Source organism: Sulfurimonas sp. (assembly GCF_041563495.1).
Classification (GTDB): domain Bacteria; phylum Campylobacterota; class Campylobacteria; order Campylobacterales; family Sulfurimonadaceae; genus Sulfurimonas.
Genome location: NZ_JBFFMZ010000006.1, coordinates 57,672 through 114,817, shown reverse-complemented (window position 1 = coordinate 114,817; position 57,146 = coordinate 57,672). Strand labels below are relative to the sequence as shown.

Below are 57,146 nucleotides of genomic sequence, written 5' to 3'. Positions count from 1 at the left end.
AATGATTAAAAAGACTAAAGCGGATGTAGTGAGTGCCGAGTGTAGCGCCTGCAGGATGCAGATAAACGCTTCAATGAACTATGCCGAGGTTGAGACAGTATTTAAAAACCCTATTGAACTTATAGCAGAGGCATTGAGAGCATAAATGACGGCATGGAATCATATATACGATAACTTTGACCCTATAGCTTTTCATATATTCTCTTTGCCTGTTCATTGGTATGGGATGATGTATGTTCTGGCTCTTGTTAGTGCCTTATATATAGGTAAATATTTCATTAAAAGAGACAATCTTGACTTTAGAGGTAAAGAGATTGACAACTACTTCATATATGTAGAAATAGGCGTAATTCTCGGTGCAAGACTCGGATATATCTTGTTTTACGATACACAGACACTATACTATCTATCTCATCCTTGGCAAATATTTAACCCTTTTCAAAACGGTGAGTTTGTAGGCATCAGAGGCATGAGCTATCACGGAGCTATTTTTGGCTTTTTGATAAGTACATATCTATATTCAAGAAAGCATAAAGTCGCTTTTGGAAAGATAATGGATCTTGTTGCCATCAGCGTACCTCTTGCCTTTGTATTTGGGCGTATTGGAAACTTTCTAAATAAAGAGCTTGTCGGACGTGAGACGGACGTCAGTTGGGGAATTTTAGTAGATGGAGTTCTTCGTCATCCTTCACAACTTTATGAAGCTGCTTTGGAAGGATTTGGTGTTTTTCTCGTTGTCTACGCATATAGAAAATACCAAAGATTCAGCGGCGAACTGATTTTAGTTTATGCCGTTAGTTACGGCATATTTAGAGCAATCGCAGAGATTTACCGTGCTCCTGACGTCCAGATAGGTTATGTTTGCTGCGGTGTTATTACGCAAGGACAGGTTATGAGTCTGGCAATGAGTCTGGTAGGAATTATCGCTTGGGTTTATTATGAAAGAGTTGCAAACAAAGAGTTAAAGAAAAACTCTTAAGACTTTCTATCGTTACGATGAAGTTTTTTGTCTTTATGAACAGACGATTTCCAGAAGTGGTTTACTAGCCAGTATCCGCTCAAAGATCCAACTACAGAGTAAAAAAGAGTTCCGGTATAAAGGTCTATAAAAATATTATCAATATTTTTGCTAAACCACTCCAGAGTCATCTCTACATTTAGAGGTTCACTTCCTAGAAAATAGGCACCGGTCATATATTCCATATAGTACATTGGAGGCATAGTAAAAGGGTTGCTCAACCAGCACATAGCAAGCCCGATAGGGACATTGAATTTAAAAAACGGCATCATAGCAAGTACAAGCAGCATCTGCATCGGCATTGGAATAAAAGCAATAAAAAGACCTATTAAAACAGCTTTTGATACCATTCGTCTATTTGTTGATAGATATTCAGGCGGCACTTTATATTTTTTGATAAATTCTTTTAGCTTTTCACTTTTACTTATTTTTTTAAGATTTTTTCTAACCATAAATGCTACTTATTTTTTTACTACGATTATATCTTTATACAACTTATATTTTTACTTATATTGTTAATTTATTCTATATGTTCAGAAGGTTCGCCAAAGTAATATCCTTGAGCAAAATCAACATCTAATTCAACAATCTTATCAAAAATATTTTTAGAGTAGACAAACTCTGCAACTGTTTGTATATTCATTTTTTTTGCAAATTCTACAATTGTCTGAGTAATCATCTGAGAATTCTTATTTGTGTCTATATTTTTAATCATGGAACCGTCTATTTTTATATAGTCTACTTTTAGTTTCATTAAGTATTCAAAGTTTGAATATCCTGTTCCAAAATCATCGATAGATACTCTTGCGCCAAATTCTTTGACTTCATTGATAAACTTTATGACTTCATCAAAGTTCTCTATACCTTCAGATTCGATAATTTCAAAAACGATTCTATCACCCATTTTAGTAGATGCCAGCTTATTGATAATAAAATTATAGATATCTTTATTTAATATGTCTTCTACAGATATGTTGATTGATACAAGATATGAAGAATCTTTAAATTTTTCAAATGTCTTTTCAATCATTATCTTTGTAAGCTGATGATAGAGTTTATTTCTTTTTGCAAGTTCCAAAAAGTGTATAGGCGCAATATGTATATTTTCTTCGTCAACCATTCTCATCAGAGATTCATACTTAACTATTTTTTTTGTTTTGGCATCTACAATAGGTTGAAAAAGAGGGACTATTCTGTTTTCATCAATAGCCTTCTTTAAACGTTTTGTCCAGCTGAAGTTCTTCTCGTACTCCTTTGCCATTGCCATTGATTCATCATAAAGCAAAAAGTGCTTTTTGGTTTTCTTTGCAACTACAAGAGCAGTATCTGCGTTGACAAGGAGCATGCTTGTTCCGTATGCCAGACCCATTGTGGCACTTAAACTTACTTCACCGTTTGAGTCAAGCTTAAAGCTTTTATTGGAAATCTTGTCACTGACAAAAGAAGCAAAAGTTGTAAACTCTTTTAAGTCCATTCCTTTTTGGCAAAGATATGCGAACTCATCCGAGTGAAGTCTATATAGTGAGCCATCTTCAGGTACGAGCGTTTGCAAAAAGTTGGCAAACTCTTGAAGCAGTTTGTCTCCTGAGTCATCTCCGTATAAATCATTTATCTCCTGAAAAGAGTCAATATTTATAATCATTAAAAAAGAACTGTTTTTCAATTCCAGTCTTTCGGTTAGTCTTCTTCTGTTTTGCAGACCTGTTAGATTGTCAAAATAAAATTGATGCTCTATTGAATCTAGCATCGTATTAAAGACATCTTTAATAGAGTCTATCTCTTCTATGTTGTCATTAACCTCTACACGCTTTGTCATATCATTTGAGTTTGTAATATTTTTAATCGCATTAGAGAAGTTTTTAATAGGTTTTATTAAATATTGATCCAGTTCTATAAAAATAGCTAAAAATATTACTAACGAAAAAGCAGCAATAAAAATAATAAAAAAGTTAATCATCTGAGTTAGTGAGATTTTTAACTCATCTACAGGATAAGAGATGCTTATTACTCCTAGTGTATCACCAATCTTACTGTTTGTATGACACTTTAAACAAGCGTCTTTGGCTATAACAGGGTAGTGGTAATTTATATAATCCATATTAGAGATATTTAATGATTCTTTTCCTATCATTGCTTCTTTTACGGCAGGGGCTGATTCACGTGCTTTTTTATCCTTTGCGATATCACCGTAAAGATTCGCGACTATGCTGCTTCTGTAGACATTTACTTCCATGTTTTCATCTACAGTATTTAGTCTGTTTATAATCTCGTTAAGGTCATCTTTGCTCCAACCTCTTTGCATAGCAGAGTAGAGAGATTCAAAAATAAGCATACTGGTTTTTTTAGCATCTATATGTGCAAGAGTAGCAATTGCATTTTTTTTCATGTATTCACTGTATGTATATGCTGAAATAAGGGTAATGAAAAGTGTGGTAAGCATTATTTTTGCTGTTATTCTTGTGTAAGTTGTTTTGTGCGCCATACTTTATAAAGACCTTTTATATAATTCTTTCGTTTTGTCTTAGAATAATATATCAATTTAAGATTTTACATATTGTACCTAAGTAGAGTGTACTTTTTTCTTTACTCCACCTATTTATTTAATAATATGCTAAAATTCGACTTATATTATAAGAAGGTTGTTTATTTATGTCATTTGAAAAACTGGGGCTTATCAAGCCATTGCTTGGAGCCATCAAAGAGTTAGGTTATGAGCATCCAACACTTATACAAAAAAGAGCCATTCCTTTGGTCTTGGCAAAAAGTGATATATTTGCCACTGCTCAGACAGGAACAGGTAAAACGGCAGCTTTTGCTCTGCCTATTTTACAAAAACTCAGAAATACTACTGCCGATGAAAACAGAGCCATTAGAGCCGTTATACTTTCACCTACCCGTGAACTTTCTATTCAGATACATGAAGACGTAAAAAACTATTCCAAACATATGAGTCTGACCAGTGCCATTTTAGTCGGTGGCAAGGACCTTGATACACAGATCCGTTCTCTTAAAAAAGGTGTTGACATCGTCATAGGAACTCCGGGCCGTTTTATGGAGCTTATGGAAAAAGGTCTTGATTTTTCAAATATTGAAGTTTTTGTAGTAGATGAAGCAGACAGAATGCTTGATATGGGTTTTTCAAAAGAGATAAGAAAAATCCACCTGCAACTTCCAAAAAGACATCAGACACTTCTTTTCTCGGCAACATACAGTGACAAAGTCAGAAAACTCTCAAAACAAATATTGACAAAACCGGCTTTTATCGAGACTGCGAAGAAGAACACTACGGTAGATACTATAAATCAAGTAGCTTATATGGTAGATACTGACAGAAAAGCTGAACTTTTAGCTTATCTTATAGGTTCAAGAAACTTTCCTCAAGTATTAGTATTTACAAAAACAAAAGTCAGTGCGGATGAACTTTTTTTAGAGCTTCAAAAAGACGGTCTTAAGTGTGGAATCATCCATGGGGACAAGACACAGGCAAATAGACTAAAAACACTGACACAGTTTAAAGAGGGCAAGATAAGAGTTCTTGTCGCAACTGACATTGCGTCCAGAGGATTAGATATAGAAGAACTGCCGTATGTAATCAACTATGAGCTTCCGTCAGTGCCTGAAGATTATGTTCACAGAGTTGGAAGAACCGGTCGTGCGGGTAGAGACGGTGAAGCTATTTCACTTTTAGATATTTACGAAAAGTATGACATAAAAGATATTGAGAGACTTATAGGTCAAAAAATTCCACAAGAGACAGTAGAGGGTTTTGAACCTGATCCTACAATTAGAAGAAAAGATCAGGATGAACTAAAACTAAAGAGTGAACACAAAAAAGTTGAAAAGAAAAGACCTGCGAAAAAAACGTTTGTAAAACCTATCTCAAAGAAAAAAAGAAAAACTACGAAGAGAGATTAGTACTCTTCAATTTCTTCGTCATCAAACAAACGGTGATAAAGTAACCCGTAGCTGATATATGTCATAGGGATTGTCCAAATCAGGCCTATACCAAACGGTATGGCGCTAAGGACTATTATGACTCCACTTAGAAGTGAGAGTCCAAAAAACTTAAACCACTGCTTAGTGACTGTTTTACGGGAAAGTTCCATCGCTTCCCAGACATTCATACCTTTATCCACTATAAGGGTATATACAAAAGCATAAGATACTGCAAGGTATACTCCAGGAATTATAAAAAGTATCAAACCAAGAGTAATTATAATCGTCATAGCCACATAAGCGAGCATAATCGGTATTATCATGCCGAAGTAGTTGAAGATCGATGGGACTTCCAGAATCTCATCTCTTGCACGTTTTACACCAAGAAGCATGATTCCGATTAAGATAGGAAGAGTAAAAAGCATCTCGACTGTGGATGAGGCATAAATACTAAGCAGTGAAGCAGTGTCTGGAAATATGAAGTTTAAAAGTGATTTAACAAAAACCGCAATAAGAATATATATGATTAGAGAGCCTATAAAGGTTAGTTTTACACCCTCCGCACGACGCAGTCCCTCTTTTAAAACACCGGTTATAGAGAAATCATAAGACATGACAATCCTTTTTAAGCTATTATATTTGAAAAATGATATTATTTCAACATGTTTGAAAATTATGAATTAGAAATATTATATCAAGATGAGCATCTGGTGTGCATCAATAAACCAAGCGGGCTTTTAGTTCATAAGTCTATGATAGACAGACACGAGATATATTATGCCATGAAGATTCTTCGTGACCAGATAGGGCAGTGGGTATATCCCGTTCATAGACTTGATAAACCAACTTCTGGTGTTTTACTCTTTGCTCTTGATAAAGAGAGTGCTAAACTCATGTCAGAGCAGTTTAAAGAGCATACAACCAAAAAAACATATATCTGTGTAGTGCGCGGATATACGGATGCATCCGGGCTGATAGATCACGCTCTAAAAGAGAAACTAGATAAGATAGCCGACAAAGATGCAAGTAAAGAAAAAGAGGCTCAAGAAGCCGTGAGCGAGTATGAAACATTAGATTCGGTTGAGCTTGATTTTGCAGTAGGAAAATACGACAAGACCCGCTACTCACTTGTAAAAGTCAAGCCGGAAACAGGAAGAAAGCATCAGATACGAAGGCATATGAAGCATATTTCGCATCATATCTTAGGCGATACGAAATACGGAAGAGGGGAACATAATATATTTGTGCGTGAGCAGTTTGATTGTCACAGACTGCTTCTTCACGCATTATCTTTAGAGTTTAAGCATCCATATACTCATGAAACTCTGCTCATAGATGCAGAGTTAGACGAGACATTCAGCTCTATTATTGGTTCATTTTTCCCACGGCACACGACACAAAACTCTTTGCTTTAAGTCCTGTTGCACTGAAGGCTCCAAGATTTTCGTCATGCATAGGGTAGCCTAAACTTCTCATCTTTTTACGAAAAAGCTTCTCATGCTCATCGTCTTTTATTTTAAGTGTGACCACCCTTGGTTCCTGTTCCAAATCTACTTTGACTTCACCGAAATCTTCTTTGAGTGATTCTTGTACAGTATTCGCACATCCGCCGCATTTTATGTTTAGTGCTCTAAAACTCTTTTGCATTTATTCCCCTCCAAAGCTTCCTCTTTATTTAAATATTTTACTACATTGAACTTTATCAATGTTTAATTTATACTCTTAATGTATAATCGCTTGAAATATTCACAGGAGAAACCATTGGAAGCAATCTATCCGTACGCACATATTATTCACCTTATCTTGGCAATCATCTTTTTGGGTTATGTATTTAGCGATTTGGCCGTCATCTCAACGCTTAAAAATAAGTTTGACAAAGAGACACAGCAAAAAATAAACCAGACTTTAGGAAAAAGAAGTTTTAAGATATTTCCTCTTACTCTCCTGTTTTTAGTCCTTACAGGCGGTATGATGATGTCAAAATACATCAACTCAAATGCAGGTTTTTTTGAGACTGGCTTGCAAAAAATATTAGTCTTTAAAATTGCTCTTGTTCTCATAATTGTCATCGGAGTTGCATCTAATCTTTATGTTAAATTTACAAACGGCAAAAAAAGCAACTTTATGGAAAACCACTTTCATAAACTTGTCATCGTTCTTGGACTTTTCATAGTCATAGCTGCAAAGTGGATGTTTTTAGTTTAAACCTAGATGCCAGAGTACTCATACCCGCTTTACCGCCCGCCCGCAGAAGCTGACAATATTATTATACAAGCTACTTACGGGTGCAGTTACAACAACTGCACCTTTTGTTCTATGTACAAGACAAAGGGCTTTGAAGTAAGAACTATAGAAGATCTATTTAGAGATGTAGACACTCTCTCTGAATTATATCCGGATGCAAGAAAAGTATTTTTAGCAGACGGGGATGCTCTTGCATTAGATACGGACTACCTTTTAAAACTCTTTACATATTTAAAAAAATCTTTTGTAAAACTCGGACGTATTTCTCTTTATGCATCTGCACAAAACATACTAAACAAATCAAGCCAAGAGTTGGAAAAACTTAGAGAAAACGGTTTGAGCCTAATCTACTACGGAGTAGAGACGGGCAGTGACACCGTTTTAAAGAAGATAACAAAAGGTGTAAACCAAAGCGAAATCATCGAGTCACTAAACAAAGCCTCAGATGCAGGACTTAAAATATCTGCTACAGCCATACTTGGCATGGGCGGAACAAAATACTCAGATGAGCACATAAGAGAGAGTGCAAAGGTCATAAACGCTACAAGAGTAAACTATCTCTCAACTTTGCAACTCGGACTAGAAGAGGACTCAAAAGAGAAGTTTTACAAACACTTTAGTGACTTTGAGATGCTTGATGACACAGAGTTGTTGCAAGAACAAAAGAAGTTTATACAACTTTTAAATCCGACTAATAAAATAATCTTCCGTTCAAACCACGCATCTAATGCACTGCATCTGGCAGGAAACCTGCCCAGAGAGAAAGAGAGACTTATAGAGGAATTGGACAATGCTTTAAGTCTCGGCGAGAAAGCTTTTGTGCCTAGGATGTTCCGCGGGTTTTAAATCCTTTTAAGCCTTCACGGCAACAACGGCAAACTCAGTATGTTCTTGTTCATATTTTGAACCTGCAACGTCTTTATATACTTCTTTAATGATAAAACCTGCACTCTCAAACTCATTTCTTAGCATCTCTATACTAAAGTGTCCAAACCAGTTATATATAACCTTAGAGCTTTGCTCTTCAATGATTGTATATTTATCTAATGTTACTTTTTCATCCTCATATTTAAAAGTATTGACAAATCCATAGTAGTCATTTGGCGACCAGAACTTGTTGAGTTGGTTGTACTCGTAAGTTGCACTCTCTTGTTTTTCTTCAAAGCCCTTTAGTGAAGATACATCAAGTAAAACACTTCCGTTTGCATCCAATAGTTTGTAAAATTTATCCAGCAGCAGTTTTCTTTGTTCAGGGCTGAGTACACAAAAGTCACACATTATCATAGTGATAAGGTCATATCTCTCATTTGATTCATATTCTAAGTAGTTTTGCCAAATATAATTTATATTTAAACCCTCTTGTATAGCAAAGTTCTCTGCATAATCTATTGAGCTTTTTGAAAAATCAATGCCTGTTACGCTAGCCCCTGTTTTAGCCAAAGCCGAGGTGTAAAGACCGACAGCACATCCAAAATCACATATTCTACTCTCTTGATTTATTGAGAACTCAGAAACAATCCAATCAACGGATTTATTTATAAACTCTTTGTTCCTGGATGCTAAGTCAATGTCTGGATTTAGATGATAATATAGCATCTGTTTAGATGTATAAGAATCAGCCCAAAGTAGTTCGGCCGTGTAAAACTCAAAAAGTTTCGGTTTTGTATTTATCTCTTGTAATTGTTTGTACATTTTTGTCTCCAAATAATTTATATATTTAGTGACAACTATTGATATCTAATTAGTTGTCACCAACTTTTCTTTTGATAGATTTATATTTGATTTATTTGAATTCATAATGCACCTCCTGTGTTTGTCTACTGAGAATAATAACATAAAGATAAATAATGGGTTTTTACAAGTGAAAAGAAGGAATGATTTTAAGTTTTTTGATTGTTTGTTTTTGAAGGGTTCTACAAAATATAAATGGTGTCAAGAGGGGGACTTGAACCCCCGACCCCCGGCTTATGAGACCAGTGCTCTAACCAGCTGAGCTACCGTGACATTTATTTTGTAGGTCGGAATTATAACCATGGAAAGCTTTTATTTTCCTTTTGCCCGGTTATAATCCCAAAATTTAGAATATAGCAGTTTGAAACCTAGTAGCTCTCTCCAACTTCTGTGTTGGTTAGCATGTCTTCTTTAAATGCTACAACTTTGTTTCTCCCACCTTCTTTCGCCTGATAAAGTGCCATGTCTGCAAATTTTATACACTTCCAAATACTATCACTGTCTTTTGGAAAGTTTGAACAACCGACACTCAGAGTTTTTGAGAAAGAGTCACCATTTGCATATATCTTTTGTTTACTAAATTCAGTTCTTATGTTGTCTGCTATTTTAATAATATTTTCTTCTTCACAGTTATAAAGAAGAACTAAGAACTCTTCTCCTCCATATCTGATAGCCATATCAGCTTTACGTATACTCTTTTTTATTACTCCTGAGACTATACGGATTGCTTCATCTCCGACATCATGACCGTAGTTGTCGTTAATCATCTTGAAGTAATCAATGTCTATCATAAGCACACCAAAAGAAGTACCTGCACGTATAGCCTGAGGAACAGAAACATCAACAAACTCATCTAGAAATTTACGGTTGTACATATCTGTAAGCTGATCGACCCTAGCCATCTGGTTAAGTGTCTGCATCAGTTTTTTACTCACTATCGCAGGTCTTGCAGTCGTTATATAGTCTTCAATATCGCTTGTAATTGCTCTTACATACTCGGTGTCTTTGGTTCCTTTGGTAACAATGGTTAGAACTAATGTTAATTCATTTGATATTGTATATGGAGTACAAATATACTCTGTACCTTCAAGCTTATATAGTTCACATGAATTCTTAAAGATGCTTGAATCTACACTCGCATGGATTCGGTCTGCCCTACACTCACCATCTAAGATTCCACAATGACACCCTTTTTCAGAATATACAATTTTTTTGACCTTGTTCATCGTATCTATCTCTGTCATAGTGAAATCATCAAGTCTAAAATGATCTTTTAAAACAGAGGCAATTCTATTGTATATATCTTCTAAATCTTTATCATTTTCTATAGTCTGTTTAAATTTGTAGATGTCCGAGAGTCTTTCGATTGTTGTGTTAATGTTTATGAGCGGGTCGGGCTCTTTTACATAGTTTTTATTTTTGATAAATACATATACTTTTTTGTCTAATTCAGCAAATGTGTGCTGGAGTTTTTCCAGCATGGTATTGAGCATTTTTGCTACGATTTGACTTTCTTTGTTCTGATGACCTTTTATTCTTACTGAATAGTCACCGTGATATGCACTTTGCATAACGTCTCTTATTGAGTAAAATATATTTACAAACGGTTTTATAAATCTAGTAATGACAATAAACACAAGTATAATAGTGATAATGGTTATAGCCATATTATAAAGAACAGTTTTCATACTGCTTGTTCTAACATCTGTTATATCCATAACCATACTAACAACACCGAGGACTTCTCCTTCTTCCGCCTTATGGCAAGCCATACAGTTTGGAGTCCCATATTCAGTTGCTACAAAAGGTATGCTCACACGCATCATACTTTTACTGGGCATTTCAGTAGTTACAGATTTAGTTTTTCCAGACTTTAATACTTCTGTGTCTATTTTGTCCCTTGGTGTTTCATTGTTGTGACCTTCACCATATTGTTCTATAACGGTAGGTGAACGTGCAACCCAAAGCTGATTGATTTTTTCTACACTTCCAATTTGGTTTAGAAAGAAATCCCTCTGACTCATAATCCCGTTAACCATATGGGATGTTAATCCGATTTTAACAATCTCAGCAGTTAAACTTGCTTTGTGTTCAGCCGTTTTAATTCCATATTCTCTGAAATTAAATGCGGTGCTTACTATCATCGAAATAAAGAAAATAGTAAAGATGATTACTAGGGCTGTGATTACTTTTTGTCTGGATTCCATAATATTACCTTATACTTTTTTTAGATTCTATCACAAATATTATTATTTAAGGACATTGTACATTTAAATTTACGGTAGATTTTTACGAAAGATTACTTTTTAGTTTTTACAAGGAATAAATATTTAAGTAATTTACCAATAATTTACCTATAATTGGATACCATCCTTTTTATAAAATATATACAAAATTTATAAGGATATATATGAACTTTCAACCATTAGGCAAAAGAGTTTTAGTAAAAAGAGTAGAGGAAGCAAATACGACTGCTTCTGGAATCATCATCCCCGATAATGCAACTGAAAAACCTTCACAGGGTGAAGTTGTAGCTGTAAGTAAAGAAGTTACAGAGCTGTCAAACGGCGATGTAGTTTTATTTGGAAAGTATTCTGGAAATGAAGTTGCACTTGGTGCTGATAAATTTTTAGTTTTAGAAGTTGATGACATATTCGGAATTGTAGGATAACAAAAAGCTTTAGTGACCACAGCGGTCCAAGCGAAGTAAAAGGGACTTCGTTCCTTTTGAAGACTAATCAATGAGGGGTTCCCTTCATTTTATGAAATAAAATTAAGGAATTTAATAGATGGCAAAAGAAATAATTTTTTCAGATAATGCGCGTAATGCGCTGGCTCGTGGTGTTGAAAAACTAACAGATGCAGTAAAGGTAACTATGGGGCCTCGCGGTCGTAATGTTCTTATTCAAAAAAGTTACGGTTCTCCTGTAATCACTAAAGACGGTGTCTCTGTTGCCCGTGAAATAGAACTTAAAGACAAGCTTGAAGATATGGGTGCTCAACTTGTAAAACAGGTGGCATCTAACACTGCTGATGAAGCCGGTGACGGTACAACAACGGCTACGGTTCTCGCAAATGCAATCTTTAGTGAAGGTCTTCGAAACATTACAGCGGGTGCGAATCCTATTGAAGTAAAACGCGGTATGGACAAAGCTTGCGAAGCAATTTTAGAAAACTTAAAAGCATCGTCTAAAGCTGTAAACGGTAAGCAAGATATTGCTCAGGTTGCTACAATCTCTGCAAACTCAGATAGTGTTATCGGTGATATGATTGCTGAAGCAATGGATAGAGTGGGTCAAGACGGTGTTATAACTGTTGAAGAAGCAAAAGGTATTTATGATGAACTTGATGTAGTTGAAGGAATGCAGTTTGACCGTGGTTACTTAAGTCCTTACTTCATTACAAATACTGAGAAGATGATAGCTGAAATCGAAAATCCTTGGATTCTTTTGGCAGATAGTAAAATTTCATCTTTAAAAGATTTACTTCCGGTACTGGAGCAAGTTCAAAAAACTAACCGTCCTCTTCTTATTATCGCTGAAGATGTGGAAGGTGAAGCACTTTCGACTTTAGTTGTAAATAAACTTCGCGGTGTTTTAAATATTTCTGCTGTTAAAGCTCCGGGCTTTGGGGACAGAAGAAAAGCTATGCTTCAAGATATTGCAACACTGACTGCGGGTACTGTTATAGCTGAAGAGACAGGTCACACTCTTGAAGGTGCAACTATCCAGATGTTGGGTCAAGCTTCTCGTGTTGTAATAGACAAAGATAACACTGTAATCGTTAACGGTTCAGGTGATGAAGCAGCAGTTAAAGCCAGAATATCAGAAATTAAAGTACAGATAGATGCTACAACTTCCGAGTATGACAAAGAAAAACTTCAAGAACGTTTAGCAAAACTTTCAGGCGGTGTAGCGGTAATCAAAGTAGGTGCTGCAACTGAGACTGAGATGAAAGAGAAAAAAGACCGTGTTGATGATGCGCTTTCGGCTACAAAAGCTGCTGTGGAAGAGGGTATCGTTATCGGTGGTGGAGCTGCCTTAGTTCGTGCTGCTGCAAAAGTTTCTTTAGAGCTTGAAGGTGACCAGCAAATAGGTTGTGAGATTATTCTTCGTGCGGTAAAAGCTCCAATCAAACAGATTGCTCAAAACGCAGGTTATGATACAGGTGTTGTTGTAAATGCTGTAGAGAGTGCAGAGAATCCTAATATTGGTTTCAATGCTGCAACTGGTGAATATGTAGATATGTTTGAAGCCGGAATCATAGACCCTCTTAAAGTCGGTCGTGTAGCTCTTACGAATGCAACCTCAGTTTCAAGTCTGCTTCTTACAACTGAAGCTGCAATCTATGAGATACCAGAAGAAAATCCGGCAGCAGATATGGCTGGCGGAATGCCTCCACAAATGGGAATGCCGGGTATGATGTAAGCAAGCGTCAAAAAAACGTGAATTTATTCACGTTTTTAGCTTGCGCACCAGAGTCTGATATGCGAAGCATCAGACGGCGGAGTTTAGCGTCGGAACCACAGTCGATATCCGAAGGACCGACGAGGACTATTCTATAACTTTCGATTACAAAAAACAACTCTTACACTAAGCCTTTTTACCTCATTATCAATTAAAACAGCAAAAGCTCTGATTACGTATTTATTTATATACTCAGATGCAACAATCAGGATTCAATATGTTTGCAGCACAAAACTACAAAAGTGACTAAATTCAAATACTAAGTTTTGTTTTATATAATTAATTGTAATATTTTAGCGATACAAAAATCAAAATAAATTTTTGTAAGAGTGCTATATAAAACATAAGGAAAAGTTATGAATATAAATCGTCGCGACGTACTAAAAGTAGGAGCAGCAAGTGTGGCTGCAATTGCTGCAACTGCTATAACAGGATGTGCAGGGGCAGATGCTAAGCCAGATGCTAAAGCAGAAGCAGGCACAAAAAAAATTCTCGGCAAACACCAAGTTGTAGTAATTGGTGGAGGATTTGGCGGTCTTACGGTTGCTAAGGATTTAATGAAAAAAGATAAAAATTTTGATGTACTTGTCATTGAAAAAAATGACACTTTTATGTCTTGTCCTTTTTCTAATACTAATCTTGGCAAGCTAGAGGGTGTTAACTTAGGGACATTTGTATTTGATTATGCTCAGCCTGTTGATAAACATGGTTATAGTATGTTACATTCAGAAGTTGTTGCTATAGATCGTAAAGCTAAAACAGTAACTACTGCTGCAGGTGTTGTCGAGTATGGTATTCTTGTACTTTCTCCTGGTATTGCATATGATTATGAAGGTCAATTCCCAACTTGGTCAAAAGAGAAAATAGGACAAGTAGCTAGAAAAGCTCCATCAGCACTGATTCCAGGTTCTGAGCATGTTGCATTAGAACGTCAGCTTACTAATATGGAAGACGGTGATGTTGTTATAACAGTTCCAAATGGTAAATTCCGTTGTCCTCCAGCTCCATTTGAAAGAGCTTCTATGATCGCTGCATATATGAATAAAGAAGGGATTCAAGGTAAAGTAATCGTACTTAATCCTAAAGCTAAATTTGCTAAGTTTGGTGCGTTTATGGAATCTTGGAAAGAATTATATGCTGATAGAATCGTTTATGTTCCAAACTCTAAAGTTGATGATGTGGATGTTAATGCTAAAACTATCTCATACTCTACAGCAGCAACTGATATGGATGAAGCTAGTAAGAAAACTATCAAGTATGAGGTTCTAAACCTAATGCCAAATAACAGATCAAACCCTGTAGTTGACATGGCTGGACTTGAAACTTCTACAGATTCATTCAAAAAAGTACTAATGAACGGTTGTTCTTTCCAAACTAAAACAGATAAAGATGTTTACGCTGTTGGTGATGTAGTAGCTCACGCTATCCCACCAAGTGGTCAAACTGCTAACTGGTCTGGAAAACAGTGTGCAGAGGAAATCGCTCACCGCTTACATAAAAAAGAATATACTTTACCGGTAAAAACTGCTTCTGTAAAAGCAGGTAATGTATGTTACTCGATGGTTGGTGACAAACCGGAAGAAGCTATTATGGTTACTCATGACTTTAGTTGGACAGGCACGGTTATAAAAGGTGCAGGGCATGTACCTAAAGCTCCTAATGGCAAGTTCCGTTCAAAAGGTACAGCCAAGGCTACTAGAGATTGGTACCGTGGTATTATGGCTGACTTATTTAGTTAGACAGAAGTCTAGAAAGGGGATCCCCCACCTCTTTCTAGGTTTTAATTAAAAATTAGCTGTAGTTTTTAGTTGAAACTTAATAAAATTCAAGGAAACTTTATGGATAGAAGAAATTTTTTAAAAATTGCAGGTGTTGGTGTTGCTGTAGCAGTAGCACCTTCAACAATAACAGGGAGGCTTTATGCAAGTGAAAATGCACTCTTTGAATCATATGAAAAGGTGCAGCTTGTAGATGCAGATGGAAACCCTATAAAAGCATCAACACTTAAAAAAGAGACTAACTATGTTTTTAACTATCCGTTTGTAGGCACTCCTTCCATTCTTTTGGACCTTGGAGAAGAGACGGCTCAAAATATTACTTTAAAATCAGAAGACGGTGAGGAATATCTTTGGAAAAGTGGTGTTGGAGCAAACAGAAGTATAGTTGCTTATAGCGCTATATGCTCTCATCAACTAGCCCACCCGACTCCTGATGACAGTTTTTTACAGTATTTGCCTCGCGGTAAAAAGACTATGGCTTGTGAACAAAGCGGGATAATGGTTTGCTCTTCTCACCTCTCTGCTTTTGATGCTAAAAAGGGTTGTAAACAGATCGCAGGTCCTGCCGAACAGCCTTTAGCTTCAATTGTTATAGAGGTAGACAAAGATGACAATCTATGGGCTTCTGCTGTTCTTGGTCCAGATAAATTTCATGACTACTTTAAAGCATTTAAACCAGAGTTTAAAAAATACTATGGTGGAAAAAGAAAAGCGAAAAAACGTGTTAAAGAGAATGCTCTAACAGTTACTCTGAGTGAGTACACTAAAGAAATAATTCAATATTAAAGAGAGGAATATATGAAAAAAATAACTACAGTTATATTAACAATTCTACTTGCTTCTTCACTATATGCAGAAGATAAAACAAAAAAGGCTAAACTGGCATCTGATATGAGAACAATGCTTAAAGCTGTGGGAGCCATCCAAAGAGCAGGTTTTTACAACAATAAAGAGGGAGTTAAAATAGCTGCAAAAACTCTTATCTCAAATCTAAACTCATTAATAGAAACAGATGCAACAACATATTTGCCAGATTCCAAGGCTAATGCGGGTAAGTTTGCTAAAAAAAGAGCTAAGATGATTAAGATGTATGCTGAAGATTTAATAGTTTCTATTGAAACTGATGATTTTTCCGAAAGTCTTGAAGATTATAATCAAATATTAAAGCAGTGTACATCTTGTCACTCTAGAATCAGACAAAGACAATGGAAATAGTACAGAAAAAGGCACGATAAGATATATAAAGATTATATTTATCTTATTTTGCCCACTAAATTTACCTTGCTTCTTTAATAGCCTCAAGTGCAGCTTCATAGTTTGGTTCTGCAGTTACTTCGGGAACAATTTCTTTATAAACTATTGTACCGCTTCTGTCGATTACAAAAACAGCTCTTGCGCTAAGACCTTTTAGTTTGTTGTCATCCATTAAAACACCAAATGCTTTACTTACATCCTTGTTTATATAATCAGATGCAACAGTCAGGTTCTCAATACCTTCCGTAGAACAAAAACGATCAGCCGCAAACGGCAAGTCCATAGAAACAACAGTTGTCTCACAGATATCCAGATTGTTAACGTCTACGTTAAATCTTCTTGTCTCAGCAGCACAAGTATCAGTGTCTAATGACGGTACCGTTATGATAAGCTGAATTCTGTCTTTTGCCCCGCCGATTTCTACATCGCTTAAATCAGTTCCAGTCGCTATGACTACTGGTGCACTATCACCAACATTAAGTTCATTACCAGCCAATTTTACCGTGCTACCTTTGAAAGTTGTTGTTTGCATATAGTTTCCTTAAATAAATTTTAAAATATACTAGCATAAAAATAATGTAAGTTATCTTATTTAGTATATAATTGCTCTTGAAAAAATTATAAAGAGTAATAATGCAAAACCCTTTTGAATCAGGTCATATCAAAAACTATATTTTACTTTATGCCAGTGTTGTCGTGATAATGATTTTGTTTTTTATGGCAAGTACGATATTTAGAGAAAACAAAGAGATAGATAAAAAAGTGTTTAGTACAGAGGTAACTCAGAAGTCGGAAGTGGTACAAGAGACCAAGGACGAAGAACAAAGCCAAACCAAAAAGTTTAAACTTTTAGATAAGGCATATTAACTACTCTTTTGTGACTATGTAAAGCTGTTCGTGCTTTAAACGCTTAAGTATGTCCATAACTGTTACAAAGTCCTGAAATCTTGATTCTTTGTCACTTCTTAAAACTACAGTCTGTTTTTTGTCTATTTGAGCCAGCTCAGATTCAAGCTCTTTGGCATCTACTCTCTTTTTCTCAAAGAACATCTCGCCTTTGGCATTTACATAAACATTTATCTCTTTTTTAAGGTCTTCTTTTTTGCTTGCTTTTGCCTCTGGAAGTTCTACAGGTATAACACCCTGTTTTATAAATGTAGCTGTTGTTAAAACCATGACCAAAAGAACAAGCATAATGTCAATAAACGGGATAACGTTTATCTGGTCAAATCTTTTTGGTTCCTTTTTACATCTGGCCATTTTACTGCTCTTTTGTGTCTTGAATCACATCGTATGCAGTTAAGATTTTTTCAACTTTACGAAGCACTATGGTATAGGCGACAATAGCAGGCATTGCAACGATAAGCCCCATAGCGGTGGCTTTTAGCGCAAGTGCAAGACCTATCATTATTTTTTTGGCATCAACGGCTCCCACATCCCCCATAGTGTAAAATGTAATCATAATACCGACGACAGTTCCAAGGAGTCCGACATATGGAGCATTAGAGCCTATAGCACTTATAACACTGATATTGTTTGTCAAATCGATTTCTAGGACATCTCTGTGGTTATAATCATCTAGACGAATGCTCTTATAAAACATCATTCTCTCAATAAATAACCATAAAGTTACTACACTCATAAGTATTAAAACTCCCATTACACCGTAGTCAAGTGCTTTTTCTGCATAAGCTAGAAAGTTGCTTTCCATTAAACGTCCTTAAATTTTAGTAGTACTGTTGTTCCGTAGTCAGGTTTAGACTTGAAATTCAGTTGTATCTTTTGTGAGTCACAAAATCTTTTTACCATGCTAAGACCTATACCAAAGCCCTGCATGTTATCATTAGATTGATAATAGTTGTCAAATATTTGAATAAGTTCGACTTCATCCATACCACATCCGTAATCTTGGATTTGAAGTGTATAGTTATCTAGTTTTATGTCACATTTATTACTGTTTGGTGAGTATTTTACAGCATTATCAATGATGTTGTCAATGACTTTTGCCAAGCCTGTCCTGTCGCTGATAATATTTGTAGTTTGAAGTTCTGCATTAAATTCTACATGTGGATAAACATGTTTTAAAAAGGCAACTCTCTCTTGAACGAGTTCGTCAAGTAAAAAGTTTTCTTTTATCTCATTTGTACTCTGTTTCTTTATCATATAGTCAAGTTCATTATATCTCTCTTGGAGCATCCCGCATGCTGTTTCTATTCTTGAGAGTCTTTTTAAATCTTTTTCATTTTCTGTGTTTTTTTTGAGCATATTGAGATTTGTGATGATCGTGCTTATGGGAAGGTTAAGCTCATGCAGAGTCTCTTTTGAGAGATTTTGCAAGTTTGTCACATGTTCTTGCAGAGGATCAACCGAGAGTTTGGATATCATAACTCCTCCAAGAATACTAAAACAAGTCATCACAATAGCCAAAAGAAAAGTATTTTCAACCTCTACAATTTCTAAAAAATAGTGTAAAATAGCCATAAACGCACTGACTGTTAAAAAGTAATAGATAAAGATGGAGATGCGAAGGTTACGAAACAAGTTTGTATCCAACCCCGCGAATATTTTCTATGGACATACTTGGAAGTAACTGCTTTATACGGTTTATATATACTCGTATTGCTCCGTCGCTTCCAGTTTGCGAAGTACTCCAAAGTTCATCACTTATTAGTTCTTTTGGAACCGTATTATTTACATGTTTCATAAGCAGCAAAAGAAGAGCATATTCTTTTTTTGAAAGGTCAAGTTCTTCACCGTTATACAAGATTTGTTTGTGGAGTTCATCGTGGCAAAGCAAGTCGATACACTCCACACTGCTTGATTTGCCTCTTCTAAGCAGAGCATGAAGTCTTAGAAGAAGTTCATCACTGTCAAAGGGTTTGGTGATATAATCATCTGCTCCGCTCATAAAACCGCGAGTAAGCATCTCTTTGTCTTTGTGTGATGTTAAAAAGATGGTAGGAGTAGAATCTTGTGCTTCGCGAAGCTCTTTTAAAACAGTTACACCGTCAATAAGAGGAACATTTATATCAAGTATGTAAATATGAAATTTTTGCTCAAATGTAGCATCTATAGCACTTTGTCCATTTGGGACATGGGTGACTTCAAAATCATTTTCTTCTAGCAAATCAACGAGAGTCTCTCCAAAGAGGAGATCATCTTCTAAAAGCAGAACTCTAGTCAACGCTCTCAATTGCCCAGTTAATTGCTTGACCCGCGTACATAGGTACAACATTGCCGTATTTTTGAGGTATCACGAAAGTTCTCTTTTCCAGTGTTACTTCTTTAAACTCAGGACAGATACCGTAGATGTTTTGTGCATTGTCACTGATAAATGCTTGAAGGTTGTCAAGTTTGTTATACTGCTCAAATATTTCACACAAGAGTTGAAGAGCGATAGGTGCAGTAAACACACCTGCAGCACAGCCACAACTCTCTTTTTTGTCCTGTGGATGGGGTGCCGAGTCTGAGCCGAACATCACTTTAGGATGGGCTTCTAGCGCAACACTGAGCAGTGCGTCCAAGTCTTCAGGTCTTTTTGCAATAGGTTTGCAGAAGTTGTGAGGCATCATCATTCCGCCGACTACGTCATCAAGAGTAAGAAGAAGATGATGGACAGTAATGGTTGCATAAAGATTGTCAAACTTATCAAGCATCTCAACAGCTTCTTTTGTAGTGATGTGCTCCATAATAATCTTTAGCTCAGGAAAGTTAGATGCAAGCAGTTCATATATGCTCATAAACTCAGCTTCTCTGTCCATAACAAAACCATCTGTTTCACCGTGAACACAAAGAGGAATGTTTAAATCACTCATAGCTTCTAAAGTAGGGCGCATCTCTTCAATGTCAAAAGATGAAACTCCTCCTTCGGAGTTTGTGGTAATACCGGCAGGGTAAAGTTTTATAGCTGTTATTTCATCCATGACACTTTCTAAAAAAGCTCTATCATAATTTTTGTAAAACAGAGTCATGTAAGGCTCAAAGTAGTCATTTGGAACCGCTGCTATGATTCGCTCTTTATATGCTATAACATCTTCCAAGCTAGATACTGGAGGAATTAGGTTCGGCATAACGATTGCACCGCTGAAACTGTATGCAGTAAGTGGAGCAACATTTTCAAGCATAACACCGTCACGAAGGTGAAGATGCATGTCCAATGGCATTAAAAGAGTGTGGGTCATCATTTTTCCTTGATTTATATGAATAAATTATTAGTTTTATTATAGCTAAATATGCATTAAATTTTTTTTGATTAAGTTGAGTTATATCTTTAAAAGTATACAGCCAATTATTATATAACATTTAATAATACTTAAGAGAAAGAGACAAAACATTCCTATTTTTATATTATCGTCATTCGTAGTCTCATATAACTGCGGGCTATATTAAAAAAAATTAAATTAGACTCTCGAGTATAGGGTAAAATTTCGTACACAAGAGCTTGAAGAATTTTTAATCATCATGCCCGAAACTTATTTAGCTAACGCCAAAAAAATAGCATCTAGGATTCGTAAAGAATTTCAAAAACATGCATTTAATCATGGCATTAAGTTAACAGTTAGTCTAGGTTTAGTAGAATTAAGCGAAAATGAAGATGCAAATTCTATTTTTAAGAGACTTGACAGGCTTTTATATGACTTTAAAAATAGTGGTAGGAACAAACTCAGTTTTTAGAGGTAGTTGATGAAGAAGTATATATCGGCATTACTTGCAGCAGTGCTATTATTCTTTATAGGTTGGCAGAGTGGCATCTTATTTATAAATATCTCAGAAAACGCTAAAAGAGCAACACTTCTAGATAAAATCAAAGCAAAAAAACAACTTGATGTAGTTATATTAAATTCTCCTACCGTTTATTACATGGGTCCGCAAAAAGAGCGTGGTTTTGAGTATGAACTTATATCCGAGTATGCCAAAGAGATAGGAGTAGACTTAAATTTAACTATAGTATATAGCACAAATGAGGCACTTCAAAAGAGTAGAGAGGGTATAGGAGATATAACTGTAGCGTCTATAAGTAAAACACAAGAGAGAGAAAAAGAGTTTGAATTCGGGCCGCAGTATTACACTACACAAGAGTTACTCGTTTGTAACAACAGCCTTTATAAAAAGGGGACTTTTCCAAGAGATGTTAATGGTTTGGCAGGGTTGAATATTGTAGTCGCAAAAGATAGCAATTATGAGACTACTTTGAGCAGACTCTCCTCAGATGTAACCGACTTAGGGTTTGAAGCTACTACAAAATATTCGACAGAACAGCTCTTGGAATTGACTAATCAAAAAAAGATTGACTGTACTGTTGCCGATTCAAATATTTTTATAATAAATCAACGTTATTATCCAGAATTACTAAGAAGCTTAGTGCTTAGTGATAAAAAAAAGCTGGCATGGATTATTCGTAAAGGTGATAACTCTTTAAAAGAGAGTCTTTATGAATGGTTAAACTCTTACGAACACTCAGGGAAAATGTCGGAGCTTAGAGAGTTTTACTACTCTTATTTGGAGATATTTGATTATTACGATACAAAAGTCTTTTATAAACGACTTAGAAATCGTCTGCCTAAGTATAAGAAGTATTTCCTAGATGCAGAGGAAAAATACAATATTCCCTGGGTTCTTTTAGCTGCACTCTCATATCAGGAATCACATTGGAATCCAAGAGCTAAGAGCTATACAGGTGTTCGCGGTATGATGATGCTTACACAGACAACGGCAAAACAAGTAGGTGTAAAAAACAGGTTGAGTGCTAGAGAGAGTATTTATGGCGGGGCAAAGTATTTATATATGCTAGAGCAGAACTTTCCCAAAGAGGTAAAAGGAAAAAATCGTTGGGCTTTTACATTGGCTGCATATAATGTAGGAATGGGTCATATTCATGATGCTCAAAAATTGGCAAGGAAGCTAAACAAGGATCCATACTCTTGGAGTGAGATAAAAAAAGTTTTACCGCTTTTATCTCAAAAGAAATACTATAAGAGTTTGAAACACGGCTATGCCAGGGGGGAAGAGCCTGTTAGATATGTCAACTCAATACAGCACTATTTGGACATGATCCATAAAGATGAAATAGATTGATGTTATAAGGAATTTTTTGCCTCTAAAATCAAGTCATTAATAGCTTTTTCATAAAGCTTAGCCGTCTCTTGAGAAGTTGATTCAAAACGAGTTACAAGTACAGGTGTCGTGTTACTTGCACGAACAAGCCCCCAGCCGTTTTCAAAGTTAATGCGAACACCGTCTACATCTATAATATCTTTTATAGCCGGAAAGTCAGCAGGCGGATTTTTCAACATCTCTTTTACGGCATCTATGATTTTAAATTTCTCAGCTTCTGTAGTCTTTACTTTTATCTCTTCGGTTGAGAATACTTGAGGAAGTTTTGCAAGTTCTTCGTCAAGGTCTATCTTGTCGTGGATAAGTTCTAGCATTCTAAGAGTTGCATAGATAGCATCGTCATAGCCGAAGTAACGGTTTTTGAAAAATACATGTCCGCTGACTTCACAAGCTAGGTCTGCATCTGTCTCTTTCATTTTTACTTTCAGGTTAGAGTGACCTGTTTTGTACATAATAGCTTTTGCTCCGCGGCGTTCAAGCTCATCGTACATAACCTGTGAACACTTCACTTCACCCACAACAGTAGGCTTATCCATTGTCATAGAATAAAGAAGTGCCATCATGTCGCCTTTGATGTTGTTCTTATGAGTAAGAACTGCTATGCGGTCGGCATCTCCGTCATATGCAAATGCGATGTCTCCATCAGTAGCCAGAAGTTTTTTAACATCTTCTAAGTTGTGTTCTTCTGAAGGGTCAGGATGGTGGTTTGGAAATGTTCCGTCCGGGTCTACATAGAGACCTTTTGTTTTTAACTCAAGCTGTGCGAAGATATCTTCAGTGACTATACCAGCAACACCGTTTCCGCAGTCATATACAATTCTGGTATCCATATCTTTTAAGTGTTGGAATTCATGCACTAAAAAGTCCACATATCTTGTAACCGCATCTATCTTGGTTACATCTCTTTGTACTTTAGCAGGGAAGTCCATAGCATCACATTCTCGACCAAGTGCATAGATGTCTTCGCTGAAAAACGGTGCTTTATCTATAGTGATCTTAAAGCCGTTGTATTCGCTGGGATTATGTGAACCCGTAATCATAATAGATGCAGACGGAGTGATGCCATCCCACTCTTGATAGTTTGTGAAGTAGTTTACGGGGGTAGGAACAAGTCCCATATCCAGAACTTTTTTACCGCCTGCATTTAGTCCGTGAACAAGGTATTCAAAAAGTATAGGGGAGTGACTTCTTGCATCATAACCGACTGACACATAATCACCGTCTATCTTGGATGCAAGTGCATAACCGATACGAACAACGCTTTGTTCATTTAACTCTTTTTCGTAAATTCCTCTAATATCATACTCTCTGTAGATGCTCACAATAATTGCCTTATAATAATTAATATTGGAATTTTACTGTTTTTTTGTTAAGGTAAGTGTAAAATAGGTGTAATTCACTATATTGCCTTAATTTAAAAGGATGATGTTTTGATAAAAGTTAAGGAACTGGTAAAAACTTTTTTCTTTTGCACTCTTGTATGTAGGATTGCGTGTTCTTTTATTTAAAAAGAGAATATAAAATTTATGTTATTATTAGTAAAAATTAAATGAGAAACTTATGAATGAGATGAAAACTATATATTTAAAAGATTATAAAAAACCTGAATTTGAAGTTGAGAGTTGCGAGCTTGTGTTTGATTTGTTTGAAGAGTATTCTTTAGTCACAAACACTATGAAAATAAACAGACTTGATAACGCACAAAAAGATATAAGACTAGATGCTATAGACTTAGAGCTGATAGAAATATACATAAATGATTTGAAGCTGGATGAGACTCGTTATATAATAGATGCACAAAGTCTTATTGTCCTAAATATTGCGGATTCATTCAGTCTAAAAATCAAAAATAAAATCTATCCTCAAAATAACACGGAACTCGAAGGGCTTTACAAATCAGGCTCAATTTTTTGTACCCAGAACGAGCCGGAAGGTTTTAGAAAAATAACACCATATCTGGACAGACCGGATGTTATGAGTGTCTTTACCACTACAGTAATAGCCGACAGAGAAAAATACCCGGTACTTTTAAGTAACGGAAACAAGAAAAACTGCCATGACTCTTTTGATGAGAGACACGGAGTTACCTGGCACGATCCGCATCCAAAACCATCTTACCTTTTTGCTTTGGTCGCTGGAGATTTAGGATGCGTAAACGATGAATTTACCACTGCATCTGGTGAGTATGTGGAACTGAACATTTACTGTGACAAAGGAAATGAATCTCAATGTTCTCACGCTATGAAATCACTCAAAGAGGCAATGCTTTGGGATGAAGAAAAATATGGACGCGAATATGACTTGGAAATTTATAACATAGTAGCGGTAGATAGTTTTAACATGGGTGCTATGGAGAACAAAGGACTCAATATCTTTAACTCTCACTATGTCTTGGCAGATGAAGACAGAGCTACAGATGCTAACTTTATGGGAATTCAGAGTGTTATAGCTCATGAGTACTTTCACAACTGGACAGGTAATCGTATCACATGTAGAGACTGGTTTCAGCTAACACTAAAAGAAGGGCTTACTGTTTTTCGCGACCAGTCTTTCTCGGCAGATTTAAATTCCCGTGAAGTCCAACGTATCGAAGATGTTAAAGCTCTAAGAGACAGGCAGTTTATAGAAGATGCATCTCCTACTGCTCACCCGATTCAGCCGGATTCATATATGGCGATAAATAATTTCTATACTTCTACGGTTTATGAAAAAGGTGCGGAAGTCATTAGAATGATTCATACTCTTTTAGGTGAAGAAAATTATAGAAAAGCTACTGACCTTTACTTTGATACATTTGACGGTCAGGCAGTTAGAACAGATGATTTTTTATGGGCCATGAGTGAAGCTTCTGGAGTTGACCTCTCAGAGTTTAAGACTTGGTACCATCAGTCGGGAACACCGACACTAGATGTTGAAGAATTTTATCACAACGGGATCTATAAACTTATACTTACTCAAAAAGTTCCAAATGCAGTTGATGGCAGTGCGCAAAAGCCGTATTATTTTCCACTAAAAATAGGTCTTATCGGACTTAATACAAATGAGATACTTGAAAAAGTATTAATAATATCAAAAGAAAAAGAAGAGTTTATCTTTGAAGGTTTGGCATCTAAGCCTTATTTATCAATAAACCGTGATTTCTCAGCTCCTATCATAATAGAGCAGAGTTCAAAAGAGTATGCGTTTTTAATGAAGCATGATAAGAACAGTTTTGTAAGATATGAATCTGCACAGCACTTTGCCATTGAGACTCTTGAGGAGATGATGGATACGGGAAATATTAATAAAGAGTTCTTGAAAGCTTACGGGTATATCTTAGACTTGGATATTGAACTCTCATATAAGGCATTACTTTTAGAACTGCCCTCAGTGTCAACACTTATGCAAAGACAAAAAATAGTTGATTTTGTGCCTATATACTTAGCAAAAGAGAGACTGGAACGTGAGTTGGCTACTCTGTATAAGGATAAATTTTTAGAGATTTACGAACAAAACCATAATCCTAAAAATAAAGACCTGGATGCTATAAGTATGGGAGAACGTGCTATTAAAAACAGAGTGTTGAGAATTTTGTCTGCACTTGAGAATAGAGAAGTTATAGATATGGCCAGAGAACAATATGAAGAGTCTTTGACAATGACAGATAGAATAGTTGCTCTAGATATTTTAGAGAATATCACAAGTCAAGAGGGAGAAGTTGCACTTAATGATTTTTATAACAGATATAAGGACGATACTTTAGTTATGAACAAATATTTCTCAATAATTGCAGCATCACATAGAAACGGAACACTTGACAGAGTCATTGCACTTCAAAATGATGAAGTATATGATGAAAAAGTTCCGAATTTGGTACGATCTTTGATTGGTGTTTTTGCAAGAAACTATAAGCATTTTCATGCTGAAGATGGCAGCGGCTATTCGTTTGTAGCAGATAAAATAATTGAGATAGATAAAATCAATGCTCAGATGGCTTCAGGACTCGCAGGAGCATTTAAAATATATGAACGTATGAATGAAACAAATAAAGAGTTGATGAAAGAAGAGTTAGAGCGTGTAGTTTCTACACAATCACTTTCAAAAAATTCTTATGAAATTATTAGCAAAATCTTAAAAATCTAGTATAAATTAATTTTTTATATGCTTGAAAGTGCCTAAAATAGGGCCTTAAGGTTTTATATAATTTGTACATATGATAATTATTTATATTCTAATAATTCTTTGTGATATAAATGTGATACAGTTGTGATAACCTTACTATAACTTTTAACAAAGAGGAAAAATATATGGCAAGATTAGTCGTTTTAGGTGGTGGTGTTTCTGGACATACTGCCGCAACATTTGCAGCGAAATGGTTGGGTTCATCTCACGAAGTTGTTGTAGTTACTCCAAACTCAAAGTGGAATTGGATTCCATCAAATATATGGGTTGGTGTTGGTCAAATGTCAAAAGAAGATGTTACTTTTGATTTAGCTCCTGTGTACGCAAAAGCAGGTATCACGTACAAGCAGGCAAAGGCACTTGGAATTCACCCGGAAGGAAATGAAACAAGTGATAAGCCTTATGTTGTAATTGAGTCAACAAAAGATGGTGAAGAGGGACAAACTGAAAATATTGAGTATGATTACTTAATCAATGCAACAGGTCCTAAGCTTAACTTTGCAGCTACTCCTGGTCTTGGAGATGCTAATGGTCTTGGTGAGCACACTGTATCAGTTTGTACAGCAGATCACGCAGTACATGCAGCAGAAGAGTTAGACAAATGTATTGAGAAGATGAAAGGCGGTACTCGTCAGAAATTCTTAATCGGTACTGGACATGGTATGTGTACTTGTCAGGGTGCTGCATTTGAGTATATCTTCAATATTGAGCATGAGTTAAAGAAAGCTGGTGTTCGTGATATGGCAGATATCAAGTGGATATCAAATGAGTCTTTCCTAGGTGACTTCGGTGTTGGTGGACTTCACATGAAAGCTATGGGTTTTGCAGTAAGTTCAAGAATTTTTGCAGAGTCTCTATTTGCTGAGCGTAACGTTGATTGGATTATCGGTGCTCACGTAAATAAAGTTGAATCTGGAAATGTTCATTATGAATTACTTGATGGTTCAATGGGCGAAGAAAGTTTTGACTTCTCAATGTTAATCCCTCCATTTGCCGGTGTTGGACTTAAAGCTATCAACAAAGCCGGTGAAGATATCACAGGCGATATATTTGCTCCAAACGGTTTCTTAAAAGTTGATGCAAATTATGCTGCAGGTGCATATGAAAATTGGAAAGCTAGTGACTGGCCAAAAACATATCAAAACCCTACATATAAAAATATTTTTGCTTGTGGTATTGCATTTGCACCACCACATCCAATCTCAAAACCAATGAGTTCACCAAACGGAACTCCGATCAATCCAACTCCACCTCGTACAGGTATGCCTTCAGGTATTATGGGTAAAGTGGTTGCTCACTCTGTTTGTGATTTAATTACTAAAGGTCCGGATGCTCCGTTGCATGAAGCTTCTATGGCTGAAATGGGTGCTGCTTGTGTTGCATCTGCAGGTAAAGGACTATTCGACGGTACTGCTGCTGCAATGACAATTTACCCTGTTGTTCCGGATTTTGAGAAGTACCCTGGTACTGGTCGTGATACGGATTACACATTCGGTGAAATCGGTCTTGCAGGTCACTGGATTAAACATATCCTACATCACCTGTTTATCTATAAAGCTAAGCTAAATCCAGGCTGGACTCTGATTCCAGAATAAAAAAACATTAAGGAGAAAAAATGTCAAAATATGGCGAAAAAAATATTAAAGCTTACGGTAATAACTTTACAACAATGACACCTGGTCCAGTTGCAAAATGGATGAGAACTTGTGTAATATTCCAATTTTTTAGATTTTTAGCAATCAATCTAAAAATGCTAGTAGTGGTTAGAAAAAGTCACTAATTCTTCAACCCTCCATCTTGGAGGGTAAGACAATCACCCTCAACCAAAGAGGAAAAATCCTATTTTTTAATAAATTATATTAAGGCAGTTTAATGGTAAGAGATATTATTACTTATCCAGCACCACCAAGTGTAGAGTACGGAACAGATGTAAGAGTTTTTAATGAAGATATAATCTCTATTATCCAAGATTTAAAAGATACAATAGAGGCAAATTCTCTTGAGGCACTTGCAGCATTTCAAATAGGTGAGATGTACAATATAATTGTTATAAAAAAAGGGGATATGTCCTTTGTGGCTGGTGATGATGGTTATTTAGAATTAATTAACCCCAGAATAATAAGCAGCAGCGACAAAGTTACTACTGTTGAGAAAACAGCGTATTTTCCGGGTCTAAGTGCAAATGTTGAGAGACACAACAATATCTCTATCATTTATGAAGATAGAAATTTTAAACAACACAGTTTAAAAGCAACAGGAAAAGAGGCAATCTTACTCCAAAGAAAAATAGACTATACATTTGGATCTTCTTTTATAAATAAACTATCAAAAGATGAAAAAAAACTATTTGAGAAAAAACTTGATTTTGGAAGTGATATAGCTATATCTGAGAGCTGTCCGACAACTTTTAAAAGAGACTATATATTAAAAGCAATAAATATTTTTATGATAGCAATGGTCGCTTTAGTCGCAGTATCTTTTTTTGTTTCTGATGAATCAACATTAAAGAGTATGTGGTCTTATCAACTCTATGCTTCTTACGGTGTTCTTGGCTTTATTATTGTCTATTTCTTTTATGCACAGTATGAGGGGAAACAGTTTACATCTTGTACAAGTTGTCAGATAGGAAATATTATAGGTACAAGCGTTATAAATCTTGTAAAGTTAACACTTATAATGGTTGTTTCTTACTTTATAGTATAGTTTTAAAGTATAGAAGGTAAAGACATGAACACACAAGTACCAAACTTAACACAAACACAAGAAATTTTTATAAGTTCAAAAGATATTATATTATCTCAATGGCTTTCATATGATTCACCACAAAAAATATTGAAACAACACGATATAGACAGAAGTTTCTTCTTAGCAGAGTATGCCAACGGCGTTTTTGATTATTTTATGGGCATAATAGCAGGTGAAGTGGAGATAGGAAATTGCCCGATTATGCAAAATTTGATGGCCTATTTAAAAAACAGAGAAATAAGTGCAGATGAACTGTTTGAGATCTGTAGTCATTTCCGCCGTTCTATGATTGATTTTTCTTATGATAAAGGTCTTGACTCAAAAGAGATGGCAAATGAAATCTCATATATATTTGATAAAAATTTTAGAGGGATTCTAAAGTATTATACAGATACTATTTTTCAAAAACTTATAAATGCAAGGTTAGAAGCAGATAAAGCTTCTCAAGCTAAAGAATACTTTTTGTCAAATATGTCACATGAGATAAGAACTCCGTTGAATGCAATTTTAGGTTTTGTAAATCTTTTAATAGACGAAGATGTATCTAAAAAACATAGAACATATTTAGATATTATCTTAAACAGCGGGGAAAACCTACTAAGTATTATTAATGATATTTTAGATTTTTCCAAACTTAGAAGTGGTGAGTTTACAATCGAGCCTAAAATATTTTCTTTGCATGATGAAATAAGTCATACAATGGAATTGTTTGTTGCAAGTGCGAATGTAAAAGATATAACAATAACTTCTTTTATAGATCCTCATATTCCAAAAGAGTTATATGCAGATGCTCTTAGAATCAAGCAGATTCTTTCAAACTTTTTAAGTAATGCTATAAAGTTTACCCCGCAGGGTGGGCATATAAGTGTTGAAGCTTCTTGTAAAAATGGAGTTTTAAATGTAAGTGTAGCCGACAACGGTATCGGCATCGCAGAACAAGACATACAAAATATATTTACAGCTTTTGCTCAAGCTCAACACAGTGAGCAAAAAAGTTGTGACGGAACAGGTCTTGGATTGTCTATTTGTCATCAGCTGGCATATCACATGAACGGAAGTGTACATGCAGAATCAACATATGGAGAGGGAAGCAGGTTCTGGATAGAGATGCCGGTGGATGCTCATAGTGAATTATGCCCAATATATGAAGATGTAAGTGAGTTCCAGTCTTTAAAGATTGTTGTTTATTCAAAAAATTCACAACATTTTTACAAAGAAGAATCTTTTATGAGATATGCAGACATATTTGGCATGAATGCAAAGATTGTCGATAATTTAGAGGATGATTTTGATATAGCTCTGTTTGTAGATGAAGATGTTGATAAATCGTTTAAAACAAAAGCGCTAAATTCAGGTAAAAAATTTATTGCGATGGTTAGCAAACCAAATGATGAGTATGATAAATATGATAATGTCACGTCTATCTCTTTTCCTATGTATTGTTCTAAAATCAGAGATACGTTTAATGAACTCTTAAATCCTGATTCATACTCTCCTCACAAACATGAAGTTGGACTTAAATTTATAGGACATATTTTAGTAGCAGAAGATAATGAAGCGAATCAAGAGTTGATCAAAATACTATTGCAAAAATATGGATTAACTTTTGATCTTGCATCTAACGGTTATGAGGCAGTAGAATTATATAAACTAAATAACTACGACATGATTTTAATGGATGAGCAGATGCCGGTAATGGATGGTAATGAGGCCGTTAAAAAGATTACGGAATATGAGATAAAAAAAGGGCTTAGACACACTCCTGTTTCAGCACTTACCGCTAATGTAATCAAAGGTGCTAAAGAGAGAGGACTTTTGAGTGGTTTCGATTCATTTTTAGGTAAACCGATCATTTTAAAAGAGTTAGAAAGAGTTTTTGCTCTGTATTTAAAAATCAATACAAATAGTGAGCTTAAAGTAGAAACTAAGAACTTCCAAAGCAGTATAACAGGTCTTGATGCCATAAAACTAAAAGAAGAACTTATGCTTAGTGAAGATGAACTTATTATGCTTCTTACTCTCTTTATTAAAAAAATGAAAAAACAGATACCGGAATTAAGCAGTGCCATAAAAAATAGAGACTATAAAAAAATAGCTTTAAAAGCGCACAGCATTAAAGGTTCGAGTGGAAATTTTAGAATAGAAGTTCTGCAAAACAGTGCAAGTGAAATGGAGCAAATGGCTAAGTCTGAAAATAGTGATTATGATTATGAGAAAGTTTTTAAAACAATAAAAAAGAGGGTTCAAGAGATAGATATCTCTTAAAAAGTTTCGATGCTGTAGTCGAGTATTATTCCTCTATATAATAACCTATTCCGGAGGCATTTTTAATAATATCTGTCTCAAGTTTGTTTCTCAGTCTCCAAACTAATGTTCTAACGCTGTTTTCTGTTGCTCCGCTTTCATCCCAGACATAGTTCATCGCCTGCTCAAAACTCACGACAAGTCCAAGTTGTGCCACAAGTAAACGTAAAAATGCGTTTTCTTTTTTAGTAAGCTTGATTTTCTTGCCATTATAGAATGTTTCACATACACTGATATCAAGATGGTATTTGTCACCAAACGGGACTATTGGTTTGTCAGAAGCTCTTTTTGAATAAAGCAGTTTTTCAAGATTCAGCTTATCTACTTTTAAAGAATCGATATTATCTTTTCTTTCATTTTCTACTTCATATTTGAAAATCGCCATTTGAATAGTAGCATGAAGTGAATTTGGGTCAAACGGTTTAACAATATAGCCGTAGGGTTCAGTTAGTTTCGCTTGTGCTATGATATCGTCATCGCTGTAAGATGTTAGAAAAATAAAAGGGATATTATATTTTTTACGGATCACTTTGGCTAATTCTATACCGTCATTACTCTCATCAAGAGATATATCAATGATTACAATATCAGGTTTATAAGCTTGAATCTTATTTTTTGCAGCAACTGCATTGTCACATACCGCAATGACGCTATAGCCATGCTTTTGAAGTGACAAATTGAGATTTAGTGCTGTAATTTCATCATCTTCTACAACAATAATACTATTTTTAACCATTAATAACCCCTTTCGTATCAAAAAATAATGACTATTTTGTGATAAATTAGTTATTATTATAATGTAACTTTTTATTATTTACAATAGCAGATAGTGTGAATCAAGGTGGTGTTACGAATTAACACATATTTTTTATTTTTTTAGTGCGGAAGAAGTAGGATATAACACTTTTCCACATGGTACAACTAGTGATGATGTCGCCAAATGTACATCCTGATCGTCAAAAAAAATGTGTGCTTTAAAGGCTTTTAAAATTTCACTTTTTTCTATACCACCGAGGAAAAATGCCTCATCTACATAGACTCCCCAGTGTCTTAAAGTCTTTATAACTCTAATGTCTGCAGGGCTGTTTCTCGCTGTTACTAAAGCTATGCGAACAGGTGAAAGCTCCATCTTCATGGGAAGTCTCTCTTGCAAGCGAGCTAGTTTTTTTAAAAATGTTGCAAAAGGTCCTTCATTCATAGGAATGTCTTGAGCATTATGTTCGTTTTCATGAAATGCTTCCAATCCGCCGTTTTTATAGACCAATTCACTGCTCTCATCAAATAGTACGGCATCTCCGTCAAAAGCTATTCTTACTTGACCGTCGGGTATATCACATTTATACTCGGGCGGGGTAGATAAAACAGCAGAAGCACATACTTTTTTATCAATGACTTTTTGTGCGTCTGATTCATTTGTAGTTAAAAAAAGATCAACATCAAAGGCTTCTAGATAATCAGCAGTTGATTCTCCTGCCGTAAAAGCTGAGCGTGTTATATTTAGGTTTAGTTTTTTTATGTTGTTTAGAACTATAACTCCTGTATCTGGCGAGTTTCTTGACATTATCACAACTTCAACAAGAGGTGAATCATTTTTTTTCTGATACTTATTTAAATCTAAAAGAGCTTTTATAAGAGGAAAAGCTATTCCTTCTTTTAATGGCAGATGCTCATTTTTAAGCATATACTCCCGATACATTTGAATAGCATTCTCAGGATTGTTTTTAAATTCTTTTTCAAAAAGCTTATCCTCTTTAGAGAGGTCAAAAAGAGCTGTAGCAGATATTCCGATTACGAGAGTGTTTTGCAAGTTATATGCCAAGATAAATCCTTTAGCATTATTATAGTAAAATTACTTTATGTCTTACTTTGTTTATATGCTCCAATGCAGCGATAATACTTTATATACCGGTATAGCGACAGATGTTCAAAGGCGTCTCGATGAGCATAACAATTCGGACAAAGGTGCAAAGTACACAAAAATACGCCGTCCTGTGATGTTGGTCTACAGTGAAGAGTGCGAAGATAGAAGCAGTGCTTCTAAAAGAGAATATGCTATAAAAAAACTAAAACGAAAAGAGAAGTTGGAATTGATTGATGCTTAGTATATATGTGGACGGGGATGCATTCCCTAATCTTTTAAAACCGATTTTATTTCGTTCCATAGAGAGACTTGGACTTAAAACTTTTGTAGTTGCAAATAAAAAGATAGATATTGGAAAATCAGAAAATATCAGTTATCTTATAGTAGATGCGGGGGCTGATGAAGCTGATCATAAAATAGTTGAAATGGTAGAAGTCGGTGATTTGGTGATTACTGCAGATATCCCATTGGCAGACAGGGTTATAAGTAAAAATGCTCATGCAATAGACCATCGCGGAGAGTTGTACAGCATTGATAACATCAAGCAATACCTAGCCATGAGAGACTTAATGGAAAAGATTCGTGATAGTGGTGAAATGACAAGAGGGCCAAAACCGTTTTCAAGTAAAGATGCCCATGAATTTGCCAATCAGTTAAACAGTTTTTTAGCCAGACATGTGAAAAGTCAGTCTAACCTCCAGTAAAAAATATCTCTGCGACCTTCAGAGCTAAAGAGTTCTTTTTCGTTGATAAACCTTATTTGGTTTACGGACTTGTTATGTCCGACTAAACGGTCTCCCTGTTCTTTTGTTTTTGGATTAAAGAGTTGCAGATAATTCTCTTCACCGCTCGTAAAAACACCTATTTCTGCACTTGGGCTTAGTCCGACACAGTAAACTAGAAAATTGCTTTTTATGTAGTAGCCTTTTTGTCCTTCTTGATATACGGCTACACGTCTGTCCTGTCCGGCAGTTATTATGACACCGTTATTATGTGCAACATGGTAAATATTGTCAAGATTCTGCGGGGTATAGTTCTTTTTTACTTTAGAGCTTTTTGCATCTAGGAGTTTGACAGCACCGCTTTCATCAGCAAAGACTATTTCTGTCTTGTCGAAACTCAGTTGCATATCACCTAAAGTGCTTTGAGATATATGGCTTTTATAAATATTGTATTGTTCATGTGTGTCATGAAGAATAATCTCAGAGCCAAGAGTACCAAAGATAATCTGCTCATCATTTAAAAAACGGGCCTCTTTGATTGAGAGTTTTTTGCGTTCATCAACTATGTTTTTAAGCTCATTGTTTTCATAAATCCAAACATTTCTAAATGAATCCCTTCCAACACTGACTATAAGAACTTTAGAGTTTAGATAATCAACACTAAGAATATTTGCGGCAATAAGTTTGTTCATTGCGGTAGTAACGGGCGGAAGAATTATTTGATTTATGATTTTTTTACTTTTAAGATCAAAAATATCAACGGTTCCCATGTCATTTGCAGCATATAGTTTGTCTGCATATACGACAAAGTCACTTACAAACCCGACAGAACGTAGTTTAAAAATAGGAGAGATATCTTTTGAATAAAGCATAGACGACAATAAAAATAAGAAAATAAATAGTTTAAACATAAGGGCATTATACAAGATTTTTTATAAAACAAGTTTTGCTATACCCATGCTATATAAGTACTATACAATGTATATGGAAGAATAAATTATTTTAAAGGCAGGAAATGGGTATAAAGATATTTAGTTACGGAACATTACAAAAAAGTAAGTTTACAAGAGGAAAAGAAGTAAAACCTGGAACGCTTACCGGTGCCTACGAAATAATGAGCGGTGATTTTCCGCTGCTTCAGGAGATGCACAAGGGGACAAATGTAATAAATGGACTTCTTTTTGAAGTATCTCAAGATGAGATTGATGAGATAGATGACTATGAGAATATGCCGCATTTTTTCAAAAGACAGGAAAAACAGATTGTACTTGAAGACGGCAAAAAAGAGACAGCTTGGGTTTACCTGCTAAATGAGCAAATAGGATAATCTGAACTTTGATGTAGTATAATAATTAGAGTTTTTTCAAGAAGTAGGGAAACTGTAATGGAACTGATGATAGATAATGTTTTAAACATAGGTGTTGATGAGTTTTATAGAGCTTCAAGATATGGACTTCCATTGTCTGTATTATTGATAAACTCAGATAATCGCAGAGCATTTGATATACTTGAAGAAAATACAAGACAGGTAGATATAGTTCAGCAACTAAATTCAGAATTGTTGATAGTCTTTTTATCACATACAGATTATAAAAGCTCCTTAACTTTTATACAAAAGATAAAAAGCAAATTAAATTTTACATACACGCTCGGTGAATTTAAAGATTCGGAGCAAGAGTTTGTAAGAACTCTTTTTTTAGACAATCGTGATAAGTTTATTTTTCCCCGTTGATATTTAGACTTTCTTTTAGTATATCAAACTCTTCTTTAGTTATTATTCCGTCTTTAAGCAGCTTTGAGAGTTCCTTAAGTTTGGCAATCTTATCTTCATTCTCTTTTGTCATAGTACTTAAGTAGAAATCTTCCAGCTCTTCCTTTTTATTGGCAGCTTTTCTATCTTTTAAAGAGTGTTCTTGTTCATATTTTTTTGCATTTCTTTTAGAAATGACATAAGAGACTATAGACATAATTGAAAAAATTGTTAGATATAAAATAGCTTCATTGTATATGGAATCCAATGCGTTAGGGTCTATGCCCTCTGCATAAGCGAATGAGACAACAAATAGTGGTATTAACGGTTTCATGATAAGATTTCCTTTTGTATGAACATATTGTAGCAAATACTAGAGCTTATTTTATTGATTATACTTTATTTTAGGAGATGGCAATTATAGATGAGCAGAATTACATTAACGGCTTTTTTAGTATTTTCATTTATAGCGTTGATGATATTTGTAAAAGAGAGCAGGGTGGATTTGTCTAAAAACATTTTAAAAAAAGATGCTGTTATTCTTGCCTTTGGAGATAGCCTGACATATGGTTTTGGGGCTTCAAGCGACTTTAGTTATCCTGTGCGTTTGGAGCTCAGAAGCGGAGTCAAAGTTATAAATGCAGGAGTAAATGGTGAGCTCTCTTCTGAAGGTTTACGCAGGTTACCAAAATATCTGAAACAAAAGCCTGACCTTGTCATTCTCTGTCATGGAGGAAATGACATACTGCAAAAACTCCCGCATGAACAATTAAAGAAAAATTTACAAGAGATGGTAAGACTGATTAAAAGGAGCGGGGCAAAAGTACTACTTGTTGCTGTGCCTGATTTTCATATTTTTGGTTTTAAAACATTGTCTTTGTATGAAGAAGTGGCAGATGAGGCAGGAATACTTTTAGAAGATGAGGTGTTGACCCATATAGAGCTACATCGAGATCTTAAAAGTGACTATGTGCATCCCAATGATAGAGGGTACGACATGATGGCTGAGGCTTTTATGAAGATTCTTAAAAAGAATCAATTTATTCCTTGATTTTTATTACTGAAGTTTTACAGTATAGCGTTATAAAGTATTACTTATTTATTTTTGTGAGTAAAAGTATTTTTTAGGCTCATTTTAAGTATCTTATGCAATAATAATGTAAGATGATAGCGTGAAATGAGGTGCTTGTTGGGGAATAAATTAAAAATAATTGAACGACAAAACGTTACATTACAAAGACTAAATGAAATTGCATCTATCTCTAATATGAGTCCTAAAGAGACATTACGAGAAGCATTGGCAATTGGGAAAGAGCATTTTGGTTTGGAGTTTGGTATTGTCAGCCATATTGTCGGTGAAGATTACACCGTAGATGTTCAATCATCACCTCCTGATACTTTGCATGACGAACAGTTGTTCGCCCTTGGTTCAACATACTGTAAGACCACTTTGGAGTTGAATGATATCCTTGCGATTAAAGATGTAACAACATCAAAATATGTAGGACATCCTTGTCATAGAGATTTTGATCTTGTCTCATATATAGGCGCGCCTGTAAGAGTGAACTCTAAAATATACGGTACCATCAACTTTTCATCGCCAAAAGCAAGACAACTTGAATATGACTCGACGGATGATGAGTTTATGAGACTGCTTGCAAGATGGGCTGGGTCTTTTATGGAGAGACAAATTGCTCTTGATGAATTGTCACTGGCAAAAAAACGATTTGAGATGATCTTTGAAAATAATGCCTCAGGTATTATGCTAGTAGATGAGAGTTGTCAAATAGTTATGGTAAATAAGCGTCTATGCGATATTGTAGGGTTTTCTAAAGAAGAGCTAATCGGACAAAACAGCAGAACTTTTCATATAGCCAGTACCACTTACGAAACTATGACGGATAACTTTGCCAAGATTAAAAATGATTCATATGAAAAAATCGAGTACCAGCTAAAAAGAAAAGATAGTAGGCAAATATGGTGTGAATTTTTTGGTTCATCTATAGAACTGACAAAAAATACTCAAGGTGTTATTTGGAGTATACTGGATATTACAACTCAAAAAGAGTTACAAAACAGACTTGAAGCACAGGCGACTACAGATTATTTGACAGAACTTTACAACAGAAGGCATTTTGCAGAGCGACTAGAAGAAGAACTCTCTAGAATAAAACGTAATAAAAATGCAACGGCCTCGCTGATGATGTTTGACTTGGATAGATTCAAGCAGATCAACGATACTTTAGGTCATTTAGCAGGAGATGAGGTACTAAAAAAATTTGCGGATATATTAAGAGATAACTCGCGTAAAACAGATATTGCAGGAAGAATCGGCGGTGAGGAATTTGCCTTGATATTACCAAATACCGAAATTCAAAATGCTTTGATCTTAGCAAATAAAATCAAAGACGAGGTCTCAAATCAGTCTATAGTAATTGATGGAATAAGTGTAAATGTAACAGTCAGTATAGGTTTAACAGATTTAACATTCGATGATATGAACTGCGATTCTGCTTTTGCCCGTGCAGACAATGCACTTTATAGGGCAAAAGAAAATGGTCGAAACAGGGTTGAACTCTAAATTTTAATCATATTTAGGTTTCTCTTTAGTATTTTAAATTCTTCTTCATTTATTATTCCGTCTTTTAACTCTTTAGATAACTCAGACAGTGTGGCTTTTTTGCCCATTATTTTTACTGCAGAAGTGTTTAAAAAATTGCTGACAAGTTCCTCTTCCCTTGCTTCTTCTATTCTTTTTTTGAGCGGGTAATTAACCTCATATTTTTTAGCACTTTTTTTAGAAAAGATGTAAGAAATGATTGACATCGTCCCAAAAAGAGCAAAAAATAAAACAGCTTGACTATATATTGTGCTCATATTGTTGGCATCCATAATATTTTTCCTTATTTAATTGAATATTGTCATATTATGCCTAAATTCGATTAAATAAATTTAGTTTAAAAATATTTGATTTATAAATTTAAACTTCATAAAAGAAAGAAGTTGACAACTGACAACATTATATTTTCGTGATATGGTATAATAGTGACCAAATAACACAAAAGAGATATTATGCAAGAACTTGTACTAAAGAATGATGATTTTCTGGTGTCACAGACGGATGACAAAGGTATTATATTATTTGCGAATGATGATTTTTGTAAAATCGCAGGCTATACAATTGACGAGTTAGTTGGAAAACCACATAATATAGTAAGACATAAAGATATGCCGAAGGCTGCTTTTAAAGATTTATGGGATACTGTAAAAAGTGGAAAAGTCTGGGATGGCTATGTTAAAAACAGAACCAAAGATGGTGGATACTATTGGGTCTATGCCACTGTTTATCCTATGAAAGACCCTGTTACAAATGAAACTCGTTATATGTCATGCAGAAGAAAACCTTCACAAGAAGAGATTCAAGCAGCTCAAGAACTGTATAAAACTTTAAGATAGGGATATAGATGAATAATTTACAAAAAACAATAATAGTATCAATAGCATTTGCTATTTTAGCGGCATCCCTGTTTTTAACTGAGTCAAATGTTATTCAGGCAGTCTTAACAGTTGTAGTCTTTGTCGTTGTAATAGCTGTAAATGCACAAAAAACATCGGCGTCTACAGACAGTTTAAATAAAAAACGCTTGGACTTAATCGAAATGATGGAGTTCAAAAGAAACAAAGTCGATATCAATGAAAATACAACTAATGAAGCAGAGAAAAATTTTAACAAGATAGTCACAAGTTATCAAAAAGCAACTTTGGATGACACGAGAGTTGCAGGTGAAATGGTTTTGATGGCAGACAAAGTATCAAAGGGACACTTTTCATGCAGAATAGATGCTGACAGTAAAACACCATACGTACATGTTCTTAGAAACAGTATGAATAACATGCTTGATTCTTCAGAGAGGAATCTTGACAACGCTATAACTACTCTACAAAGTTATGCCGATGGAAAATTCACTTCAAGAAGTAAAGTGGATGTTGAAGCAAAAATGGCTGATTTATTGAACAATATCAATTTTTTAGGACAATCTTTGCAAAATATGGAACAAGAGAACAAAGACACGCAAAATCATATTTTGGAAACATCAAATAGATTAAATGAAACAATCAGTGAAGTTACAGATACTACTATTATTGAGCTTAAAGATATGATTTATAATATTGTAAATCGTATACATAGTGTGTCTGAAAAAGAAAATGAGATGGTTGAAAATCTTCAAAATCTGGTTTCCAGTGCAAATGAGACCAAAGAGATCTTATCAACTATCGGTGAGATTGCAGAACAGACTAATCTACTTGCACTAAATGCAGCTATTGAGGCAGCACGTGCAGGTGAACACGGTCGAGGATTTGCAGTTGTTGCTGATGAAGTAAGAAAACTTGCAGAACGTACACAAAAATCTTTAGCAGAGACGGCAGCAACTACTAATGTGCTTATCCAATCAATCTCTGATAGTTCAGAAGCTCTTACTACAAACGCAAGCGAAGTAAACAACATCTCAGATGAAGTAAGTCTTATCAGTCATAAAATGGATGATATCATAAATATTTTGCATAACCTTCACAAGTAAATAAAAATGCAAAAACTGCAGTTTTACTACAATTAGTTAAACTGCAGTCTCTCTTATCCTTCAAAATCTCAACTATTTCTCCAAAAATATTCTTCTTTATTGAATCTATCTATAAGTTTTAAATATTTTTAGATATTGGCTAAATGCAGTATAATATTCAATATATGTTTTATAAGGTGTGTATTATGTTTAATTTTGTACGTAAGCTTTTTAAAGCTCTTAACTCTTCAGGTAAGTCATGGCAGCTCTCAGGTGCCATAGTTTTAGCGATGTTTGCAGGCTTTTTGCCTTCTACGTCTCTCATCCTCTTAGATATTCTTTTTATAGCACTTATTTTAAATGTAAACTTTGGGCTGTTTCTTCTCTTTAGTGCAATTTTTAGCGGAATAGGGTACATTTTTGATCCCGTCTTTGAATCCATAGGATATGCTGTTTTAACAAATGACACCCTTAACGGCTTTTTTACCTCTTTGTATAACTCAGCCTTCTTTAGATGGAGTTCGTTTAACTACACACTTGTTACCGGCTCTCTTATAGTGTCAGTAGTGTTGGCTATTCCGATGCTTATTGTTTTAAACAGAGTCATCACTCTTTACAGAGAGCAGATGGGCAATAAGCTAAACGAATGGAAAGCTACCCGCTGGATGAAACTCTTTAACGAAGAAGCAAAATCAAGCTCGTTTTTTCGTTGGTGGGGAGTAGGTGTATTTGGCGGTCTGGCTGTAGGTATTGCACTTATCTTTATGGTTCTTTTCGACCCGCTTGCACGTGTCGCCATAGAAAAGTCTCTTGCATATTCTCTGCAAACACAAGTAAATATAAAAGATTTCAGCTCTAGTTTTTCAGATTTGCGTGTAAAGATTACAGGCATCCAGATAGCAGACAAAGACAAGCTTACTCATAATCTTGTCCAAGTCGGTGATGTAGAATTTGACCTCGGTTTTTCTGCTTTGATGGAGAAAAAAGCGATGGTAGAGAAGCTAAACGTAAACGCTTTAGCCTTTAACGAAAAAAGGGCAACGGCGGCAAAAGCTTATGATGACTCTTATATTCCAAAAACTGAAGCTCTAAAAGCAAAGACTGCAGAGAAGAAGTCTGCATCTCAAGATGCTACTCCTTTTGCCATTCCAAACGTAGATGATATCTTGGCAAAAGAAGAGCTAAAGTCTGTGACAGAAGCACAAAAACTAAAAGCAGACATAGAAAAAACAAAAGAGAAATGGGCAAAGATATCCGATGAGCTAAAGAGCAAAAATGAAGTTGATGAGATAAAAGCAGATGCAGACAAACTGCAAAAGAGCCTCCAAAACGCAGACATAATAAAAATAGCATCTGCTAAAGGCGATATCGACAAACTAAAATCTAAGATAAACTCTTTAAAAGGTAAATATACATCACTGAAAAAAGATTTCGATGCAGACCAAAAGCGTATTAAAAAACAGATATATGCTCTTAAAAACCTTCCTCAGCAAGACATAGAACGTCTCAAAAAGAAATACTCTTTAAGTGCCGGAGGCGGAGCTAATCTTATAGGGACTCTTATGAGTGACGAGATAGGCGGATATATGAAAAAAGGGATTAAATACTATGAGATGCTAGCTCCGTATATAAGTGACAGTGCCAAAAAAGAAGAGGCACAAGATGTTCCTCCTCCGCGCGGTCAGGGAAGATGGATAAAGTATGCAAATCTTTCAAAGATTCCGGAGCTTGTGATAAAAGAGGCTAAGATAAATGTAAAACTCAAAGAGGATGTTCTGGATATTGCCGTAAAAGATTTGTCCAGCAATCAAAAGCTTTACGGTAAGCCTACTTTAGTCCATGCAGACGCCAAAGGACAACAGTACAAACACATAGTCGCAGATGTAGTTGATGACAGACGAAAAGATAAAGCAAACACAAGTTTTGACGTGAAAGTCACAGGATTTAAAACAGCAGCTTTAGATATGCAGTCTCTAAGCATGAACGATATAATCACAGATGCTACATTAAAAGGTGTTTTAGAAGATGCCAGCGTAAAAGCAAAAAGCAAGGTAAACGTAACCAAGGTAAAACTTCAGATGCCATCACAAACACTTGTAAATGATTTACTCTCTGGCATCTCGAAGTTTAATGTGGATATCTCCGTAAATGGGAAAATACAACAACCTGACATAACAGTAACAAGTGACCTTGATAAGCAGTTGTCAAAAGGCATGAGTTCTATGCTCTCAAAAGCAAGCAAAGGATTTGAGAAAGAGCTAAAAGCCGGCATTTTGGCTAAAGCAGGTGGTTCAAGTAAAGGATTATCTTCAAACCTTGGAGATACAGGTTCACTGCTAAATTCTAAACAAAATGCATTAAGCAGTATCAAAACAAATTTTTCTCCGGCATCAGGCGGCGGTTCAGGATTACCTATAAAATTGTTTTAAAGTAATTGTGCCGATTAAATAAACTTTTTATAATATTGTGTTATAAATTGTATGACTATGATAAGGTTTTACGCTATGACAGAAAAAAATTTCAAAAAATTATTTACTATCTATTTTATAATATTTGGATTTGTCATTTCTCTTGTAGGCGGGGCTATCGGCTATAATATTCAGCTTAGTAATCTAAAAAATGATTTGGATACTAAAGCAAATGAAACAATGATAATCAAGAAGTTTACAGTTTTAAAAAATAAGATTGAAGATATGGACCATATTGTAAGCAGTATCTCAAAAAATTCTATTATGAAATCTTATATTGAAACAAAAGATGAGCATGAACTTGAAAAGCTCAAGAATATCTTTTTTGCCATAGCGAGTGTTGATTCAAAAATCATGCAGCTAAGATACATAGATAAAGACGGGATGGAGCAGGTCAGAGTCGATAGAACAAGTGAACAAAACGAACCTGTATTAATAGCAAAAGAGCAATTGCAAAATAAAGAAAAAAGAAACTATTTTCAAACTATATCTTCGATGCAAGAGGTAAAGATTTGGCATTCAAAGTTTGACTTAAATATGGAAAAAGGAAAAATCGAGGTTCCTTATCGACCTACTTTTAGAGTGGGTATACCTTTGTTTAACAAACAACATGAGTTTGCAGGAATTGTCATAGCAAATATGCTTACAAACAACTTGTTTGATTCTATCAGAACTTCAGCTGTTTTCAGACATTATATTATTGACAAAGAAGGCAATTTTATAATTCATCCAAATCAAAGATATTCTTTTAATAAGTATACAGGTGAGTCTAGAGTGTTTACAGAAGATTTTCCAAAGTATTCTTCAGAGATATTATCCTTAAAAAAAGAGTGTGGCTATTGCTACGTGTATACTTTAAATGATGTATTAAATAATGAGGATGGTGCGCTTTTAATATTGAAACCAAAAGCAGAATATAAAGATGAACTTTTAAAAAATAAATTGAAATCGACTTTATATATTATTCTTTTAAGTATGGCAGCAAGTTTTATTATGGCTTTTTATGCTTCGGTAAAACCTTCAGAACTGCAAAAAGCACTCTTAAAAGCGAATGAAGAGTTAAAGAGGTTTGCGTCTATCTTAGATAGATATGTTGTGAGTGCTAAAACAAAAAAAGACAGTACAATTATTGATGTAAGTAGTGCGTTTGAGGTGTCAAGCGGGTATATAAAAGAAGAACTTATTGGAAAGCCTATGAACATTATTCGGCATGAAAGTAATCCAAAGTCACTTTACAAAGATATGTGGAAAACAATACTAAATAAAAAAGAGTGGAGTGGTGAGATCAAAAACAGAAGAAAGAATGGGGAAGAATTTTGGTTAGACCAGAATATAATCCCTGTTTTAAATGATGATGGTAAAATAGATTCATTTTTCTCTGTCGGAGAAGATATAACTATCAAAAAAGAGTTAGAGATATTATCATCCATAGATAAATTAACGGGAATCCTCAATCGAAGAAAATTAGATGAATTTTTAGAGTATGAAGTAGCAGTAGCAAGAAGATATTTAAGTAATCTATCTTTGATTATTGTAGATATTGACCATTTTAAAGAAGTTAATGACACTTATGGGCATCAAACCGGCGATATGGTTTTGTTTGAAGTGACTAAAATGATATCTAAGTTGGTTCGAAAACCTGATATATTCGGACGATTCGGCGGAGAAGAATTTTTAATCATTTGTCCACAGACATCCAAAGAAGAAGCTTTTGCTTTAGCAGAAAAGCTAAGAAAAGAAATCTGTGATTATACTTTTGATAAGGTCGGACAAAAAACCATCAGTCTTGGAATCGCCCAATTTGAAGAAAACTATTCAACCGAAGATCTAGTTAAAAAAGCAGATATCGCTCTGTATGAGGCAAAAAATACAGGTAGAAATAAGAGTGTTATTTACACTATTTAACATTAAAGTAACACAAAACATATAAACTATATAAAATGTTATATTTTTGATTAGCAAAAGAAATAATTTATTTTAATCAGATAACATTATATTTTAAATATCACAAAAACAGCAATCCAAGGTCTCTTTAATGATTACAACCCGTCTTAATTTTTTAATCTCTATCCTCGTTGTCTTAATAGCTATAAGTAGTTTAGCTTTTAATTATTCACTTATGTACAATAATAAAAAAGCTCATGTAGAACAGGATATGAAAGAGTATGTAACCAGCAGAGTAGAGCAGATAAACGAGAAGCTTAATGAAAAAAAAGAGATAAACAATAAAGTTTTAAACGAGATAACAAACAAACATATTTCTTCTAACGATGTACCTCTTTTCTTTGCATTCTTGGATGCTAACGGAAACTTGATTTCTCAAAACAATCTTCCTAAAAATCTTTCGTTTGAAAAACATACTTTTGATAGTCATGGATACACTCAGTTTTATGAAGAAAAAGGCAATGTCTTTATGCTTGCAGAGATAAAAGTACCCGAATCAATTTTTGTATTATCCGGATTTACGACAGCTTCCCTTTCAAGCTCTATATTTAATGAAAATTTTTATATTTCAATATGGGTTTTGTTTTGTGTGCTTAGTTATATAGGCTTTATTGTTTATTACACCAGAGTAAAAATAGACAAACCTCTAAAAAACCTTTTTGACTCAAACCTGCGCGAATTTATTAACGGTATTCTTGCATCTTACACAGACTGTAAAAATATGAAATCCATTGAAAATATTATGCTTCCAAAAGGACTAAAAAGCAGAATAGAAAACACTTTTGGAATGCTTCAAAAGTGGTCTTGTTATAAGATACATTTTGACGAATTTTTAAAAATGACGGTTGCAGAGAGCGATAAAAACCAACTCGTAAACAATCTTTTTGCCGCTGTTGAAGATGACTTCTTTGTAAAAAAGTTAACTCTGCTTGAAATAAACCATAGTTTAAATCGTTTTGAACCATTAACGGTAACTGTTGGAAATGAAGAAGAAGATTATTCTGAAGAGTTACTCTCAAACCCAATGGAGTGTCTGGCATATAGAACGGGCAACAGAGTTTTGCTAGATGAATCAAAAAAGTCTGCTTGTACAGGATGTGCACGTGCAGATGACGACACAATAATATGTAAACCGATGATGTCTAGCGGGAAACAGACAGGTGTAATCAAGTTTATAGTTGATAATAATAAATTGCATAACAACTCAGATATAGATGGCTCAAAAGAATCAAAGATTAGATTTTTAGAGAGTTATTTAAAATCATACATAGATCTTACCTCTTTAACTATTAGCAATATCAACTTGCTCAATGCCTACAAAAACCAAGCCTTAACAGACCCTCTGACAAATATATACAATAGACGTTATATTACAGAGTATCTTTACGGGGTACTTAATATATCTAAAAGTAAAGAATCTCCTTTGAGCGTATTTATGATTGACATTGACAATTTTAAGCGATTTAATGATGAGTATGGACATAAAGTGGGTGATAAAGTCTTACAAATCGTTGCAAGAACTATAGAGACATCAGTAAGAGAAGGGGATACGGTTGCAAGGTATGGCGGAGAAGAGTTCATAGTAGTTCTTCCATACAGCGACACTGATCTTGCTTTTGAAGTTGGTGAGAGAGTGCGTGAATCTGTTGAGAGCGTAGAGTGGAGCGAGCATGAACTACCAAATATTCACCCGGTGACTATAAGTCTTGGTATAGCTGCTTATCCATTGCACGGATACAGTCACTACCATTTAACTAATGCCGCAGACAAAGCTCTATATAGAGCAAAAAGAAACGGACGCAACAGAGTCATGGTTCATGAGATTAAAGAGAGAGAAGCTAAAGTAATAGGCTAATAATCGCCTAAATAGCTCTCATCACTCTCTACATAGTCGTAGGAGGTCTTTTGTGAGTCGTAGTCATAGTCATACTCTTCTTCACAACCATAATCATAACCGTAATCATCTTCTAACTCTTCGTCTTTTCTGTCATCGATATATACAAACATGATAAATCCTTTTATCTATAGAGTTGAACTATATATCGAACAATATTGGTTATTTATAAAGTGTCATAATTTATTTGCTTTAATATCGTTAAGTAGTTTGTCCCACATTTTATGAGCTTTTTCATTGCTTTTGGCATCTGTGACTTTTCGTCCGTTTTGCCCTTTTTTTATAGCGTGATATAGAGTCTCTCCGTTAAAGTTGTAAACAGGTATCAGATCTTCTCTTTTATCAGCAGGAAAAATCTTAAAGTTTATGCTGTCGAGAATGAGCGGAATGGAATAGGGTGTCTCAAAATAACTTAGAACCATATGCGGTCTGTTAAGGTGTATAGATTTCACATAAGAGAAAAAAAGCTTTTTACTCTCTACTCCAAGGTCTCGAAGAGAGAAATATTTTGCTATGACAAAATCTTCACAGTCTCCTTTGTCTTTACCCAAGAACTCCAAAGGTGTAGCCCAGTAATCTTTTTGACCCCATACTACCGTATCTTCTACATAAGGTACTTTGTTGAAAAACCTATTGATTTCTTCAAGTTTTATTTCACTTGAACTGTGTTGCAGTTCACGCAGTTTTGTGTTATATGCTTCATATCTTTTACGGGCATATACACCGTACTTTTTTTCGGCTTTTGCCATGATGGACTCAGGAATGATGCCAGGGATAGGTTTTTCGAGCGGCACAGGTTTTTTCTCTTCAACCTTCTGCTGCGAACAGCCTGCCAAAATCAAAATGAATAACAACAATAACGGCATATATCTCATCTGCTAAACCTTCCAAGCATTTTACTAAGTATATATAGTTTTTATTATAAAACATCTTATGAAGTTTTCTTTGGTAAGATTGAGTTGTAAAAAGTCTTACTTTGGAGTTAAGAGTTGAAAAGAGTTCTTAAGTACTTACTGCTGGCAATAATAGTTACCGGTATAATTTACGGATTATTTTATAAGACTAAGCATCCAAGTGATTTCAGGCATCCTCGTGATACAAGTATTAAACTGTATTGATGAAAATAGAAGATATTAAATGAAACGTATTCTTTGGTTTAGACGCGATTTACGCGTAAAAGACAACCCTTTATTGTCATTAAGTGGTAATGTTTTACCAATCTTTATCTTTGACACTAACATACTGAAGACTCTGGAGCGAGATGATAAAAGAGTGTCATATATATTTCATTATGTAAAAAAACTCAAACAAGAGTTCTTGGCACATGGACTAGATTTAAAACTTTATTATGGTAGACCAGAGAGTGTTTTTGAATATATTTTAAAAGAGAATAGCTTTGATGAGGTTATTGCATCAGCAGACTATGACAGTTATGCAAAAGAGAGAGATTTACATATCTCACATAAGCTGACTTTTCATTATCTTGAAGATACTTACATTTTTAAACCTGATGAAGTTTTAAAAGATGACGGTAGTCCATACCTTGTATTTACCCCGTTTTACAAAAAAGCAACGGTTCTTTTGAAATCTAAAAATATTCAAGAATATCAACGAGCAAAAAATACTTTAATAAAAACCGATTATGATGGGATTACAAAAGTCGATGAGGCTATGAATGTTACAAAAGTTGCTATTGAGATAGAAAATATAGGATTTGAGCATGCCGAGTTAAAGATAGTTGATCCTCATCATAAATTGGAAGTATTCAAAGATAAGATAAATGATTACAAAGAGAAAAGAGATTACTTTAGTAAAGATGCGAGTTCAAATCTAAGTGTGGATATAAGGTTTGGAACAATAGGCATAAGAGAAGTACTACGTTTTGTTTTATCATTAAAGAAAAATGATGTTGAACCTTTTATTCGTCAACTTATATTTAGAGACTTTTATGCGTATCTTTTATTTCATTTTCCAAATGTAGAATATCAAAACTACAAGTACAGCTTTAATGGAATCAAAAACAATGAAACATATGAGCTTTTTTGTAGTGCCAAAACGGGTGTTCCGATTATTGATGCAGGAGTCCGTGAACTGATTCAAACTGGAAATATTCATAACCGGGTACGTATGATAATAGCTTCATTTTTTACTAAAGACCTGCTTTTGCCATGGCAGTGGGGTGAGAGGTTTTTTGCAAAGCATCTGCTGGATTATGACAAAGCAAGCAATGTGCTTTCGTGGCAATGGAGTGCAGGAACAGGAGTAGATCCACAGCCATACTTTAGAGTATTTAATCCATATCTGCAAAGTAAAAAGTTCGACAAGGACGCGATTTATATAAAAAAATATGTTCCAGAGCTTTTACATGTAGAATCAAAAAACATACATAATGAAGAGTATCTCTTTAGCACAAATATACAAGGATATCCTAAGCCAATAGTATCACATAAAGAAGCTGCAAAAAAGGCTGTTGAGATATTTAAAACAAAACAAATACACCCTGGAATGTCTACTTTATAGGGGAGACTCCACTATCCTTTATGTCATCACAAAAAAAGTGTACGCTCTTTGTTCGTTGTTTTCTCCAAACCCAACAACAGGCATCAGTGGATGTTCATCTGAGATCTTAACCACTACTTCGTACATCATAGCTTTCATATCTAAAGAGTTTACACACTCCAGAAGCTCTTTTGTAGTTGCATTTCCATCTAAAAAGCCTAAGAGTAACTTTTGAGCTTCATCGTCTACGTGTATAGATGTTATGACCTTCTGACCTGCATTTTGAAAATTTTTTTCTTCATCTTCTTTTATGAGCATTGCTAAAAGAGTGTAGTCTTTTGAGTTTTGTACATTTTCTCGTATATCATCTATCATGTCAATGATGTATTTCATTCTGAGCCTTTTAAATAGTAGCCGTTATTTTACACCTACAAGGTTGAATATCCACTTCTATAAGGTTATAATCTCATCATAAGTATAAAAGGACAGAAATGGCGGTAGTAAGTATTGTTGATGGGTTAGACTGTTTTGCAGAGGATTTTAAAGGCATCACTCTTCATGGCTCAAAGATTAAAAGAGCAGAGTTTGAAGCATGCACATTTGTGTCTTGCGACTTTAGTGAAACTTTCTTTTTGTCATGTAGGTTTATTGAGTGCCGCTTTGAAAACTGTAACCTGAGTCTTGTGAAACTAACAGGCACTAAAATGAGCGATGTTACTTTTGTATCGTGTAAAATGGTTGGGATTGACTGGACGATGTGTGACTACAAAAGTTTGCTTAGTGCTGAGCCTTTACGCTTTGTAGAGTCCATCTTAAATGACAGTAACTTTTATGGTTTAGAACTAGAAGATCTGGTCATGAAAGAGTGCCGTGCGAAAGAAGTAGACTTTAGAGAAGCTTCACTGAAAAGAGCTGATTTTTCTGGTACGGATTTTAAGGGAGCACTATTTGAAAATACTAACTTGGAGTATGCTAACTTTAGAGATGCACAAAATACCTACATAGACATACGAAGAAACCATCTCAAGAAAGCAACCTTCGACCGATATGAGGCACTATTCTTACTTGAAATAATGGAAATCACATTAGTATAGTTGTAAATAAAACAAAATAAATCGTTAAATCAAAGAACAGTGTGCATTTTCCATCTTAAATTGAATGGAGAATGCTATAATCATATATTACATTAAGGATATACGAATGAATATAATTAATATTTCGAAACAAAAAATATTTGATATTAAACGAAATGTATATGCTACAGAGCTTTTATTTCATGATAGTACAAATCAAGAAATAGGTTTATCTAACAATGCTAAAGAAACTGCCCAGTTAATCATCAGCTCACTTTCGAATCAAGAGTTAAATAAATTGTTACACCAAAGAGGCTTAGCTTTTATTAGCGTAGATGAAACTAGTTTATTAAAAAACATTTTGGATGTTTTAGATAAAGATAGATTTATTATAAATATACTAGATACCATCGACCTCAATAAAAAAGTTATGAATAAGATAATTCAATACAAGAAAAGAGGTTTTAAAATTTCTATTGAAGGATTTGACTCAAGTGCCGAGATGATTAAAAAATTTAGTGTTTTATTCAATTTTATAGATATTATTAAAATGGATATTACCTCATCTGAACCAGAAAATTTACAAAAAGTTGTTAAGAAATTTAAAGACACTAGAATCAAACTTTTAGCTCAAAATATTGAAACAAAAGAAGATTATAAAAAAACTGTAGAGATGGGTTTTCATTTTTTCCAAGGTTACTATTTAGACAAACCTGAACTAATAGAAATAGTTGGGACAAAAGAACCTGCACAATATGTTGTATTACAATTAATAAAAATCTTAAAAGAAAATGACACTACTGAGAAATTAGAGTATTTTATAAAACAACAAGCAGACTTATCTTACAGACTTGTTCAATTTTTTAATAACTCTAAAAGTTTAAATATAAAAGTAGAATCGATAACACAAGTGATTACCTTAATGGGACGAGACAAACTATTAAGATGGTTAATGGTCTATCTATATTCTGAAGTTTCTAAAAATCCCACTTCACATACAATGCTAGAACTAGCCGTAAAAAGAGCTCAGAGAATGGAACATGAAGCAAGTAGGGACAATAAAGAAAAAGCTTATCTTGCTGGGATGTTTTCTATGTTAAGTTCTATTTTTGATACTGATACAAAAGAGCTGATACAACATATAAATATGGATCCAGACATTACATCTCTAATTGTTAATAAAAAAGGTATTTTTGCTACTAGTTTAAGGAAAGCGGAAGAAGCAGAAAAAAAATTCTTAAAAAAAGTTATGCTAGATAATTTTGAAAAGATCAAAACTACAGAATTAATTAGTGCGATTGAAGATAGTGGAGTGAATATAGAAAAAATTAACGAAATAAACCCGTTTGATGATATTGAAAATACTTAAGTTATATCTGTTTCTTTTTTGATTGCTTAAAAAGTAATGGCTCCGGATACTGGATTCGAACCAGTGACCAAGTGATTAACAGTCACCTACTCTACCGCTGAGCTAATCCGGAATATGTTGATAAGAAGTTTCGATAAATGGCTCCGGATACTGGATTCGAACCAGTGACCAAGTGATTAACAGTCACCTACTCTACCGCTGAGCTAATCCGGATTATTTATTGAGCCGAAATTATACTTAACAGATGTGCAAAAGTCAAGCTTTTTAGGCTACTTTTTGCGTTTTCTTTTGACATTGGCATCTGGTAGCAAAAACTCTAGATTTCCTACTGCTTTTTTTACCACTTTTTGCTCATTTATGAGCTTATTTAATCTATTTTTGCTTGTTTCATCAAAAAGCAGGTTTATGTCGTCCATTGTCAGTGGTCTTTTATCCAGAGTGTTGAGTATATCTTCTTCGCTGTATAAAGAGTTGTTTGGCTCTGCATGAACTCTAGAGGCTATATGGATGGGTATAGAGCTGTCAAACATTAAAGAGGCCTCATGTAGCTCTTTATAGCTGATTCCAACTACAGGGTATGCCGGAGGTCTATCTATGGTGCCTAAATCTACACGGGATGCATTTATGTCTAAAAGAGCTTCATTAAGTTTTGCTATCTCTTCTTTTGTGTCGTTTAGTCCATGAACAAAAAGTATCTCTATAAAGAGCTTGCCTTTATAGACTTTACTAAACTCCTGCACCTTTTTTACGACTTCATCTACTTTTATATTTGCATGCGGTCTGTCTATTCTTTTAAAGACATCATCGCTTATGGCATCTAGAGATAGTTTTACCTGGTCCAGTTTGAGAAGTGTGTTAAATATCTTATCATCTACAAGCGTAGCACTGTTTGTAAGTATGAGAGTCTCAGTCTTGTTTTTTATCTTGTCTATCTCATCAATGAGTTCGCTCAGATGCGGGTATAGAGTAGGCTCTCCGTTTGCAGTCAGCGTTATGACATCTATTTTATCACTTAGATGTTCCCTCAAGTCGTTTATGATTTGTTCTACTGTTACGGTGTTTGACTGTGCATCTACGGTGGCCGTCGGGGCAAGTTCGCAGTAAAGACAGTCGAAGTTACATTGTTTAAGGGCAGGGGAGAGGTCGACACCCAGAGAAGAACCGAATCTTCTTGAGTTTATAGGACCGAAAATTGTTTGCATTTATTTCTTACTAACTCTTTGACACTCTTTTACGAAGTGTATAGCATTTTCTACAGGTACATCAGGAAGGATTCCGTGACCAAGGTTAAAGATGTGGCGTTTAGTTCCCATAGTCTTCTGAAGAGACTCAACACATTCAGTTGTCATCTCTTTTGAGTAAAGACGACACGGTTCCATGTTTCCTTGAAGAACATACTTGTCTCCAAGTTTCTCTTTTGCAAGTGCCATAGGAGTTGACCAGTCAACACCAAACACCTCAAAGTTTCCGTAAACCTTGTCTAAAAATGCAGGGATACCTTTAGGGAACATGATGATTGGGATATGAGGATATTTTGCTTTTAAGTAGTCTGCAATCTCTACCATGTATTTCCATGAGAACTCGTCATACTTTGACGGTTCAATAGCAGCAGCCCATGAGTCAAAGATTTGAACAACATCGATGCCCGCTTGGATTTGTTTTTCCATATAAAATTTTACGACTTCTGTTACTTTTGCAAGTATCTTGTGTAGAAGTGCAGGGTTTGAGTACATCATCTTTTTACAAATGTTGTAAGTCTTTGTGCCTTCGCCTTCTATCATGTACGTAGCAAGTGTCCACGGAGCACCCGTAAAACCGATTAGAGCTTTGTCATCTGCAAGCTCTTTTTTGATTAGCTCAATAGTCTCATAAACATAAGTAAGTTTAGATGCAGCCTCTTCACCGCCGATAAGTCTGTCTATGTCGGCATTGGTTTTGATAGGGTCGTTGAACTTCGGTCCGAAACCTTTGATGAACTCCAAGTCCATTCCCATCTCATCAGGGATGACTAAGATGTCACTAAATAAAATAGCAGCATCTACGCCCACGATATCAACCGGTTGAAGTGTTACTTCACAAGCTTTTTTTGGATCATGACAAAGGTTTAAAAAGTTTCCTGCCTGTGCGCGAACTTCCATGTACTCAGGTAAATAACGACCCGCTTGTCTCATCATCCAAACCGGAGTGTACGGAGTCTCTTTACCTAGACATGCATCTACAAATATTTTACTCATTAATGTTTTCCTACTTTCCCTAAAAAATATAAACCAACCGCTACTGCAGTTATAGATAGCGCGAAGTATAGCATATCTAGCGCGCCATTGTATTGTGTATGACCAACTTTTTGAAAAAATCCTACAACAAGTACCATTACGATAACTTTTGAGATTTTATCTTTAAGCTGGTCAAGTGAATGAATAGTTAAAATCTTATTTTCATTTCCTTCTTCACATTTAGCAACATCTATATCCGAGATGAAAAGCTCGTAAAGACCGAATGAAAAAAGAAGCATAACGACACCGATAAGGTAAAGGTCAACTGCTCCTATGATTCCACCCACTACATCTTCATGAAAATTTGCAGGATGAGCATGGTTTATATATGTTGTAATTACAAACTTTGCAGTATCATATATATCAAATGAAGCTACAATAAAAAGAACGACAGCACCTATAAGACCAAAGATTACTGCAAGTATAATTATAAATCTTGAACTCCATAAAGAGCCTTCGAACATTCTTTCTATCATTATTCTCCTCCTTCCATTTCTACCCATTTTTGAGCGATGCGAACAGCATTTGTAGCAGCACCTACTCTTAGGTTATCTGCAACTATAAACATATGAATCATGTTTTTTGCAAAGTTGTCATTTCTGATGCGACCTACAAAAGTTTCGTTCATATCCACACAAGTTGCAGGCATTGGATAAAGATTATCAGAAGGGTCATCAACTATTACGATGTTTGGAGCTTTTTCAAGAACTTCTCTAGCTTCGTTTGCATCCACATCACAAGCAAATGTCAGTGTCAATGCTTCTGCATGACCGCGAAGTGTAGGAACACGGACACAAGTAGCACTTAAAGGAATCTCTTTGTGCATGATCTTAGTAGTCTCATTAACCATTTTCATCTCTTCTTTAGTGTAACCATTATCCATGAATACGTCTATTTGAGGAATAACATTCAGAGCTATTTGATGAGGAAAAGCTTTATGCTCAGAGTCACTTAGTTTAAACGCAAAGAAGTCCTGCATCTGAGTTACTAACTCTTCCATAGCAGTTTTTCCACCGCCCGAAGTCGCTTGATACGTACTAGCATCTACTCTAATCAAATTATATGCTTCATCGAGTGGTTTAAGTGCTTGAACCATTTGAATAGTAGAACAGTTTGGGTTAGCGATGATTCCCGTGTCTTTCCACTTTGCAATATCTTCAGGGTTTACTTCAGGAACAACCAGAGGGACGTTTGCATCCATTCTAAAGTGAGAAGTGTTGTCAATAACGACCGCACCTGCTTTTACCGCATCCGGAGCAAACTCGGCACTAACACTTCCGCCTGCTGAGAAAAGTGCTATCTCTATCTCTTCATCTTTAAAAATATCATTAGTAAGTTCTTTTATAACTACTTCTCTGCCATTAAACTCAACAGTGTTTCCGGCACTTCTTGAACTAGCCATTGGAACTAATTTGTTTATCGGAAAATCTATCTCTTGTAAAATTGTTAAAATTTCTTCACCAACTGCTCCGTTTGCTCCAACTACTGCTACATTATATTTTCTAGACATATTTTCTCCTATTTATTGTATTTTATTTTGTAAAAAAAGTTCATCTGCCGTTATCTCTTGACCTTCGCTAAGAATAACTGCTCTCTCAACAACTGAGATAAGCTCTCGAATATTGCCAGGCCAACTGTAAGATAAAAGCTGTTCTTGAGCATCATGGCTGAATGTTTTAACATCAAAGCCGTACTTTTTACAGTTGATATCAATCATAGCATCTGCAATTTGCAGTATCTCATCTTTTCTCTCTTTTAAAGGCGGGATGCTAAGAGGTATAGTGTTTAGGCGGTAATATAAATCTTCTCTAAACTCTCCGTCTTTTATCTTGTCTGTTAAGTTTGCGTTTGTCGCGGAGATAACACGTATATCTATTTTTATGCTTTTGGAAGAGCCGAGACGTCTTACTTCTTTCTCTTGCAGAGCACGAAGCAGTTTTGCCTGAACAGCGTAAGGCATCTCTCCTATCTCATCTAGAAAAAGTGTCCCGCCGTTAGCAAGTTCAAACTGTCCCGCTTTTGCTTCTTGTGCATCCGTAAAAGCACCTTTTTCAAAACCAAATAGTTCACTCTCAATCAGATTCTCGGGAATCGCCGCCATATTTATAGCCACAAAAGGTTTTTTCGCTCTAGGTGAATTCTTGTGTATGTAAGAAGCAAATACTTCTTTTCCTACACCGCTTTGACCAAGTAACAAAATACTTGCATCTGTCTTACAAGCTTTATCGGCAATGTTTATAACAGACTCAAGTGCTTTAGATGTTCCTAAAAAACCGCTCGAATCGTTTTTGGTTTTAGGAGCAGACTTTTGTACTTTTTGTATTTTGTCTTCTCTTTTTATAGCTTCAACCAGAGTGTCTACGTCAAAAGGCTTCAGTAAAAAGTCTTTCACTCCAAGCTGAATAGATTCTATAGCACGGGAGAGCGTTGCATTACCTGTCATGATAATCACTTCATACTTGCCGTTTAACTCTTTGACAAACTCTATACCGTCCATTTTTGGCATATTGATATCTGTAATAATAAGGTCAAATGTAGCATCTAGTTTTTTAAGAGCATCTACTGCATTTTTGAATGTGATGATTTCAAACTCTTTATAATCGCTCATAGCGATTTCAAGAGATTTACGCATATTTATATCGTCTTCAACTATTGCAATTTTCACGAAATCAGCCCTTATTTTAAAGGTGCAATTCTAGCGAAATTTTCATTAAAATCGACTTTGAAGCATGTAGTCTTAAGTGTGAGGATAGTCGTAGATGTGTTTTTGTAATTTGTTGTACGCTCTTTATGTTGAACATGAAGCCCGAGTTTGTGAATGTAGTCTATAAATTCCTGAGAGTTTTTTGAGATGGTCTGTTTTAAATCTTCATCGCCGTAACTCGTAAGTATAAGTGCTTCTTGAGGTTTTCCGGTGCATTTTTTCATGGAGTCTGAGATATAAAGAGTTTCATTATAGAGTGTGGCATCTTTGACCACATAA

60 protein-coding genes and 3 tRNA genes (2 of these 63 cut by a window edge) are annotated in these 57,146 nt (G+C 35.0%); 33 read left to right on the top strand and 30 right to left on the bottom strand.

Annotated elements, in window-relative coordinates; all coding sequences use genetic code 11:
- Positions 1 to 145 carry the 3' portion of a (Fe-S)-binding protein gene (locus tag ABYK18_RS08125; protein WP_373036162.1) on the top strand. 1,139 nt of this gene lie to the left of the window's left edge, so only the last 145 of its 1,284 coding nucleotides appear in the window; the start codon falls outside the window, past its left edge; it ends in the stop codon at positions 143 to 145.
- Positions 146 to 979 (top strand): prolipoprotein diacylglyceryl transferase, encoded by an 834-nt coding sequence (lgt, locus tag ABYK18_RS08120; protein WP_373036161.1) that lies wholly within the window; start codon positions 146 to 148, stop codon positions 977 to 979. It begins immediately after the preceding gene.
- On the opposite strand, the gene ABYK18_RS08115 is transcribed toward lgt, so the two are convergent.
- Positions 976 to 1,470, bottom strand: a complete 495-nt coding sequence (locus ABYK18_RS08115; protein WP_373036160.1) for a DUF2062 domain-containing protein — start codon at positions 1,468 to 1,470, stop codon at positions 976 to 978. The genes lgt and ABYK18_RS08115 overlap by 4 nt on opposite strands.
- Before the next feature lie 68 nt (positions 1,471 to 1,538).
- A complete protein-coding gene (locus tag ABYK18_RS08110; protein ID WP_373036159.1) occupies positions 1,539 to 3,500 on the bottom strand; it encodes an EAL domain-containing protein in 1,962 nt (653 codons plus the stop codon).
- A gap of 167 nt (positions 3,501 to 3,667) precedes the next feature.
- Between ABYK18_RS08110 and ABYK18_RS08105 the strand changes: the two genes are divergently transcribed.
- On the top strand, positions 3,668 to 4,933 hold the full coding sequence (locus ABYK18_RS08105; protein ID WP_373036158.1) for a DEAD/DEAH box helicase: 1,266 nt from the start codon (positions 3,668 to 3,670) through the stop codon (positions 4,931 to 4,933).
- Here ABYK18_RS08105 and ABYK18_RS08100 read toward each other — a convergent pair.
- Complete coding sequence (locus ABYK18_RS08100; RefSeq protein ID WP_373036157.1) at positions 4,930 to 5,568, bottom strand: hypothetical protein; 639 nt, start codon at positions 5,566 to 5,568, stop codon at positions 4,930 to 4,932. The two genes, ABYK18_RS08105 and ABYK18_RS08100, sit on opposite strands and share 4 nt — an antisense overlap.
- Before the next feature lie 48 nt (positions 5,569 to 5,616).
- Here ABYK18_RS08100 and truC point away from each other — a divergent pair, with 48 nt between their 5' ends.
- Positions 5,617 to 6,369 carry a tRNA pseudouridine(65) synthase TruC gene (gene truC, locus ABYK18_RS08095; RefSeq protein WP_373036156.1) on the top strand — a complete coding sequence of 251 codons (753 nt, stop codon included), beginning with the start codon at positions 5,617 to 5,619 and terminating at the stop codon, positions 6,367 to 6,369.
- Here the strand turns inward: truC and ABYK18_RS08090 are convergent.
- Positions 6,320 to 6,601: a cation transporter gene (locus ABYK18_RS08090; RefSeq protein ID WP_373036155.1), complete on the bottom strand. Its 282-nt coding sequence runs from the start codon at positions 6,599 to 6,601 to the stop codon at positions 6,320 to 6,322. The genes truC and ABYK18_RS08090 overlap by 50 nt on opposite strands.
- 114 nt (positions 6,602 to 6,715) lie before the next feature.
- Here ABYK18_RS08090 and ABYK18_RS08085 point away from each other — a divergent pair, with 114 nt between their 5' ends.
- Positions 6,716 to 7,159, top strand: a complete 444-nt coding sequence (locus tag ABYK18_RS08085) for a hypothetical protein (RefSeq protein ID WP_373036154.1) — start codon at positions 6,716 to 6,718, stop codon at positions 7,157 to 7,159.
- A 6-nt stretch (positions 7,160 to 7,165) separates the two neighbouring features.
- Positions 7,166 to 8,044 carry a radical SAM protein gene (locus tag ABYK18_RS08080; protein WP_373036153.1) on the top strand — a complete coding sequence of 293 codons (879 nt, stop codon included), beginning with the start codon at positions 7,166 to 7,168 and terminating at the stop codon, positions 8,042 to 8,044.
- A 6-nt stretch (positions 8,045 to 8,050) separates the two neighbouring features.
- Here ABYK18_RS08080 and ABYK18_RS08075 read toward each other — a convergent pair whose 3' ends face one another.
- The 3 genes from ABYK18_RS08075 to ABYK18_RS08065 all read right to left on the bottom strand — a co-directional run bounded on the left by ABYK18_RS08075 (position 8,051) and on the right by ABYK18_RS08065 (position 11,136).
- Positions 8,051 to 8,890 (bottom strand): cyclopropane-fatty-acyl-phospholipid synthase family protein, encoded by an 840-nt coding sequence (locus ABYK18_RS08075; RefSeq protein ID WP_373036152.1) that lies wholly within the window; start codon positions 8,888 to 8,890, stop codon positions 8,051 to 8,053.
- 235 nt (positions 8,891 to 9,125) lie between these two features.
- Positions 9,126 to 9,202, bottom strand: a tRNA-Met gene (locus tag ABYK18_RS08070).
- Positions 9,203 to 9,297: 95 nt separating this feature from the next.
- Positions 9,298 to 11,136 (bottom strand): diguanylate cyclase, encoded by a 1,839-nt coding sequence (locus ABYK18_RS08065; RefSeq protein WP_373036151.1) that lies wholly within the window; start codon positions 11,134 to 11,136, stop codon positions 9,298 to 9,300.
- Positions 11,137 to 11,339: 203 nt separating this feature from the next.
- Between ABYK18_RS08065 and groES the strand changes: the two genes are divergently transcribed.
- The 5 genes from groES to ABYK18_RS08040 all read left to right on the top strand — a co-directional run bounded on the left by groES (position 11,340) and on the right by ABYK18_RS08040 (position 16,388).
- The gene (groES, locus tag ABYK18_RS08060) at positions 11,340 to 11,600 is read left to right on the top strand and encodes a co-chaperone GroES (RefSeq protein ID WP_373036150.1); all 261 of its coding nucleotides are present in this window, start codon (positions 11,340 to 11,342) and stop codon (positions 11,598 to 11,600) included.
- 118 nt (positions 11,601 to 11,718) lie between these two features.
- Positions 11,719 to 13,356, top strand: coding sequence for a chaperonin GroEL (gene groL / locus ABYK18_RS08055; RefSeq protein ID WP_373036149.1), 1,638 nt, complete (start codon positions 11,719 to 11,721; stop codon positions 13,354 to 13,356).
- Between the two features lie 395 nt (positions 13,357 to 13,751).
- On the top strand, positions 13,752 to 15,134 hold the full coding sequence (locus ABYK18_RS08050) for an FAD-dependent oxidoreductase (protein WP_373036148.1): 1,383 nt from the start codon (positions 13,752 to 13,754) through the stop codon (positions 15,132 to 15,134).
- A 99-nt stretch (positions 15,135 to 15,233) separates the two neighbouring features.
- Positions 15,234 to 15,959: a sulfur oxidation protein gene (locus ABYK18_RS08045; RefSeq protein ID WP_373036147.1), complete on the top strand. Its 726-nt coding sequence runs from the start codon at positions 15,234 to 15,236 to the stop codon at positions 15,957 to 15,959.
- A gap of 12 nt (positions 15,960 to 15,971) precedes the next feature.
- A complete protein-coding gene (locus ABYK18_RS08040) occupies positions 15,972 to 16,388 on the top strand; it encodes a hypothetical protein (protein WP_373036146.1) in 417 nt (138 codons plus the stop codon).
- Positions 16,389 to 16,449: 61 nt separating this feature from the next.
- Here the strand turns inward: ABYK18_RS08040 and tpx are convergent, their stop codons facing one another.
- Positions 16,450 to 16,959: a thiol peroxidase gene (tpx, locus tag ABYK18_RS08035; RefSeq protein WP_373036145.1), complete on the bottom strand. Its 510-nt coding sequence runs from the start codon at positions 16,957 to 16,959 to the stop codon at positions 16,450 to 16,452.
- 101 nt (positions 16,960 to 17,060) lie between these two features.
- On the opposite strand from tpx, the gene ABYK18_RS08030 reads away from it, so the two are divergent.
- Positions 17,061 to 17,294, top strand: a complete 234-nt coding sequence (locus ABYK18_RS08030; protein ID WP_373036144.1) for a hypothetical protein — start codon at positions 17,061 to 17,063, stop codon at positions 17,292 to 17,294.
- Here the strand turns inward: ABYK18_RS08030 and exbD are convergent, their stop codons facing one another.
- Genes exbD through pyrC form a run of 5 tightly spaced genes read right to left on the bottom strand, consistent with a single transcriptional unit; the run spans position 17,295 to position 20,611 of the window.
- Positions 17,295 to 17,687, bottom strand: a complete 393-nt coding sequence (gene exbD, locus ABYK18_RS08025) for a TonB system transport protein ExbD (RefSeq protein WP_373036143.1) — start codon at positions 17,685 to 17,687, stop codon at positions 17,295 to 17,297.
- 1 nt (position 17,688) lies between these two features.
- Complete coding sequence (gene exbB, locus ABYK18_RS08020; RefSeq protein WP_373036142.1) at positions 17,689 to 18,138, bottom strand: TonB-system energizer ExbB; 450 nt, start codon at positions 18,136 to 18,138, stop codon at positions 17,689 to 17,691.
- The gene (locus ABYK18_RS08015; RefSeq protein ID WP_373036141.1) at positions 18,138 to 18,968 is read right to left on the bottom strand and encodes a sensor histidine kinase; all 831 of its coding nucleotides are present in this window, start codon (positions 18,966 to 18,968) and stop codon (positions 18,138 to 18,140) included. Before ABYK18_RS08015 ends, exbB begins: the two co-directional genes overlap by 1 nt.
- Positions 18,958 to 19,611, bottom strand: a complete 654-nt coding sequence (locus ABYK18_RS08010; RefSeq protein WP_373036140.1) for a response regulator transcription factor — start codon at positions 19,609 to 19,611, stop codon at positions 18,958 to 18,960. Before ABYK18_RS08010 ends, ABYK18_RS08015 begins: the two co-directional genes overlap by 11 nt.
- Positions 19,604 to 20,611 carry a dihydroorotase gene (gene pyrC / locus ABYK18_RS08005; protein ID WP_373036139.1) on the bottom strand — a complete coding sequence of 336 codons (1,008 nt, stop codon included), beginning with the start codon at positions 20,609 to 20,611 and terminating at the stop codon, positions 19,604 to 19,606. Before pyrC ends, ABYK18_RS08010 begins: the two co-directional genes overlap by 8 nt.
- Positions 20,612 to 20,882: 271 nt before the next feature.
- On the opposite strand from pyrC, the gene ABYK18_RS08000 reads away from it, so the two are divergent.
- Both ABYK18_RS08000 and mltF read left to right on the top strand, forming a co-directional pair.
- The gene (locus ABYK18_RS08000) at positions 20,883 to 21,101 is read left to right on the top strand and encodes a diguanylate cyclase domain-containing protein (RefSeq protein WP_373036189.1); all 219 of its coding nucleotides are present in this window, start codon (positions 20,883 to 20,885) and stop codon (positions 21,099 to 21,101) included.
- Positions 21,102 to 21,110: 9 nt separating this feature from the next.
- Positions 21,111 to 22,502, top strand: a complete 1,392-nt coding sequence (gene mltF / locus ABYK18_RS07995) for a membrane-bound lytic murein transglycosylase MltF (RefSeq protein WP_373036138.1) — start codon at positions 21,111 to 21,113, stop codon at positions 22,500 to 22,502.
- 2 nt (positions 22,503 to 22,504) lie between these two features.
- Here the strand turns inward: mltF and ABYK18_RS07990 are convergent, their stop codons facing one another.
- The gene (locus tag ABYK18_RS07990) at positions 22,505 to 23,863 is read right to left on the bottom strand and encodes a phosphomannomutase/phosphoglucomutase (RefSeq protein WP_373036137.1); all 1,359 of its coding nucleotides are present in this window, start codon (positions 23,861 to 23,863) and stop codon (positions 22,505 to 22,507) included.
- A gap of 238 nt (positions 23,864 to 24,101) precedes the next feature.
- On the opposite strand from ABYK18_RS07990, the gene pepN reads away from it, so the two are divergent.
- The 5 genes from pepN (at position 24,102) to ABYK18_RS07965 (ending at position 31,712) form a co-directional block, all read left to right on the top strand.
- Positions 24,102 to 26,663 carry an aminopeptidase N gene (gene pepN, locus ABYK18_RS07985; protein WP_373036136.1) on the top strand — a complete coding sequence of 854 codons (2,562 nt, stop codon included), beginning with the start codon at positions 24,102 to 24,104 and terminating at the stop codon, positions 26,661 to 26,663.
- Positions 26,664 to 26,827: 164 nt separating this feature from the next.
- Positions 26,828 to 28,297 carry an NAD(P)/FAD-dependent oxidoreductase gene (locus ABYK18_RS07980; RefSeq protein ID WP_373036135.1) on the top strand — a complete coding sequence of 490 codons (1,470 nt, stop codon included), beginning with the start codon at positions 26,828 to 26,830 and terminating at the stop codon, positions 28,295 to 28,297.
- Between the two features lie 20 nt (positions 28,298 to 28,317).
- Positions 28,318 to 28,482 (top strand): hypothetical protein, encoded by a 165-nt coding sequence (locus ABYK18_RS07975; protein WP_373036134.1) that lies wholly within the window; start codon positions 28,318 to 28,320, stop codon positions 28,480 to 28,482.
- Positions 28,483 to 28,574: 92 nt separating this feature from the next.
- Positions 28,575 to 29,405 (top strand): peptide deformylase, encoded by an 831-nt coding sequence (locus ABYK18_RS07970; protein ID WP_373036133.1) that lies wholly within the window; start codon positions 28,575 to 28,577, stop codon positions 29,403 to 29,405.
- 24 nt (positions 29,406 to 29,429) lie between these two features.
- Positions 29,430 to 31,712, top strand: coding sequence for an ATP-binding protein (locus ABYK18_RS07965; protein ID WP_373036132.1), 2,283 nt, complete (start codon positions 29,430 to 29,432; stop codon positions 31,710 to 31,712).
- A gap of 25 nt (positions 31,713 to 31,737) precedes the next feature.
- Here ABYK18_RS07965 and ABYK18_RS07960 read toward each other — a convergent pair whose 3' ends face one another.
- A complete protein-coding gene (locus ABYK18_RS07960) occupies positions 31,738 to 32,487 on the bottom strand; it encodes a response regulator (RefSeq protein WP_373036131.1) in 750 nt (249 codons plus the stop codon).
- 132 nt (positions 32,488 to 32,619) lie between these two features.
- Positions 32,620 to 33,570, bottom strand: a complete 951-nt coding sequence (locus tag ABYK18_RS07955; protein WP_373036130.1) for a 5'-nucleotidase — start codon at positions 33,568 to 33,570, stop codon at positions 32,620 to 32,622.
- 37 nt (positions 33,571 to 33,607) lie between these two features.
- Here ABYK18_RS07955 and ABYK18_RS07950 point away from each other — a divergent pair, with 37 nt between their 5' ends.
- Together ABYK18_RS07950 and ABYK18_RS07945 are read left to right on the top strand one after the other, a co-directional pair.
- The gene (locus ABYK18_RS07950) at positions 33,608 to 33,853 is read left to right on the top strand and encodes a GIY-YIG nuclease family protein (RefSeq protein ID WP_373036129.1); all 246 of its coding nucleotides are present in this window, start codon (positions 33,608 to 33,610) and stop codon (positions 33,851 to 33,853) included.
- The gene (locus ABYK18_RS07945) at positions 33,846 to 34,316 is read left to right on the top strand and encodes a YaiI/YqxD family protein (RefSeq protein WP_373036128.1); all 471 of its coding nucleotides are present in this window, start codon (positions 33,846 to 33,848) and stop codon (positions 34,314 to 34,316) included. Before ABYK18_RS07950 ends, ABYK18_RS07945 begins: the two co-directional genes overlap by 8 nt.
- Here ABYK18_RS07945 and ABYK18_RS07940 read toward each other — a convergent pair.
- Positions 34,298 to 35,245, bottom strand: coding sequence for a nitrate reductase (locus ABYK18_RS07940; RefSeq protein ID WP_373036127.1), 948 nt, complete (start codon positions 35,243 to 35,245; stop codon positions 34,298 to 34,300). The genes ABYK18_RS07945 and ABYK18_RS07940 overlap by 19 nt on opposite strands.
- Positions 35,246 to 35,349: 104 nt before the next feature.
- Here ABYK18_RS07940 and ABYK18_RS07935 point away from each other — a divergent pair, with 104 nt between their 5' ends.
- Together ABYK18_RS07935 and ABYK18_RS07930 are read left to right on the top strand one after the other, a co-directional pair.
- Positions 35,350 to 35,661: a gamma-glutamylcyclotransferase family protein gene (locus tag ABYK18_RS07935; protein WP_373036126.1), complete on the top strand. Its 312-nt coding sequence runs from the start codon at positions 35,350 to 35,352 to the stop codon at positions 35,659 to 35,661.
- A 57-nt stretch (positions 35,662 to 35,718) separates the two neighbouring features.
- Entirely contained in the window at positions 35,719 to 36,066 is a 348-nt protein-coding gene (locus tag ABYK18_RS07930; protein WP_373036125.1) for a hypothetical protein, read from the top strand.
- Here ABYK18_RS07930 and ABYK18_RS07925 read toward each other — a convergent pair.
- Positions 36,050 to 36,418 carry a hypothetical protein gene (locus tag ABYK18_RS07925; protein WP_373036124.1) on the bottom strand — a complete coding sequence of 123 codons (369 nt, stop codon included), beginning with the start codon at positions 36,416 to 36,418 and terminating at the stop codon, positions 36,050 to 36,052. The genes ABYK18_RS07930 and ABYK18_RS07925 overlap by 17 nt on opposite strands.
- Positions 36,419 to 36,508: 90 nt before the next feature.
- Here ABYK18_RS07925 and ABYK18_RS07920 point away from each other — a divergent pair, with 90 nt between their 5' ends.
- Complete coding sequence (locus tag ABYK18_RS07920; RefSeq protein ID WP_373036123.1) at positions 36,509 to 37,135, top strand: GDSL-type esterase/lipase family protein; 627 nt, start codon at positions 36,509 to 36,511, stop codon at positions 37,133 to 37,135.
- Between the two features lie 138 nt (positions 37,136 to 37,273).
- Positions 37,274 to 38,665 carry a diguanylate cyclase gene (locus ABYK18_RS07915; RefSeq protein WP_373036122.1) on the top strand — a complete coding sequence of 464 codons (1,392 nt, stop codon included), beginning with the start codon at positions 37,274 to 37,276 and terminating at the stop codon, positions 38,663 to 38,665.
- Here ABYK18_RS07915 and ABYK18_RS07910 read toward each other — a convergent pair.
- Positions 38,662 to 38,961, bottom strand: a complete 300-nt coding sequence (locus ABYK18_RS07910) for a hypothetical protein (RefSeq protein ID WP_373036121.1) — start codon at positions 38,959 to 38,961, stop codon at positions 38,662 to 38,664. The two genes, ABYK18_RS07915 and ABYK18_RS07910, sit on opposite strands and share 4 nt — an antisense overlap.
- Positions 38,962 to 39,156: 195 nt before the next feature.
- On the opposite strand from ABYK18_RS07910, the gene ABYK18_RS07905 reads away from it, so the two are divergent.
- The 5 genes from ABYK18_RS07905 (at position 39,157) to ABYK18_RS07885 (ending at position 46,910) form a co-directional block, all read left to right on the top strand.
- Complete coding sequence (locus ABYK18_RS07905; RefSeq protein WP_373036120.1) at positions 39,157 to 39,540, top strand: PAS domain-containing protein; 384 nt, start codon at positions 39,157 to 39,159, stop codon at positions 39,538 to 39,540.
- Positions 39,541 to 39,548: 8 nt separating this feature from the next.
- Complete coding sequence (locus tag ABYK18_RS07900) at positions 39,549 to 40,664, top strand: methyl-accepting chemotaxis protein (protein ID WP_373036119.1); 1,116 nt, start codon at positions 39,549 to 39,551, stop codon at positions 40,662 to 40,664.
- A 185-nt stretch (positions 40,665 to 40,849) separates the two neighbouring features.
- Entirely contained in the window at positions 40,850 to 43,072 is a 2,223-nt protein-coding gene (locus ABYK18_RS07895) for a TIGR03545 family protein (protein WP_373036118.1), read from the top strand.
- A 75-nt stretch (positions 43,073 to 43,147) separates the two neighbouring features.
- Positions 43,148 to 45,016: a GGDEF domain-containing protein gene (locus tag ABYK18_RS07890; RefSeq protein WP_373036117.1), complete on the top strand. Its 1,869-nt coding sequence runs from the start codon at positions 43,148 to 43,150 to the stop codon at positions 45,014 to 45,016.
- Between the two features lie 130 nt (positions 45,017 to 45,146).
- Positions 45,147 to 46,910: a GGDEF domain-containing protein gene (locus ABYK18_RS07885; RefSeq protein WP_373036116.1), complete on the top strand. Its 1,764-nt coding sequence runs from the start codon at positions 45,147 to 45,149 to the stop codon at positions 46,908 to 46,910.
- On the opposite strand, the gene ABYK18_RS07880 is transcribed toward ABYK18_RS07885, so the two are convergent.
- Positions 46,907 to 47,062: a hypothetical protein gene (locus ABYK18_RS07880; protein WP_373036115.1), complete on the bottom strand. Its 156-nt coding sequence runs from the start codon at positions 47,060 to 47,062 to the stop codon at positions 46,907 to 46,909. The genes ABYK18_RS07885 and ABYK18_RS07880 overlap by 4 nt on opposite strands.
- Before the next feature lie 63 nt (positions 47,063 to 47,125).
- A complete protein-coding gene (locus ABYK18_RS07875) occupies positions 47,126 to 47,824 on the bottom strand; it encodes a transglutaminase-like cysteine peptidase (protein WP_373036114.1) in 699 nt (232 codons plus the stop codon).
- A 262-nt stretch (positions 47,825 to 48,086) separates the two neighbouring features.
- Between ABYK18_RS07875 and ABYK18_RS07870 the strand changes: the two genes are divergently transcribed.
- A complete protein-coding gene (locus ABYK18_RS07870; protein WP_373036113.1) occupies positions 48,087 to 49,469 on the top strand; it encodes a deoxyribodipyrimidine photo-lyase in 1,383 nt (460 codons plus the stop codon).
- Between the two features lie 18 nt (positions 49,470 to 49,487).
- Here the strand turns inward: ABYK18_RS07870 and ABYK18_RS07865 are convergent, their stop codons facing one another.
- Entirely contained in the window at positions 49,488 to 49,841 is a 354-nt protein-coding gene (locus tag ABYK18_RS07865) for a hypothetical protein (RefSeq protein ID WP_373036112.1), read from the bottom strand.
- Between the two features lie 98 nt (positions 49,842 to 49,939).
- Here ABYK18_RS07865 and ABYK18_RS07860 point away from each other — a divergent pair, with 98 nt between their 5' ends.
- Together ABYK18_RS07860 and ABYK18_RS07855 are read left to right on the top strand one after the other, a co-directional pair.
- Entirely contained in the window at positions 49,940 to 50,542 is a 603-nt protein-coding gene (locus ABYK18_RS07860) for a pentapeptide repeat-containing protein (RefSeq protein ID WP_373036111.1), read from the top strand.
- Positions 50,543 to 50,648: 106 nt separating this feature from the next.
- Positions 50,649 to 51,890, top strand: coding sequence for an EAL and HDOD domain-containing protein (locus ABYK18_RS07855; RefSeq protein WP_373036110.1), 1,242 nt, complete (start codon positions 50,649 to 50,651; stop codon positions 51,888 to 51,890).
- Positions 51,891 to 51,927: 37 nt separating this feature from the next.
- Here ABYK18_RS07855 and ABYK18_RS07850 read toward each other — a convergent pair.
- From ABYK18_RS07850 to ABYK18_RS07815, 8 genes are all read right to left on the bottom strand, one after another.
- Positions 51,928 to 52,002, bottom strand: a tRNA-Asn gene (locus ABYK18_RS07850).
- Positions 52,003 to 52,028: 26 nt separating this feature from the next.
- Positions 52,029 to 52,103, bottom strand: a tRNA-Asn gene (locus ABYK18_RS07845).
- Between the two features lie 56 nt (positions 52,104 to 52,159).
- Positions 52,160 to 53,092 (bottom strand): radical SAM protein, encoded by a 933-nt coding sequence (locus ABYK18_RS07840; RefSeq protein ID WP_373036109.1) that lies wholly within the window; start codon positions 53,090 to 53,092, stop codon positions 52,160 to 52,162.
- The gene (gene hemE, locus ABYK18_RS07835; RefSeq protein WP_373036108.1) at positions 53,093 to 54,124 is read right to left on the bottom strand and encodes a uroporphyrinogen decarboxylase; all 1,032 of its coding nucleotides are present in this window, start codon (positions 54,122 to 54,124) and stop codon (positions 53,093 to 53,095) included. It abuts the gene before it with no gap.
- Positions 54,124 to 54,639: a YqhA family protein gene (locus tag ABYK18_RS07830; protein ID WP_373036107.1), complete on the bottom strand. Its 516-nt coding sequence runs from the start codon at positions 54,637 to 54,639 to the stop codon at positions 54,124 to 54,126. Before ABYK18_RS07830 ends, hemE begins: the two co-directional genes overlap by 1 nt.
- Complete coding sequence (locus ABYK18_RS07825; protein WP_373036106.1) at positions 54,639 to 55,673, bottom strand: aspartate-semialdehyde dehydrogenase; 1,035 nt, start codon at positions 55,671 to 55,673, stop codon at positions 54,639 to 54,641. The genes ABYK18_RS07830 and ABYK18_RS07825 overlap by 1 nt, the downstream gene beginning before the upstream one ends.
- A gap of 12 nt (positions 55,674 to 55,685) precedes the next feature.
- A complete protein-coding gene (locus ABYK18_RS07820; RefSeq protein WP_373036105.1) occupies positions 55,686 to 56,828 on the bottom strand; it encodes a sigma-54-dependent transcriptional regulator in 1,143 nt (380 codons plus the stop codon).
- A gap of 11 nt (positions 56,829 to 56,839) precedes the next feature.
- Positions 56,840 to 57,146 carry the 3' portion of a hypothetical protein gene (locus ABYK18_RS07815; protein WP_373036104.1) on the bottom strand. It continues 107 nt past the right edge of the window, so the window shows 307 of its 414 coding nt (coding positions 108-414); its start codon lies off the right edge, out of view; it ends in the stop codon at positions 56,840 to 56,842.

Excerpts from the sequence above, each read along its gene's own strand:
- ABYK18_RS07910 (WP_373036121.1), bottom strand. The coding sequence starts at position 38,961 with ATGAGCACAATATATAGTCAAGCTGTTTTATTTTTTGCTCTTTTTGGG.
- ABYK18_RS07830 (WP_373036107.1), bottom strand. The coding sequence starts at position 54,639 with ATGATAGAAAGAATGTTCGAAGGCTCTTTATGGAGTTCAAGATTTATA.
- hemE (WP_373036108.1), bottom strand. The coding sequence starts at position 54,124 with ATGAGTAAAATATTTGTAGATGCATGTCTAGGTAAAGAGACTCCGTAC.
- ABYK18_RS07840 (WP_373036109.1), bottom strand. The coding sequence starts at position 53,092 with ATGCAAACAATTTTCGGTCCTATAAACTCAAGAAGATTCGGTTCTTCT.
- ABYK18_RS07945 (WP_373036128.1), top strand. The coding sequence starts at position 33,846 with ATGCTTAGTATATATGTGGACGGGGATGCATTCCCTAATCTTTTAAAA.
- ABYK18_RS07905 (WP_373036120.1), top strand. The coding sequence starts at position 39,157 with ATGCAAGAACTTGTACTAAAGAATGATGATTTTCTGGTGTCACAGACG.
- ABYK18_RS07895 (WP_373036118.1), top strand. The coding sequence starts at position 40,850 with ATGTTTAATTTTGTACGTAAGCTTTTTAAAGCTCTTAACTCTTCAGGT.
- ABYK18_RS08110 (WP_373036159.1), bottom strand. The coding sequence starts at position 3,500 with ATGGCGCACAAAACAACTTACACAAGAATAACAGCAAAAATAATGCTT.
- ABYK18_RS07930 (WP_373036125.1), top strand. The coding sequence starts at position 35,719 with ATGGAACTGATGATAGATAATGTTTTAAACATAGGTGTTGATGAGTTT.
- exbB (WP_373036142.1), bottom strand. The coding sequence starts at position 18,138 with ATGGAAAGCAACTTTCTAGCTTATGCAGAAAAAGCACTTGACTACGGT.
- ABYK18_RS08090 (WP_373036155.1), bottom strand. The coding sequence starts at position 6,601 with ATGCAAAAGAGTTTTAGAGCACTAAACATAAAATGCGGCGGATGTGCG.
- ABYK18_RS07880 (WP_373036115.1), bottom strand. The coding sequence starts at position 47,062 with ATGTTTGTATATATCGATGACAGAAAAGACGAAGAGTTAGAAGATGAT.
- ABYK18_RS08075 (WP_373036152.1), bottom strand. The coding sequence starts at position 8,890 with ATGTACAAACAATTACAAGAGATAAATACAAAACCGAAACTTTTTGAG.
- ABYK18_RS08045 (WP_373036147.1), top strand. The coding sequence starts at position 15,234 with ATGGATAGAAGAAATTTTTTAAAAATTGCAGGTGTTGGTGTTGCTGTA.
- ABYK18_RS07940 (WP_373036127.1), bottom strand. The coding sequence starts at position 35,245 with ATGTTTAAACTATTTATTTTCTTATTTTTATTGTCGTCTATGCTTTAT.
- ABYK18_RS07855 (WP_373036110.1), top strand. The coding sequence starts at position 50,649 with ATGAATATAATTAATATTTCGAAACAAAAAATATTTGATATTAAACGA.
- pepN (WP_373036136.1), top strand. The coding sequence starts at position 24,102 with ATGAATGAGATGAAAACTATATATTTAAAAGATTATAAAAAACCTGAA.
- ABYK18_RS08050 (WP_373036148.1), top strand. The coding sequence starts at position 13,752 with ATGAATATAAATCGTCGCGACGTACTAAAAGTAGGAGCAGCAAGTGTG.
- ABYK18_RS07970 (WP_373036133.1), top strand. The coding sequence starts at position 28,575 with ATGGTAAGAGATATTATTACTTATCCAGCACCACCAAGTGTAGAGTAC.
- ABYK18_RS08115 (WP_373036160.1), bottom strand. The coding sequence starts at position 1,470 with ATGGTTAGAAAAAATCTTAAAAAAATAAGTAAAAGTGAAAAGCTAAAA.
- ABYK18_RS07890 (WP_373036117.1), top strand. The coding sequence starts at position 43,148 with ATGACAGAAAAAAATTTCAAAAAATTATTTACTATCTATTTTATAATA.
- pyrC (WP_373036139.1), bottom strand. The coding sequence starts at position 20,611 with ATGATGACCCACACTCTTTTAATGCCATTGGACATGCATCTTCACCTT.
- ABYK18_RS07825 (WP_373036106.1), bottom strand. The coding sequence starts at position 55,673 with ATGTCTAGAAAATATAATGTAGCAGTAGTTGGAGCAAACGGAGCAGTT.
- ABYK18_RS07960 (WP_373036131.1), bottom strand. The coding sequence starts at position 32,487 with ATGGTTAAAAATAGTATTATTGTTGTAGAAGATGATGAAATTACAGCA.
- ABYK18_RS08080 (WP_373036153.1), top strand. The coding sequence starts at position 7,166 with ATGCCAGAGTACTCATACCCGCTTTACCGCCCGCCCGCAGAAGCTGAC.
- lgt (WP_373036161.1), top strand. The coding sequence starts at position 146 with ATGACGGCATGGAATCATATATACGATAACTTTGACCCTATAGCTTTT.
- ABYK18_RS08065 (WP_373036151.1), bottom strand. The coding sequence starts at position 11,136 with ATGGAATCCAGACAAAAAGTAATCACAGCCCTAGTAATCATCTTTACT.
- ABYK18_RS07865 (WP_373036112.1), bottom strand. The coding sequence starts at position 49,841 with ATGAAATACATCATTGACATGATAGATGATATACGAGAAAATGTACAA.
- ABYK18_RS07885 (WP_373036116.1), top strand. The coding sequence starts at position 45,147 with ATGATTACAACCCGTCTTAATTTTTTAATCTCTATCCTCGTTGTCTTA.
- ABYK18_RS08105 (WP_373036158.1), top strand. The coding sequence starts at position 3,668 with ATGTCATTTGAAAAACTGGGGCTTATCAAGCCATTGCTTGGAGCCATC.
- ABYK18_RS07875 (WP_373036114.1), bottom strand. The coding sequence starts at position 47,824 with ATGAGATATATGCCGTTATTGTTGTTATTCATTTTGATTTTGGCAGGC.
- mltF (WP_373036138.1), top strand. The coding sequence starts at position 21,111 with ATGAAGAAGTATATATCGGCATTACTTGCAGCAGTGCTATTATTCTTT.
- ABYK18_RS07950 (WP_373036129.1), top strand. The coding sequence starts at position 33,608 with ATGTCTTACTTTGTTTATATGCTCCAATGCAGCGATAATACTTTATAT.
- truC (WP_373036156.1), top strand. The coding sequence starts at position 5,617 with ATGTTTGAAAATTATGAATTAGAAATATTATATCAAGATGAGCATCTG.
- ABYK18_RS07965 (WP_373036132.1), top strand. The coding sequence starts at position 29,430 with ATGAACACACAAGTACCAAACTTAACACAAACACAAGAAATTTTTATA.
- groL (WP_373036149.1), top strand. The coding sequence starts at position 11,719 with ATGGCAAAAGAAATAATTTTTTCAGATAATGCGCGTAATGCGCTGGCT.
- ABYK18_RS08100 (WP_373036157.1), bottom strand. The coding sequence starts at position 5,568 with ATGTCTTATGATTTCTCTATAACCGGTGTTTTAAAAGAGGGACTGCGT.
- tpx (WP_373036145.1), bottom strand. The coding sequence starts at position 16,959 with ATGCAAACAACAACTTTCAAAGGTAGCACGGTAAAATTGGCTGGTAAT.
- groES (WP_373036150.1), top strand. The coding sequence starts at position 11,340 with ATGAACTTTCAACCATTAGGCAAAAGAGTTTTAGTAAAAAGAGTAGAG.
- ABYK18_RS07900 (WP_373036119.1), top strand. The coding sequence starts at position 39,549 with ATGAATAATTTACAAAAAACAATAATAGTATCAATAGCATTTGCTATT.
- ABYK18_RS07920 (WP_373036123.1), top strand. The coding sequence starts at position 36,509 with ATGAGCAGAATTACATTAACGGCTTTTTTAGTATTTTCATTTATAGCG.
- exbD (WP_373036143.1), bottom strand. The coding sequence starts at position 17,687 with ATGGCCAGATGTAAAAAGGAACCAAAAAGATTTGACCAGATAAACGTT.
- ABYK18_RS07870 (WP_373036113.1), top strand. The coding sequence starts at position 48,087 with ATGAAACGTATTCTTTGGTTTAGACGCGATTTACGCGTAAAAGACAAC.
- ABYK18_RS07860 (WP_373036111.1), top strand. The coding sequence starts at position 49,940 with ATGGCGGTAGTAAGTATTGTTGATGGGTTAGACTGTTTTGCAGAGGAT.
- ABYK18_RS07980 (WP_373036135.1), top strand. The coding sequence starts at position 26,828 with ATGGCAAGATTAGTCGTTTTAGGTGGTGGTGTTTCTGGACATACTGCC.
- ABYK18_RS08030 (WP_373036144.1), top strand. The coding sequence starts at position 17,061 with ATGCAAAACCCTTTTGAATCAGGTCATATCAAAAACTATATTTTACTT.
- ABYK18_RS07935 (WP_373036126.1), top strand. The coding sequence starts at position 35,350 with ATGGGTATAAAGATATTTAGTTACGGAACATTACAAAAAAGTAAGTTT.
- ABYK18_RS08040 (WP_373036146.1), top strand. The coding sequence starts at position 15,972 with ATGAAAAAAATAACTACAGTTATATTAACAATTCTACTTGCTTCTTCA.
- ABYK18_RS07925 (WP_373036124.1), bottom strand. The coding sequence starts at position 36,418 with ATGAAACCGTTAATACCACTATTTGTTGTCTCATTCGCTTATGCAGAG.
- ABYK18_RS07975 (WP_373036134.1), top strand. The coding sequence starts at position 28,318 with ATGTCAAAATATGGCGAAAAAAATATTAAAGCTTACGGTAATAACTTT.